Genomic DNA, 57,671 nt, shown 5'->3' on the forward strand with positions numbered 1-57,671 from the left:
ACCGCAAATGATAAAAAATCAACATGGCAAGTAAACACCCCCACTAAAGCCCCTTTAGAGCAGATTAGCATTAATGTCACTGAGGGTACCTGGATGAATGTCAGTGTCAGCCCAAATGATAAATATATTGTATTCGACATGTTAGGTGACATCTATCAAATACCAATAGAGGGCGGCCAAGCCAAAATACTTGCAGAGGGTATTGCTTGGCAAATGCAGCCTATTTACAGCCCAGATGGACAGTATATCGCTTTCACTTCAGATGAGGATGGTGGTGACAATATCTGGATTATGAAGGCTGATGGTAGCAACCCAAGACCTGTCACTAAAGAAAAATTCAGACTATTAAACAGTCCAGCTTGGAGCCCTGACTCCCAATATTTACTTGCCCGTAAACACTATACTGGTTCCCGCAGTTTAGGGGCTGGAGAGATCTGGATGTACCACGTTGGCGGCGGTGAAGGTGTAAAACTCACCAAACGTCCTAATGAGCAAAAAGATCTTGGTGAACCCGCCTACTCTCCTGATGGCCATTATATTTATTTCAGCCAAGATGCGACTCCGGGTAAAAGCTTTCATTACTCCAAAGACTCAGTAAAGGGGATCTACAAAATAAAGCGATATGATACTCAAACCGGTGATATTGAATTATTGATTGAGGGTACTGGCGGAGCTATCCGTCCAACACCAAGCCCTGACGGTACTAAACTCGCCTATATTAAACGTGATGGGTTTCAATCATCTCTGTACTTGATGGATCTAAAGTCCGGAAAAAAAGAAAAGATATACGACAAGTTGGATAGAGATATGCAGGAAACTTGGGCTATCCATGGTGTCTATCCAAACATGAGTTGGACCAGTGACAATCAGGAAATTATCTTCTGGGCTGGAGGTAAGATCAATAAACTAGACATTAAAACAAAAATAACTAAACATATCCCCTTCTCAATCAACACTCAGTTAGATGTGCAACCTGCACTCCGCTTTACTCAAAACTTAGATAAGGATCAGTTTGATGTAAAGATGCTAAGAATGGCACAGGTATCACCTGACGGCAAACAGGTCGTCTACGAAGCTCTAGGAAAACTCTGGATTAAAGCCTTATCTAATAATAAGCATACTGATAAACACTCACGATTAACTAACCTAGATACTGATCTTAGAGAGTTATTCCCTCAATGGTCCCGTGACGGTAAGAGCATAGTATTCACAACTTGGGATGACACGAAACAAGGCAGTGTACGCATAGCTAACATCAGAAATAATGACATAAAAATCTTAACTAAAGAACCAGGGAAATACGTAGAGCCAACCTTCTCACCTAACGGTTCATTTGTTGTTTACCGTAAGGTTAAGGGGGGACATATTACCCCAAGAACTTGGTCACAAGAAACCGGATTATATCGGGTAAATGTAGAAAGTCAGGAAAATATTAAGATCACAGCTGATGGCTACCAACCTCAATTTGGTGCTGAGTCTGATCGTATCTATTTTATGCTTGAAGGTGAAACACCAGAGTTTGCCTCTATAAACCTAGATGGTTTGCAAAAACGAGTGCATTATACCAGCCAACATGCTACCGAATTTCGCGTATCTCCTGATGGAAAACAGCTCGCCTTTGCTGAACGTTTTAAGGTTTGGGTTAGCCCTTTTGCTAAACATGGTGAAACCATCACTATTGGCCCAAAAGCTAATAATCTACCCGTTACTCAATTAAGTACTCGTGCCGGTGAGAGTATTAGCTGGAACAATAATAGCGATCAACTTTACTGGACCCTAGGACCGGATCTATACCAAGCCGATGTAGACACTGCATATACAGTCAACATAGCTAATACCGATAACGTACTAGATAAAACAAAGAAAGCAGAGATAACTCAGCTTGGCTTTATTCAAAAAGCGGATGTTCCACGTGGAACAATAGCGTTTATGGGGGGGAATATCATCACAATGGAAGGTGATAAGGTCATTAAAAATGGTATCGTTATTGTCAAAGACAATCATATTCTTACCGTCGGTGATGAAAAAACAGAAATACCGAGTGATGCTCAAGTGATCGATATCAAAGGTAAGAGTTTAATGCCTGGATTATTCGATGCCCATGCTCATGGATCACAGGGAGAAACCGAAATCATTCCACAACAAAACTGGCAACTTTTCTCCAATCTCTCACTGGGTGTTACCAGTATTCATGATCCGTCTAACGATACAACCGAGATCTTTGCCGCTTCAGAGCAACAAAAAGCAGGCAAAATCACTGGACCACGTATTTTCTCAACAGGTACTATTCTATATGGTGCAAATTCGCCAGGCTACACATCACACATTGACTCGTTGGATGATGCCAAGTTCCACCTACTACGTTTAAAAAAAGCGGGAGCATTCAGTGTCAAAAGTTATAACCAACCTCGTCGAGATCAAAGACAACAAGTAATAGCAGCAGCTCGAGAACTTGAAATGATGGTTGTACCTGAAGGTGGCAGTTTGCTACAACACAACCTAACAATGATCGCAGATGGCCACACAGGCATTGAACACTCACTACCTACTGCGGCTATTTATAATGATATTAAGCAGTTTTGGAGTCAAACTAAGGTTGGCTATACTCCAACATTAGTTGTTGCCTATGGTGGGATCTCAGGCGAAAACTATTGGTATGATAAAACCGATGTTTGGTCACATCCCAGACTCTCAAAATATGTTCCAAGTGATCTACTGCAAGCGAGATCAATGCGTCGTCCAAAAGCACCGGATGCACATTATAATCATTTTAATGTGGCACGCATTGCTAACGAGATGAATGATCTTGGAGTAAAACCTAATATAGGTGCTCACGGTCAACGGGAAGGTTTAGCTGCCCATTGGGAAATGTGGATGTTTGCTCAGGGTGGCATGAGTAATCTAGACGTTCTCAAAACAGCGACAATTAATCCAGCAACACACTTCGGCATGGATCATCAACTAGGTTCAATCACACAAGGTAAACTCGCCGATATAATTGTCATTGATGGCAATCCACTTGAAGATATTCGCGTAACGGATCGTGTTATTTATACTATGGTCAATGGCAAATTATACAATGCAGAAACCATGGATCAACTTAATGCTGATCCCAAAAATGGTAACGGTAAACGCAAACCGTTCTTTTTTGAACTTTAAAGTCAGTTTGAAATTTTACAATCTGGCTAACTTTACTGCCAAAAAATAATTTCATGAAAAATTAAAATTGAATAAAAAATAAGAGAAAAAAAGTGTTCCACGTGGAACACTCTTTTATTTTTACAATATAAAAATACAAATTGGTGTTAAAGTTAATTCTTCAACCCATTCAGTCTAAGCACAATTACAAGCAGGTAAATTTTTAGTGTGAGAGACGATGCCCGCCTTCGACTCACTGAATAAAGCTAATCTTAGATTAACCTTAATAGCAACTCACTACATCTAGAATTTTTTATAACAAAAACAATCAATTGCATGATCATTCACCATGCCTACGGCTTGCATAAAAGCATAACAGATAGTCGGGCCAACAAAATTAAACCCCATTTTTTTCAAAGCTTTAGACATAGCTACTGATTCAATGGTTTGAACTGGCACCTCTGAGTGAGATGAAAATTGATTCACTATTGGTGCCCCCCCGACAAAGCTCCAAAGAAACGCTGAGAAATTATTCCCAGCCTCTGTATAAGCTAAATAACCTCGAGCATTGTTAATGATCGAATTAACTTTTAAACGATTTCTCACAATGCCTTTGTTTTGTAATAAAGCTTCGATTTTTTCATCATCAAATTTAGCAATAACTGTAGGGTTAAAGCGAGCAAAAGCAAGTTCATAATTTTGTTGTTTCTTAAGAATGGTGATCCAAGATAATCCCGCTTGTTGACCCTCAAGACAAAGCTTAGCAAACAACGTCTGACTATCATAAATAGGCCTGCCCCACACCTCGTCATGATACGCCAGATAAATCTCATCCGCCCCAACCCAACTACAACGTTGCCTTTCCATGATAATTCATTCCTTAATTTTGTTAATGAGATAAAAAATAACCTACATAAGCGTAAATCTACAAGGTATAATCAAAACCATTTTCTATGGCAGCCTGAAAAAGTAGACATGACGACGAAACATGATGTAAAGACATTCCAAGGGTTTATTATGACCCTGCAGGAATACTGGGCGCAACAAGGTTGCGCAATTGTTCAACCTCTAGATATGGAAGTGGGCGCAGGGACATTCCACCCACAGACTTTTTTGCGTTCATTAGGCCCAGAGCCAATGAGCAGTGCTTATGTACAACCATGTCGCCGCCCTACTGATGGCCGTTATGGTGAAAACCCTAACCGTCTACAGCAATATTATCAATTTCAGGTCGTGTTAAAACCGTCTCCTGACAATATTCAAGAGCTTTACCTTGGCTCTCTTGAAGCGCTAGGTGTCGACATGAATATACATGATGTGCGTTTCGTCGAAGATAACTGGGAGTCTCCGACTCTGGGCGCTTGGGGTTTAGGTTGGGAGATATGGTTAAATGGTATGGAAGTATCACAATTTACCTATTTTCAACAAGTAGGCGGACTTGAATGTACACCAGTAACAGGTGAGATAACTTATGGCCTGGAACGTCTTGCTATGTATATTCAGGAAGTTGACAGTGTTTATGATCTTGTCTGGACTGATGGTCCTATGGGCAAGATAATGTATGGTGACGTCTTCCATCAAAATGAAGTCGAGCAATCAACTTATAACTTCGAACACGCAGATGTTGCAGTGCAACTAGCCTTATTTGATGACTGTGAGATAGCTTGCCAACGTTTATTATCATTAGAGAAGCCATTACCACTACCTGCCTATGAGCAGGTCATGAAGGCCTCACACGCCTTTAACTTACTTGATGCCCGTCATGCCATTTCAGTGACCGAACGCCAGCGTTATATCTTACGCGTTCGTACCATGGCTAAATGTGTGGCAGAAGCCTATTACCAAGCCCGTGAAGCGCTTGGCTTCCCACTGTGTAAGTAGAGGTAGATATCATGAATATGGAAAATTTACTTATTGAAATCGGTACTGAAGAGCTACCGCCTAAAGCACTGCGTAAACTGGCGGAGTCTTTTGTTAATAACTTTACCGATGAACTTAATAAAGCAGAACTCAGCTTTGAGTCTGCTATTTGGCATGCAGCCCCTCGCCGCTTAGCATTTACGGTAAACAAACTTGTGATGGCACAAGCTGACAAGGTTGTAGAAAAGCGCGGACCTGCTATTGCTCAGGCATTCGATAGCAAAGGCGATCCAACCAAAGCGGCAATGGGCTGGGCTCGTGGAAACGGCATCACAGTTGAGCAAGCTGATCGCCTTAAAACAGACAAAGGCGAATGGTTACTCCATCAAGCTAAAGTTGTTGGCGTAGAAACTAAAAGTCTTATCTGTGCTATGGCACAACGTGCGTTAGATAAACTACCCATTCCCAAGCCTATGCGTTGGGGCAGCAATAAAACTCAGTTTATTCGCCCTGTCCACACCGTGACTATGTTACTGGGTAGTGAATTGATTGAAGGGGAACTCCTTGGCATTAAATCGGCTCGTATCATTCGTGGCCATCGGTTTATGGGGCTAAAAAGTTTTGAACTAGACCATGCTGATAATTATCTTTCAGCGCTGAAAGAGCAAGGTAAGGTACTGGCAGATTATGAAGTCCGTAAAGCCATTATAAAGGTGGGTGTCGAAGAGGCTGCCTCTAAAATTAATGGTGTCGCGGATTTAGAAGATGATCTTCTTGAAGAAGTGACATCCTTGGTCGAATGGCCAGTAGTCTTGACGGCTAATTTTGAAGAGAAATTCTTAAACGTCCCAGCTGAAGCCTTAGTTTACACCATGAAAGGCGATCAAAAATACTTCCCAGTATTCGATAAAGCAGGCCAATTGCTACCACACTTTATCTTCATCACTAATATAGAATCAAAAGATCCTCAGGTGATCATCTCAGGTAATGAAAAAGTGGTTCGCCCACGTCTGGCCGATGCTGAATTCTTTTTCGAAACGGACAAGAAAATTTCGTTAGAATCTCGTCTTACTAGCCTTGAAAGCGTGGTGTTCCAAAAGCAATTAGGGACCATCAAGCAGCGTGTTGAGCGCATCTCGGATATGGCCGGCTACATTGCGACCAGCATAGATGCTAATGCAGAAGAAGCGTCACGTGCAGGTATGTTATCTAAGTCAGACTTGATGACCAATATGGTCATGGAGTTCACTGATCTTCAAGGTACTATGGGCATGCATTATGCGCGTCTAAATGGTGAAGCAGAAGCGGTTGCTATCGCACTCGAAGAACAATACAAGCCTAAATTTTCCGGTGATACAGTGCCAACAGCAGCAGTCTCTATTTGTGTGGCTTTAGCTGAAAAATTAGATACCTTAGTCGGTATTTTTGGCATTGGTCAAGCACCAAAAGGCGCTGCCGATCCATTTGCACTACGCCGTGCTGCTATTGGCATATTACGGATCTGTCTTGAAAATAACTTGCCACTCGACCTTATCGATCTTATCGCTAAGGCAAAGGCACTGCATGGTAGTAGTATCACCAGTGACAAAACTGAAGAGCAGGTTCTTGAGTTTTTTATGGCTCGTTTTCGTGCTTGGTATCAAGATCAAGGTGTTAGCGTCGATGTCATCTTAGCGGTATTGGCTCGTCGTCCTACAGCTCCCGCTGATTTCGATAGCCGTATCAAAGCAGTTGCACACTTTCGAACCTTAGAGCAAGCATCCGCACTGGCTGCAGCCAACAAGCGTGTAGCGAATATATTAGCCAAAGTGGAAGGTAAATTAGTAACAGATATCAATGCTGAGCTACTGGTAGAAAGTGCAGAGAAGGCATTAGCTGCCAAACTAAATGAGCTTCAGCCACAATTGGCACCTCTATTTACTGCAGCAAACTATCAAGCTGCCCTATCATTATTAGCAGATTTACGTGAAAGTGTTGATACCTTCTTCGAAGAGGTCATGGTGATGAGTGATGATGAAGCTTTGAAAAACAATCGTCTAGCTTTACTTTCTAGTCTGCGTGAACAATTTCTACATGCGGCTGATATTTCTTTATTACAGTAATAATTAGCTGTGAGTAAAAATATATAGCAAAGTAACCTCAGGGTGCTGAGTTCAACATCTTAGGGTTACTAAGCTATATTGTTAAATAATGATTAATTTATCATGTAATACATTGAACTCTTCTCGGCTTAACTCTGCATCAGCCAGTAAACGAGTTAGACACGCCTCATCAAGTTTATTCTGTTGAAACAACATGGAACATTCACTGATCACATTGGCACGCCACACAACACAAGCATACCCATCCATAGGTTTGTGATCGATGTTAGCAAGTTGATTTAATGAGGATTCAAAAATACTAGGCAGCTCCCAACATTGGACTAACAAAGCACTCAAGCTGAGTGATTTAGTCGTCATTAATTGCTTAAATAGGTAAGATTTAGGCTGTTCTTCAGGCTCTGCGCAATGAAAAGCACTGACTAACATCTTAAAAATCGCAATTTTACCCACATCATGCAGTAACCCAAGCATAAATGCAGTATCAGGATCCTCTTTACTTAGTTCACGTGAAATATAAGCGACTTGCATAGAATGGCGCCATATTTGAGCGCCGAAACGACGATAGTAAATTGGCTTTATATCAATCATTTCCTTCATAAAACATGTACTGACTAAACGTCGTAACTCTACCCTACCTAACTGTACAAAAGCATGTTGAAGACTCGTAACTTCTTTTTCGAAGTGCTTAAAAACCGAAGAGTTACACAACTGAAGAACTTCAGCACTTAATACTGGCTCTGCCTGAAACATTGCTAGTAGAATATGACTATTCAATGTTTCATCGCTGAGTTTTTGATCGAAGACTGCCATCTGACTCGGTAATTTTAACACTGTTTCCGCAATCTCATTCGGGTTGGTCAAGGCTTGTTCAACCTCAGTAATGACATTCTTTTCTAGATTATTAGCAATACCACCATCATCAGTACCTTCAGAAGGAAACAACATGCCATAAAATAGTGCAGATACATTAATAGGAGCTGTGGCAAGTATTTCACTCTGATTAGATCCAGTATTAGAGGTTGATTTTTGTTGTATCGACTCAATTTTTTGGTCATTAAAGTCGGTTGAGAAACTTTTAGGTCGCTCCACAGAGATATCATCCCTTACGTTAAAAATCATCTTAATGATTTTACTCACCATGACTAGGTTCCTTGTCAGTCTCGTTATGAGTAGTATAGTTCATTCACCCTCAACACAACTCTCCTTTGATTGAAGGTTAGGCGCATAAATTAGGTGTCCACGGATGTGAGGAGGTAGAATAATGCAGGAACAATTAACACTGAACTTTGTCATTTCTCGGCATGCTAAGTCCTACACCACTGAATAAGGTTAATAATAGCAAATACCATCCCTAAGCTTTATCGCCTAGGAGAAAATGCAGCAGATTTACGTGAAAGTGTTGATACCTTCTTTGAAGAGGTCATGGTGATGAGTGATGATGAAACGTTGAAAAACAATCGTTTAGCCTTACTTTCTAATTTACGTGAACAATTTTTGCATGCAGCTGATATTTCCTTATTGAAGTAAGGAGCAGCGCTGTAAAGAATAAAGAGTAAGCGTAAAATTAAGCCCCAGCATTGGGGCTTTTTTGTACATGGATGTACTTATCCCTGAACATCATGGATGGTGTAAGAAGGGGTTTATGGCTATTTGTCAGGGATGAATAATCGCCCTAGAAAAAAATTAAACTATCGAACATCCGCCAAATTAATGGCCGAACACATGGCTGCGTTAAGTGCCTAAATTGTTATGTACTTCAAGGTTGAATCTGCCACCCCATATAAAATAGTTAATTGATAATTAGATTCCTAATTACTGGGTAGTTTGAAAAACAAGTTTTATCATCAAGTATAATATTAACTAAATCACCAGTTGTTTTTGCTGCTAGTAAGATAGAAAACATTGTATTAACACCATTATCACTTCCTTTAATTGCAAACTTTATTTTACTTGGACAATGATCTGGACCTGATGTTTATTAGTAACAACAGCAATAGTGCCATTATCATATGCTTGTATACTAATAACTTTAGCCTTTTTTATTTCTACAGCCTGTAGATTAAAACACACTAAAGTTGATAAAACTGAAACAATACAAATAAACTTCTTCACTATTCTTCCTTAAATTTTAATTATTGTTATCAAATAGTGGATCATACACTGCTAACTCTAAATCCACACTATTTTTATATAATATACTGAATACTCAGTGTAACCACCACGCAGTATTTCCCAGTCTCAGCTCAATATTAACCAATATCAAATCTATAACACTAATAGGTCTCGGCTCGATCAATATTGGCTAGCTGAAAATACAGTGTCAAATAACCATTTATCTAAACGGAAGCCTAAAGCTTCCTTTTATTTGTCACTAAAAATTGTCCTCGTAAGAAAATAAGACACTCCTGAATATTATACTTTAACAACAATACGTTATAGAATAAAATACTCTTATTACACCCGAAGACCAAATTATCTACTCGATCATAAGCGGCAAAATAAGGCTACCAAAACAGATGATACCTCCTTCTAGCCCTAAGCTTTATCGCTTAGGAGAAAATGCGATAGTCATAGACTGCAGCGAACTTTTTCCGACACTCTCAAAATTAGCGATTCAGAGCCGGATCTGGAACTTAGCTTCTATTTACCGTGAAAGTTCTGAATTTCAAGATATAGTGCCTGGTATGAACAACCTCACCCTCTTTTTACACGATACGGCACAAATCACATTTTGGCTGGATGAATTAGCAATACGATGGGACAAAATAGAAAGTATAGATTTACCTGCAGCACCTACCATAGAGATCCCAGTCATCTATGGCGGTAAGTATGGGCCTGATCTTGATAAAGTCGCAAGGATCCATCAACTGGAAACATCTGAGGTGATCTGCAGACATTCAGCTGTAGAATACACCGTGCTTTTCCTTGGCTTCCAACCAGGATTCCCCTATTTAGACGGGCTTGATGTAAGTTTATTCACTCCTAGATTAAGTACCCCAAGATTATCCATCCCTGCAGGCTCCGTTGGCATTGGTGGCGGCCAAACCGGTATTTACCCAACAGAGGCTCCTGGAGGATGGCAACTTATCGGCCGTACTAATATCGCTCTTTTTACTCCTGAATTATCCCAAACACCCACACTATTGGCACCAGGATACAAGATTCGTTTTACGCCAGTATCTAGCTTAGAGCTCACATCATGATTAACAATCCAACGTTTTCACCTACCACACCTAAGATAAAGGTTATTAAGCCTGGGTTATTTAGCTCCATTCAAGGATTACCGCTAACCGGATACCGTCACTTAGGGATCCCATTAGGTGGAGCACTCGATTGCCATGCTCTAATTCTGGCAAATCGCATTTTAGGTAATCCGGATAACATTCCGGCATTGGAGCTCACATCTGGGCCAGTTGAATTGATGTTTGAGCGTGACACTTGGTTTGTTCTCACCGGTGCTCAATATCAAATAACCATAGACAAAAGGGAAGTATGGTGTGGTTGGCGCAATAAAATAAAAGCTGGTGAAACCCTATTTCTTCGCGGTCCAAAATCAGGAGTGAGGGCTTATCTCTCAGTTGATGGTGGTATTTATCCGACAACAGAATCAAATCCACAGCTCCAAGGAACTCAACGACTAACTCAAGGAGATAGCCTAAGACTTGGTCATCCTTTACCTATAGTCAAACCCATAGGAGCCGTGCAAAGAGCATATAACAATGAGATACGAGCTCTACCAGGGCCTGAAATGTCGCTATTTACTGCTGAAGCTCGTAAGGCCTTTTGGCATAATTCATGGCAATTAACTAATGAGAGTAATCGTATGGGAGCAAGGCTCTCTGGTGAAAAGTTATCTCTGATTGAGCCTAAAGAACTAAACTCTCATGCCGTTATGCCAGGTGTAGTACAAGTCCCTCCGTCCGGTCAGCCCATCGTTCTGCTCGCAGATGCTCAAACAACAGGTGGTTACCCTAAAATAGCCACGGTCATTCAAGCTGATCTGTGGAAGTTAGCGCAAACTAGACCCGATAATACAATTAAATTTATTCATGTTAGCCCGAATCAAGCTACAGCTGCAAATTATGAATGGGAACAGTATTTTTATCGGTTGCAAAGAGCCATAGAGGCGAGTCAGGAACATAAACAGTAATGAATCATAAACATTATCCGATAGATCTGAATGCTGATTTAGGTGAAGGCGGTCAATACGATGCGGCCCTACTCAAAATTATTACCTCTGCCAATATCGCCTGTGGTGGCCATACTGGCGACAAGCAGAGTATGAATACTGCTGTAACCGCAGCGCTCAAAAATGGGGTCAAAATAGGCGCTCACCCCAGTTACCCAGATCCGATTAATTTTGGCCGCCAACCAATGGATATTTCAAGTGAACAATTACGAGCCTCCTTACTCCAGCAAATTAATTCATTAAAGGGGGTTTGTGAGAGCCTGAAGGCGAAAATGTACCACGTGAAACCTCACGGTGCTTTTTATAATAACGTCGCTAATAATGAGGCTCTAGGACTTATATTAATTGATGTGATTAAGCAAATAGACCCCAAACTTAAGTTAATGATTTTGGCTGGCTCCCCTTTAGTTCTGCAAGCACAGCTAGCTGGACTCGATGTGATTGAAGAGGCTTTTGCCGATAGAGCCTATTTACATAATGGTTTTTTAGCGCCTAGAGATAGACAAGGTGCGGTTATTGAAGATGATGATATCGCGTTAAAACAGGTTCGTCAGCTTATACAACACCAACCAATACAGACACTTGATGACACCCTATTACTCATTCATGCTGATAGTATCTGTCTACACGGTGATAGCAAACTCGCGTTAGTATTTGCTCAAAAAATAGCATTTAGTTTTAAATATTTATAACTAAGCCACTCAAAACGTTGCATTCACCATATTGATATATGAACATATCAAGGTGCCCACCTCACCGTCTCCCACAATCATTACTGAAGTTAACTATGACCTGCTTGTTTTTTCGGTTTATGTTCAAATTTTTGAATCTCGATAATAAGCAGGATGCTACGCGTATGGTGTGAATATTCAGCTAAAATATTTTTTATCGAACATGACAAAATATACAAACAACGACTAAGATTATAATTAAAAAATAATTAATGACTACTTCGAATCAAAGTCACATCAAATAAAGTACCTGAGATGATAAATGATAAATACAAGGCTGTTATTGTTAGTTGGTATTATTTTCTTTAGTAGTAACAATAGAAAAAATGAATGACAACACTGTTAACACAACCAAAATGTCACCTTGGTATTTCAATGTTTTTCAGAATTGTCAGATAACGAAAGAGAGGACGGATTAGCTTATAAGCGTCGTCAAATAAATCACTTAACATAATTAACGGTTAATAGGTGTAGACAAATGGAAATTAAAAAATTCGTCATTTCAATATTATTTTTCTATTCAAGTGTATCTTACTTACAAGCTAACACCGTAGAGAACATTAACTATGATGAAAAAGGAGAGTTGATTAGCGAAAACCAAAATAATGAACATGTTTATGTTGGCTTACGTGGTGGATGGACGAATTTTCAAGATGCATGCTCAAACAGTAACTCAGAGTGTAATAATGATACCTTCGGATATGGCTTATATACAGGATATCAATTTACATCCTGGTTTGCTCTCGAAGCTGCGCTGACAGACTATGGCTCAATAGACGCAAGTTATGGTTTCAATAATGTTAGTACCGATATATGGGGAAGTGAATTGACTGGGGTATTTTCTTATGCTATTTCTTCAAATTTTGACACCTACCTTAGAGTTGGTGCGGCATATCAAGATATAGAAAAAACGAGTAGTTGGGAAAATGAATTAAGTTCTAATGAATGGGACATAGTGTCTGCCGTAGGATTAGATTATCGATTATCGCCAAATTTGTCAATTCGTGGGGAATATCAATTTATTGATGGAATAGGAGATAACAATGTAATGCAGGCTGATATGCACTTTATATCACTAGGTCTGAGTTATCATTTTAATCAGCAGAAAAAATCTGTTACGACCTATCCTCCCCAAAAAACTAACATTGAACTTGCACCTATCGCTGTGGCAAATAAAATACCCAGTCATACTAGCGTATTGTTTTTATTCGATTCGACCAAATTTGAAGTAAACGAAGACTTAGATAAATTAGCCATAGCTATAAAACAACATACATCAGGAATGGTCACTATCACAGGGTATACGGATAGCCTAGGTTCAGAAAAATACAATCAACAGCTATCAGAAGCCCGTGCACATTCCATTGCAGATTATTTTATTCGTCAAGGTATCAACCCTTTGCGTTTAATTGTTTTAGGCCAAGGAGAGAATAGCCCTATAGCTCAGAATACAACTTCTGAAGGACGTGTATTGAATCGTCGCGTCAACATTAACTTTTAAAGGAAAAAGAAGTTACCAACAAAATATATGCTACTGACGCTAAGGGAAAACAATGAAATCTTTTATTTTCGCATTATTTTATCTCATACCTATATTACTTACCGGCTGTAATGGTGACAGCGATCTTTTAGGTGAGTCTCAATTAGAGAACACAGTCACAGAACTTCAAGTGACACCGCCCGCGGCCTCAATACCTATAGGTTTTCATCAACAATATCAAGCAAATGCTATATTAGAAGATGCTTCGGTCATTGATGTCACGACCAATCCTGCATTATCATGGAACAGCAGTGATCCAGCAATAGCCAGCATAGATAGAAATACAGGTATTGCCACTGGTGAGATGGAAGGTACTGTGACCATCACTGCATCTGGAACAGCTAATGGTATACCTTTCAGTCAAACTGCACAGCTAACTATCACTAATGCCATTGTAATAAGCCTTCAAGTAACCCCCGCAGTGGCAAGTGTGCCCATTGGGTTCACTCAAGGCTTTATTGCAGATGCAACCTTTTCTGATGGAACCGTTATTGATGTCACTACTGCCTCAGCACTATCGTGGAGCAGCAGTGATCCAGCAATTGCCAGTATAGGTAAAAATACGGGTATCAGTGTCGGAGAGGTAGAGGGAACTGTGACCATCACAGCATCTGGAATAGTCAATGGCACAGCTTTCAGTCAAACCGCCGAATTAACAGTTAATAGTGCCATTATAACAAACTTTCAAGTGACACCCGCAGTGGCAAATGTACCAATCGGATTCACTCAAGATTTTACTGCAGAAATCATTTTTTCTGACTTTTCTGTCATTGATGTCACTACCAATTCACTTGTATCTTGGAGTAGTAGTAACTCTGCAATAGCAACAATCGATAGCACGACAGGTATTGCGACAGGCGTTACTGAAGGTACAGTCACCATCACAGCATCTGGGACATCGAGCAATGGCACAGATTTCAGTCAAACCGCCGAATTAACGGTTACTAGTGCCATTATAACAAACCTTCAAGTGACGCCCGCAGTGGCAAATGTACCAATCGGATTCACTCAAGATTTTACTGCAGAAATCATTTTTTCTGACTTTTCTGTCATTGATGTCACTACCAATTCACTTGTATCTTGGAGCAGTAGTAATCCTGCAATAGCAACAATCGATAATACGACAGGTATTGCGACAGGCGTCACAGAAGGTATAGTCACCATCACAGCATCTGGAACATCGAGCAACGGCACAGCTTTCAGTCAAACCGCCGAACTCACCGTCACAAGTGCTGTAATAACAAGTTTTAGGGTGACGCCTGCAGTGGAAAATGTGCCAATTGGACTCATTCAAGGCTTTACTGCAGAAATCATTTTTTCTGACTTATCTGTCATTGATGTCACGACTAATCCTGCATTATCTTGGAGCAGTAGCGAGCCTACTATAGCAACGATAAGCCGCACGATAGGTGTGGCAACGGGAGTGATGGAGGGTGTAGTGACCATCACTGCAGCTGGAACATCCAGTAGTGGCATAGCTTTCAGTGCTACCGCAGAGTTAACGGTTACCAATGCCATTGTAACAAGCATTGAGGTTATGCCCTTAGTTGATAGCGTGCCAGTTAGACTCTCGCGAAATTTTACTGCAGAAATAATTTTTTCTGACTTTTCTGTCATTGATGTCACGACCAATCCTGTATTATCTTGGAGCAGTAGTAACCCTACAATAGCAACAATCGATAGCACGACAGGTATTGCGACAGGCGTCACTGAAGGTATAGTAACCATCACAGCGTCTGGAACATCCAGTAACGGTACAGTCTTTCGTGAAACCGCAGAATTAACGGTTACTAGTGCCATTATAACAAACCTTCAAGTGATGCCCGCAGTGGATAATGTGCCAATTGGGTTCACTCGAGACTTTACTGCAGAAATCATTTTTTCTGACTTTTCTATCATTGATGTCACGACCAATCCTGCATTATCTTGGAGCAGCAGTGACCCTTTAATAGGAACGATTGGCAGTATGACAGGTATCGCGACCGGAGTAGCTGAAGGTGTCGTGACCATTACTGCAGCTGGAACATCCAGTAACGGTACAGTCTTTAGTGAAACAGCACAGTTAACCGTCACACCAGCTATTTTAGTGACAGTACTACTGGATAAGCCAAGTCCATTGTCAATCACTGAATATTTTGGAGAACAGCTTCATGCAACAGGAACATATTCTGATGGGCGAACGGTATCATTTAATGATACCGATTGCTCATGGGGAACAACTAATGTCAATATACCCATAGCTGATGGATTAATTGCACCATCGATGATGTATGGTGAGACTGGAGAAGTATTTGCCACATGTGAGAATGTTAAGAGTAACGAAGTTACGGCGACCATTATTCAAGCTAACAAATCAAGTCTAATAGGTACTTTAACTGGCAATGAATATTTAATAAAACAGAGTGATACTAGTGTTATTAATTTTCATGGTGAGGGGGTGATTGATGGTGTATACAATACTAATGGTAACTTGCTCGCAGGTGGTCTAGAGGGATCAGACCTCGGTGACACAGGGGATTACACAGATAATATGGTATTAGCAAATGTTAGTTCAATTGTAGGATTAGACGATGGAAATGGATTTGGAGGTGCTTTAAATAGATTAAATTGGGTTGAGAGCCCGGCTACCAATAAACACGTTGGGAAAGTAAATCTTGGTAATCAAACAGCGGTTACGGTTACAAGCCAAGTTTTTGGGATCTTGTTTTATGGTACCGCTCCCGTGGGTAGTGGTTATATCTCTGGGATGGTTGTTATTTATAAATAAGACAAAAAAAGCCCTGAATATCTTCAGGGCTTTTTTGCTAATTTAATACGGCGATTAATTAGATATCTAGGTTTGCCACATTAAGGGCATTTGATTCGATAAAGTCGCGACGTGGCTCAACATGATCGCCCATCAAACAAGTAAATAGTTGATCTGCGGCAATCGCATCTTCAATGGTGACCACTAGCATGCGGCGTGATTCTGGATCCATTGTCGTTTCCCACAACTGCTCAGGATTCATCTCACCCAATCCTTTATAACGTTGAATATACAGACCACGCTTAGAATCGCTCATTAACCAGTCAAGTGCTTCAACGAAAGTGGTCACTTCCTTCATACGTTCGCCACGTTTAACGAACCCTCCCTCTTCAATAAGACCTTCAAGGGCATGGGCTAACTTGGCCATCAGATCATAATCACGAGAATGTAAGAAGTCATAAGTGAACAGGAAGTTAGTGTCTATCCCGTGCTTACGAATCGTCACTTTAGGTAAGTAACATTTACGCTCAGGATCCATAAAAGCCTCTGCACTATAATGCACACCTCCTGAATCTCGCTCAGTCAGATCAGCGACAAAGCCATCACACCACTGTTGAACCTGAGCCTCATCACTTAAAAAGTCATGAGTCAGTGCAGGATGATATAACATACGCTCAGTGAGCAAACTAGGATAACGTTGTTCTAGACGTGCAAAAATCGCTTCCACTTCACGATATTGATAAACCAATTTTTCCAGCGGTGCTCCAGACATAGCAGGCGCATTGGCTGAAGGATGGATCTCACCACCATCCAAAGCTAAGTTCGTCAAGTATTCAGTTAACGCAGGATCATCTTTAAGATACTGTTCTTGTTTGCCTTTTTTAACTTTATACAAAGGTGGTTGGGCAATGTAAATATAACCACGCTCAATAAGCTCAGGCATTTGACGGAAGAAGAAAGTGAGCAATAACGTACGAATGTGCGATCCATCGACATCGGCATCGGTCATAATGACGATATTATGATAGCGGGTCTTGTCTGGATCGTACTCATCACGGCCAATACCACACCCTAAGGCTGTAATTAACGTGACGACTTCTTGAGAAGACAGCATCTTATCGAAGCGAGCTTTCTCAACATTTAAAATCTTACCTTTTAAAGGGAGAATCGCTTGGTTCTTACGGTTACGTCCCTGCTTAGCACTACCGCCAGCAGAGTCTCCTTCCACGATATAAATTTCTGAATGTGCTGGGTCTTTCTCTTGGCAATCTGCAAGCTTACCGGGTAACCCACCTAAATCTAGTGCGCCTTTACGACGTGTCATTTCACGAGCTTTACGGGCCGCTTCACGAGCACGAGCGGCATCTATAATTTTACCCACAATCAACTTAGCTTCATTTGGGTGTTCAATGAGGTAGTCACCTAACTGCTCACCCATTGTTTGCTCAACAGCCGTTTTCACTTCACTCGATACTAATTTATCTTTGGTCTGTGAACTGAACTTAGGGTCCGGCACTTTAACAGAGATAACGGCGGTTAACCCTTCGCGGGCATCATCACCAGTTGCACTGGTTTTGCCCTTTTTGTTATACCCTTCTTTTTCCATGTAATTGTTTAAGTTACGCGTCAACGCGCCACGAAAACCTGCTAAGTGAGTACCGCCATCACGCTGGGGAATATTGTTGGTAAAACAAAAAATATTCTCTTGGAATCCATCGTTCCACTGCATTGCGACTTCAACAGTAATGCCGTCATCACGTTCATGGATAAAGTGAAAAACTTCTTTGTTTACTGGAGTCTTATTCACATTTAAGTAATCAACAAAGGCACTTATCCCTCCTTCATACTTGAAAAACTCATCTTTATTATCACGTTCGTCAATTAAGCGAATACCGACCCCTGAATTAAGGAAGGATAACTCTCGAACACGCTTAACTAGAATCTCAAAATGAAACAATACATCTGTAAAGGTATCTTCACTTGGCCAGAAACGTAACTCAGTCCCTGTATAGGTCGAATCACCAATTTCTTTAATGGGTTCATCCGGCACGCCGTGTGTGTAAAATTGTTCATAAAGCTTACCGTCACGTCGCACGGTTAGCTGTAACTTTCTAGAAAGTGCATTGACAACCGATACCCCAACGCCATGAAGACCACCGGAGACTTTATAAGAGTTATCATCGAACTTACCGCCAGCGTGCAATACTGTCATAATTACTTCAGCAGCCGAAACCCCCTCTTCAGGATGTATCGCGACAGGAATACCACGTCCATCATCTTTAACAGAAACTGAGCCGTCTGAATGGATAGTGATGATAACGTCGTTACAATGGCCAGCTAAAGCTTCATCGATAGAGTTATCGACCACTTCGAATACCATGTGGTGCAGACCTGTGCCATCATCGGTATCACCGATGTACATCCCAGGTCTTTTACGTACCGCATCAAGACCTTTTAGGACTTTGATGCTCGAAGAATCGTAACTATTCTCTGACATATTATTCTCTCATCAGTTTATCTATTACCGTTACACACCCTTGTTCCACATGGAACATCTTACTTATTGGTGTGGCTAACGAATCGACTATCGCTGCAGGATCAATAGCGGTCACAAAAACTTGTGCACCGGTATCCATTAACTGCTGCAACAACAGTTGCCTATGCTTTGCGTCTAGCTCCGATGGAAGATCATCCACCAGATAAATACTGTTTTTATCTGTTTGTTTTTTTAGTAATTTCCCCTGTGCAATACGTAATGCACAGACCAGCAATTTTAGCTGACCTCGGGATAATGCATCTTGCACTGGTAAGGTACCCACACGTAACCGCAAATCAGCTTTATGTGGGCCACTACTGGTATTACCTGCCGCAATATCCCGAGGATATTGCGCCTCTAGTAGTTGCCAAAAATCCGTTTTAGCATCCCAACCTCGAGTAAAGGAAACTTTTACTTCGGTATGAGGTAAAAACTCTCCGATTATACCCTTAAGTTGCTCATTTAACGAGTCTACATATTGTTTACGTATTTGAGTAACGAGTTCGGAATATCGAACCAGCTCTTTATCCCAAAACTGAATTTGACTATAGGGAGATGAGCTCTTAAGTAGCTGATTACGTTGCTTTAAAATCCTTTTAACATTGGCCCATGCTGAATGAAAGTTTTTATCGTTATGAAATGCCCCCCAATCGATAAACTGACGCCTCGATTTAGGACCTTCGAACAGCAGAGCAAAACTCTCAGGAGTAATAACTTGAATTGGAAGTGTCTCGGCTAAGGTAGATAAACGCTTTATTTTATCACCGTTAATCTTGACCTCTGTTTCACCACTTCGAAATCGACGTAAGCCAATTTTACTCTCACGCTCTTGCAAGCTTAAATTAGCGAACAGAGTCAGCTTATCATCATGGTGTTGGATCACTCGTTGAGACAGGTGGCTTCTAAATGAGCGCCCCATACCTAAAAAGTAGATAGCTTCAAGAATACTTGTTTTGCCACTGCCATTCTGGCCATAAATGAGGTTTAAGCCCTCACTTGGGTGCAATTGAGCCGAACTGATATTTCGAAATGTTTCAATATGAAGACGTGTCAGGCTCATTTACGTTGCCAAAGGGCTGAGAATACAAAACAGCTAAGAAGATTAGCATATACTCAAGCCACATCAAAGCATCAGGCTGAGTCCTTTAGCTAATAGGTAGTAGGCAATCACACAAAAATAAAGCCTACAGTCTCATCGGCATGACAACATACATGGAATTTTCTTCAATATGGTTTTCAATTAGCGCACTTGAATTACCATCGATTAAAGTAATTCGCACATCATCAGAAGCTAAGTTATTCAATACATCAAGTAAATAACTGACATTAAAGCCAATCTCAAGTGGAGTATTTTCATATTCCACATCTAAGATTTCTTCAGCCTCTTCTTGCTCAGGATTATTGGCGGTAATTTTAATCAAATTGTTTTCAAGTTGAACACGCACGCCACGGAATTTCTCATTTGATAAAATGGACGCACGCAACAAAGCTTGTTTCAGATGGTTGCGGCCCGCAATAACCACTTTATCGCCGCCTTTTGGTAGTACACGACGGTAATCAGGAAAGCGTCCATCGACTAATTTGCTGGTAAACACTGCACTCGCTGTGGTTGCCCGAATTGCATTGTCACCAATGGCGATGGTGATATCAAGATCTTCACCTTCAAATAAACGCTGAAGCTCAACAACACCTTTACGTGGCACAATGACCTGCTTTGTCGGTAAGGTATCTTCGATTTGACGATGACTGAGTGCCAGCCGATGGCCATCTGTTGCAATCGCGCGTAATAAATTACCTTCGGTCTCAAATAGAAGACCGTTTAGGTAATAACGTACATCTTGATTTGCCATGGAAAACTGAGTCGCATCAATCAGAGACTTTAGTGTTCCCTGCTTAATGGTAAATTCAATGTCAGGCTTAAAGGCCTCGACATTAGGAAACTCTTCCGCTGGCAATGTTGCTAAGGTAAATCGACTGCGACCAGAACGGAGTAAGAGGCGATTTTCCTGCTGCTCGATTTTAAGCTCGACTTGATCTGGTAGTGACTTAACAATATCGAGAAATTTTTTAGCTGGTATTGTCGTGCATCCCTCTTGGACGTCACCTACGAGTTGAACCTCACCGACCAATTCTACTTCTAAATCGGTGCCAGTCATCTTAAGTGAGTGAGCACTTACTTCTACCAGTAGGTTTGCTAGAATAGGTAAATTATGTCTTCTCTCTACTGCGCCAGTGACCAGTTGCAAAGGTTTTAATAGTGCGTCCCTATCAATTGAAAATTTCATCAGTCCAATTTCCCAGATTTATGAAGATAACGTACGAATCAAGTTAGCATAATCTTCTTTAATATCATGATTTTCTTCACGTAACTGTGCAATTTTACGACAAGCATGTAGCACTGTTGTATGGTCACGACCACCAAATGCATCCCCTATCTCGGGTAAGCTATGGTTGGTTAGCTCTTTTGACAGCGCCATCGCCACTTGACGTGGGCGAGCAACACTACGAGAACGACGTTTAGACAGCATATCAGCCATCTTAATCTTGTAGTATTCAGCGACTGTTTTTTGAATATTATCTATAGTGACCAATTTTTCTTGCAAAGCCAAGAGGTCTCTTAACGCTTCACGTACAAAATCAATCGTGATAGGTCGACCCGTGAAGTTAGCATTTGCAATAACGCGATTCAAGGCGCCTTCAAGCTCTCGCACATTTGAACGTAACCGTTTAGCAATAAAAAATGCCACTTCATCAGGAAGATTGATACCACTCTCTTGTGCTTTACGCATCAAGATCGCCACACGAGTTTCTAATTCTGGTGGCTCAATCGCAACCGTAAGACCCCAACCAAAACGAGATTTGAGTCTATCTTCAACACCGTCAATTTCTTTAGGATATTTATCCGACGTTAAAATGATCTGATGATTACCTTCTAATAATGCATTAAAGGTATGAAAAAATTCTTCTTGAGAGCGATCTTTGTTGGCAAAAAATTGTATATCATCGATAAACAAGGCATCAACACTACGGTAATAGCGTTTAAACTCTTCGATCGCATTATTTTGTAGTGCTTTAACCATGTCCTGCACAAATCTTTCTGAGTGCATATACACCACTTTAGCATTGGGATTATTTTTAATAATGCCATTACCCACTGCATGTAATAAATGGGTTTTCCCTAAACCTGTGCCACCATATAAAAAAAGAGGATTGTATGCACCACCTGGGTTTTCAGCCACTTGCATAGCAGCCGCTTTGCCTAGTTGGTTAGATTTACCCTCAACAAAATTCTCAAATTGATAAGTAAGATTGATATTACTTCGATGATTAGCGGTAATTGCAGGTTCTGGGGTCACATTAAAAGAGGTTCTACCTCTATCAGGACTTTGTTGCTGTTTAGGTCGAGTCATTGCCGCTGTCGCTTGAATTGGCTTAGGGGCTGAGGGTTTACTACCAATATCAAAACGCAATTTAGGTGCATTGCTGCCCATCTGTTCAGTAAAGAACTGATTAATAATATTGATGTATTTATCTCTTACCCAATCAAGCACAAAACGATTCGGCGCATAGAGAACAAGCGTATCTCCGTCCATTTCTGCTTGCAAGGGTCTGATCCACATACTGAATTGTTGAGCAGAAAGCTCATCTTGTAGTCGCCCGATACATTGCTGCCAAAATGAAACCGCCACGTACTTATCCCCAAAAGATCATCCAAAGAAGCTATTCTATAGTGAGATCACAATGATCGCTATCCTTTAATAATAGTTTTATCCCCAGATAGATAATCTAACTAGCTAAGTGTCGATCCAAAAAGATCGCTGGCGATCTCATTATTTAAAAAAAGCACCAAAACCCTCTTTATAAAGCGATCTAAATCGATCTATAATTAACATTGTCAGATCGAGCGAATGATCACTAGATCCACAAGATATAGTGCTCATACACAGAGTTATCCACACTTTATAGTGTTTCGCGACAACTGATATAAAACTTAATTGTCGATATTTTTATCACTTGGTGGTTTTGCTTGTTGACTGGCAAACGTAAAGTGATTACAATTCGGCCTCTTTTTTGCCCTTACCTCAAATTTTTTGTGTGTAGGGATTGTTAACTACCAAAGACGGATTGCCACAATGAGTAAACGTACTTTTCAACCAAGCACCCTAAAGCGCAAGCGTTCTCACGGCTTCCGCGCACGTATGGCTACAGTAGGCGGCCGTAAGGTACTGGCTCGTCGCCGTGCCAAGGGCCGTGCTCGCCTTTCTGCTTAATTTAAGTAGAATAAAAGGTGACGACTAGCTACAACTTTACGCGGGAGTTACGTTTGTTAACTCCCGCGCAATTCAAATCTGTATTCTCAAAACCAATCAAAGCTTCTTCGGCTGAAATAACCTTACTTGCAATTCCAAACTCTGAGCAACATCCTCGTATTGGACTTACAGTTGCTAAGCGTTTTGTAAAGAAAGCACATCAACGAAATAGGGTTAAGCGTATTATCAGAGATAATTTTCGTTTGCATCAGCACGAACTCCCCGCTATTGATATCGTTGTGCTCGTCAGAAATGGCGTCGTCGAGATGGAAAATGCAGAACTCCATAAACTGGTAGAGAAACTATGGCGAAAAATAAATCGCCGTTACAATGGTTAACTACCACTATGATTCGTGGCTACCAAATTCTTATTAGTCCTTTTTTAGGGGCTAATAAATGCCGCTTTCATCCAACTTGCTCCACATATGCAATTGATGCTATTCATTTACATGGAACAGTAAAAGGCAGTTGGCTTGCAGCGCAGCGCATACTAAAATGTCATCCTTTACATCCCGGCGGTATTGACCCCGTCCCCCAAAAAACACACAGGTGTAATAAATAGACTATGGAATCTCAACGCAATATATTTCTTATCGGTCTGCTACTTGTCAGCTTTTTACTCTGGCAACAATGGCAGACAGATCAAAACCCACAATCTGCTATTGCGGATCAATCTTCATCGGTTGTTAACGCTTCATCTGGTGTAGATTCTCACAGCTCTGATGTGCCTGATGCTGATTCAGCACTTCCAGCAGCTGTTTCATATTCAAAGGAACTCATCACAGTCAACACTGACCAGTTAATCATTAAAATTAACCCTGTTGGTGGTGATATTGTTTATTCAGCTCTTGTTGAACATAAGCTTGAGCTTGACAATAACGACCCATTTGTACTGTTAGATCAAACAAAAGATATTAACTATATTGCTCAAAGTGGTCTTATCGGTCGTAATGGTATCGACAGTAGTGCTAAAGGTCGGGCTAATTTCAACAGTGCTTCGCGCGAATACACCTTAGCAGCAAGTCAAGACACCTTAGAGGTGCCATTAACCTATGTGGCTGAAAATGGTGCTACTTACACAAAAATGTTCATCTTCCATCGTGGTAAGTTTAATATTGATGTTGATTATGTCGTTAACAACACCACTGATAACCAGCTACAAGTTCAGATGTACGGTCAGATTAAACACAGTATCAAGCAAAGCGAAAGCAGCATGATGATGCCAACTTATCGTGGCGGCGCATTCTCAACAGCAGATACCCGTTACGAAAAGTACAGCTTCGATGATATGGCTGACAAAAATCTGGACAACAAAACATTAGGTGGTTGGGCAGCAATGCTACAACACTACTTTGTGTCAGCTTGGGTACCACCAGCAACCGATCAAAACACAATTTTCTCAAGTGTTAGTGCCGGCGGCTTAGCAAATATAGGTTTCCGTGGTGCTATTTATAACGTTGCACCAGGTGCAGCTCAAACCATTAGCGCACAATTCTATGTTGGCCCTAAAAATCAAGAGGAACTCTCTAAACTATCCGACTCACTTAACCTAGTGGTTGATTATGGTTTTCTTTGGTGGATAGCTGTTCCTATTTATAAGCTACTGATGTTTTTTCAGTCAATAGTCTCTAACTGGGGGCTAGCGATTATATTAATCACACTGACTGTCCGTGGCCTATTATTCCCGCTAACTAAAGCTCAGTATACCTCTATGGCTAAGATGCGAAACTTGCAGCCTAAACTGACTGAGATGAAAGAACGCTTCGGTGATGACCGTCAAAAAATGGGTCAAGCCATGATGGAACTGTACAAGAAAGAGAAAGTGAACCCTATGGGTGGCTGTTTACCAATCTTGTTACAGATGCCCATTTTCATTGCATTATATTGGGTACTGTTAGAGAGTTTTGAACTGCGTCACGCGCCATTCATGTTATGGATCACCGATCTTTCGGTACAAGATCCATATTATGTGATGCCAATCCTGATGGGGATCTCAATGTTTGTGATGCAGAAAATGCAACCTATGGCACCAACAATGGATCCAATGCAACAAAAGATGATGCAGTGGATGCCAGTGGTGTTTACCGTATTCTTCCTTTGGTTCCCAGCAGGCCTGGTACTTTATTGGCTAGTGGGTAACTTAGTTGCGATTACACAGCAGAAGATTATTTATGCTGGCCTTGCGAAGAAAGGCTTAAAATAGCTTTTAGCTTCAACTAAGAAAAGCGGTTAATACTGAGTATTGACCGCTTTTTTATTTATATATCCAAGAGATTCTTCGACATGCTGAAGTCACTTGGATATAAGAATAAAATCAATATTTTTTCATTAGCTTTCAATTGTTTAAAGTAGGGAACACAGTAATGACAACAGATACTATCGTGGCACAAGCAACCGCCCCAGGGCGTGGTGGTGTGGGTATCATTCGTATCTCTGGTAACCTTGCCAGCGATGTGGCGATGGCTATTTTGGGGCGTATCCCCAAGACACGCTATGCCGATTACTGCGACTTTAAAGGCTTTGACGATGAGGTTATCGATCAGGGGATCGCCCTTTTTTTTCAGGGACCAAACTCCTTTACTGGTGAAGATGTCCTCGAATTACAAGGCCATGGAGGCCAGATTGTACTCGACATGTTAATAAAGCAAGTAATGCAAGTGGCTGGGGTTCGTATAGCCAAACCTGGAGAATTTAGCGAACAAGCCTTTATGAATGATAAAATGGATTTGACTCAAGCTGAAGCCATTGCCGATCTGATCGATGCTACTAGCGAACAAGCAGCTAAAAGCGCGTTGAACTCTCTACAAGGTGAATTCTCATTACAGATACATGAACTAGTAGAGCAAGTCACTAACCTACGCCTTTATGTCGAAGCAGCGATTGATTTTCCTGACGAAGAGGTCGATTTTCTTTCTGACGGTAAAATTGCAGGCTCGCTCCAACGAATCATCACTAAACTCGATACAGTTCAAGCCAGTGCCAAACAAGGATCAATTATACGTGAAGGGATGAAAGTGGTGATTGCAGGCCGTCCTAATGCGGGAAAATCTAGCTTGCTTAATGCCCTAGCAGGTAAAGAATCAGCCATTGTTACCGACATTGCTGGTACTACCCGTGATGTATTGCGTGAACATATCCACTTAGACGGTATGCCGCTGCATATCATCGACACTGCAGGACTTCGTGACACCCATGATGCCGTCGAGATCATTGGTATAGAACGTGCTTGGGCTGAAATAGAAACGGCCGATCAGGTTTTATTTATGGTCGATGGTACGACTACCGACGCAGTCAACCCGCATGAGATCTGGCCTGATTTTATTGATCGTCTACCGAAAAATTTAGGGATCACTGTGGTACGTAATAAAGCTGATGTAACAGGTGAGCCCTTAACGGTAACGCAGGATCATGACCACAATGTATTTCGCATCTCAGCCAAAACTGGTTTAGGGGTTCAAGCACTCCAGCAGCACCTTAAATCTCTTATGGGTTACCAAAGTAATATAGAGGGTGGTTTTATTGCACGACGTCGTCATTTAGAAGCTCTGGCTCTTGCTAGTAGCCATCTAATGATAGGGAAAGAGCAATTAGAAGTCTATTTAGCTGGAGAATTGCTTGCAGAAGAACTAAGAATGACTCAAATGGCATTGTCTGAAATAACGGGAAAATTCACTTCTGATGATTTACTTGGTAAAATCTTCAGTTCATTCTGTATCGGTAAGTAATCGATTTATGATTAAACCTTCTTATTTTTACGAGAAAAAAATAGGATCCTGATGATCTAATCCAAGCCAAGTGTGTGTCGATCCCGATCAAAACAATCAACAGAGATATCAACAAGCAAAGTAAAGTCAACAGATGCAGATTATATTTGTTCTGTTTTGTTTTTAGTTTGTTGTTTGCAAAGGTTTTTTTGTCAAATTTAATTTTAAATAATACGAATGTAAATCAAAAATAAATTCAACTTGTAGATAAGTTATACGCAAAATAAATTGAAATACTTTTCCGCATAATAAAAGAATTTTTTATCCAAAAGATATAATAGTTGGTTAAACAGAAATTGCTTCTTTTTTTACTCATTTTAGCTAAATTAATTGAGTTGTAACCTAAAATCACTAATACTGGAATAGCAAACCGACATCCCCAGTAAAACAACCCAATGCAGTGTTAAGTTCCACGTGGAACCCTATTTTGAAAATGGTACTTAGCTGATTAATTTATAATCAAAGTATTTGCGTTTTTCAGGGCCTGCGGCGTTAGCACTTATTTTATTAGGGTGTTTGTACTCATCCCAACTAGCGACACGTCTCCCGCTGTTTAGATGTGGAAAGTTTAACTGTACAGCCTCAAAATTAGCATTATCTTCTACATTCATGAAGTCCAGTAACTTAGATAAGGCGCCATCTTTACTGACATCGATGCTGGTAAAATCATTTCGATCACTGAAAAAATCAAAAATGTTTTTTTTATGAGCTTGATAGCAATGCATCAAATGCTGGGTATTAGTAGGTTCATCCACCTCACCGACACCAAAACTATGTTTGAAACTACGCTTTAAAATAGGATGAAATCGTCCTTTTTTTTCATCTAAATGCACTAACATACGACTTAATAGCATCTGCATAGAAGGTACCCAGCTTTCGAGTGAGCGATCTAGATAGATAAATTTTGCATTTGAGTATAGATAGTCCAATTGCTTATAATCACTAAAACAAGGAGCATCAGATATCACATCAGCTAACTCAAATGCTTGCTTAGTAAATGCCTGATGTGCCACCTTAAATCCATGTTCAAGTAAAGCCACACTCACACTTGTCGTCCCAGTTCTAGGTAAACCGATAATAAAAAATTTAGTCATATTTTTAAAGTTAGCTCTAGGAAATATTACACTCACAAGTGATCAAAATTGAATAATAAATGGGTACTAGTTTTGTCTATTTGATACCAGACTTTGAACCCCTTGTGGGTTATGAACCCAATTATGCTAAAGCGGCTATAATTTAGTATGGTGTTAAATTAGAGATTCAAAAATTGATTAATTATAATCGTATCTTGGCATTTAATGTAATAATACTTTTCATATTACAGAGCTTTATTGTCATTCAGTGCCAAGCAGAAGAGCCTGAGATAACACTTTATTTTAATGGTAGACTTCCTTATATTGGCTATGATAGCGACAACAAGCTAGTAGGGATTAATTATGATATTGGTGAGAAAGTATTTAGTGATACCGATATTCGCTATCACTGGAAGCAAAATCCCGCAGCTAGATTTATGCATTACTTTAAAGAAAATACTCAGCCGCTATGCTTAGTTAGTTGGATTTATACCGCAGAACGAGAAAAAATAGGTAAAGTATCTGATATTACTTATGTCGATTCTGAGTATGTTGGAGTTGTAGCTGCGGATAAACATGATCAGTTTAATTCTCGCTCTCTTACTGAAATAATGAACGATAAGAACGTCACTGTTTTATTTAAAAAAGGATACGCATACAGTTCTGTTCTCATTGGAATGATGTTGAATTCACATGCAAATATGCTTGATCTTACAAAAGATCAAGAACATATTTTACTCATGATCGCAGAAAAACGTGGCGACATTGCTTTTTTTTCAGCAGCTGAACTGCCTTATATATTTTCAATACACCCAACACTAAATAAAAAAGTGTCAATTTTATCTTTTCCACTTTTATCCGCAGATCGAACAACACGGCATATTATATGCTCTAAGCAAGTATCTGATGACCAAATGAACAAAATAAACGCGAGTATCAAACGGAATATTCAGCTTAAATAAATTCTATTTTGACCATTATTAGTCAATAATGGCCATAAGGCTATCCCTTATAAGCCATGACAAACAGTGTTATAAAATAATATTCTTATGGCTTTAATCAGCAAATACAACAGTGCGTGAACCAAATAAGAACACACGTTTCTCGATGTGGTACTTCACTGCACGGGCTAATGTTTGGCTTTCAATATCTTGCCCTTTAGCAACCAAATCTTCTGGATAGTGGCTGTGATCAACAGCCTGAACGCCTTGAGTTATAATGGGTCCTTCATCAAGATCGTCATTAACATAATGCGCCGTTGCACCAACCAGTTTGACCCCTTTATCCCATGCTTGATGATAAGGCTTAGCACCTTTAAAGCCTGGCAATAAAGAATGATGAATATTAATGGCCTTCCCACTAAGTTCACTGCACATGTCGGCAGATAATACTTGCATATAACGTGCAAGCACCACTAGTTCACAAGAATACTGCTTCACTATGTCCAGCACTTGTTTTTCTTGCTGAGGTTTAGTTTCTGCCGTAATAGGTAGGTGATGATAATCTATACCATGCCACTCTGCTAATGCTTTCAGATCAGGATGATTGGATATAATCACTGCAACATCAATTGCTAATGCATTAGTGCGATAACGATAGAGTAAATCATTTAAACAGTGATCATATTTTGAAACCATGATGGCAACACGAGTTTTATGATTTGGCTCTGTTAACGTCCAAGTCATATCAAACGCTTTCGCCCGCTCTAGAAATGTTTGATCGAATACATCAGCATTAAACTCATCGTTGAGTGGCCGAAATTGAACACGAATGCAGAACAGCTTAAGCTCACGATCATCATATGATTGTATGTCTACAATATAACAACTATTTTCAGCAAGAAAGCGAGTCACTACATCTACTGTTCCAAGGCAACTTGGACATTGTGCGGTTAATATCCAAGTGTTTTCATTATTTCTCACGATAATATCTCTTTAATTATACCTATTGGTATTAAACTCAAAAACGATAAACTTTGGCTCAACCTCAGACTGAACCAAAGTGCTAAATCAACGTACTGAATCACAATACTATAGCAAAATACCTCCCTATAATGTCAGCCAAATACTAGCCACTGACCTCAACACCATACTCTCTTGCTGCATCGGTTAACCACAACCACACATAGTCAGCAAAGCTTCTTCGTACCGTCAACTCCCAACTTTCAAGCCCCGTACGACGAATAACTACCTGTGATTTAGCAAACACAGTGGTCACCACTTTACCGACTGGAAAGTTACGCTCATGAACATCGTAAGGGGTAGATTTATGCAATACTTGCAGTGCATTCGAGCCCGATAAGCTCAATACTGTCTGTCCACCAGATACATTTACAACCGCAAAATGACCCTCGACGATGATACGTAATCGACTTTCAACCGCAAAAGCTTGTTTGATAGGTAAAATCACTAGCCATTCATCAGGTGAAATCCAACTGATTGATAATTCATCTTTCGCTTCACTCTGTAGCGCAGCGGGCAGTGAGACTCCTAGTACTTCTTTGATTGCTGCAGCAAACTTTTCATTGTCACTATTGCCTCGTAAAACTAAGTGTCCTAAAAACGCTAATTCACTTAGATAGACACTCACATTTTGTCGCTGACTTGTCTGTGATACTCTCCCAGACAAGGGACTAATAGCTTGCACCCCATTAAGAGAAAGCTGCTGCATTTCCAATATCTTAGGTGATGACGGTACCGCAGTTTCCACTATATGAGTATCCACAGGAGCTGATTCTGGCTTATTAATAATACTTTCAACATCAGACATGTTGTCTATCTCCTTTAGGATCCAAGAAAACAGGGCTGCATATTTCAGCTTCAATCACCCTACCGTCAGCCAGAGGGTAATAAACACTCTCCCCCATACGGTCAAGGCCACCGATGATCATGCCCATTGCAATGCTGCGTTGTAAACATTCACTGTAATAACTTGAGGTCACATGGCCCAACATGGTCATTGGAATTGCTTGATTGGGATCTGCAACCGCCTGAGAGCCTTCAGGTATCACCACATTAGCCTCTTTTGTTTTCAAACCAACAAGTTGCTTCCGACCCGAACGTAAACAATCCTCACGATTCATGCCGCGCTTACCAATGTAACTAAATGTTTTTTGATTACTGACACACCACCCCATACCCAAGTCCATCGGTGTGACAGATCCATCTGTATCTTGCCCAACAATAATAAACCCTTTTTCAGCCCGTAAGACATGCATAGTTTCTGTGCCATAAGGGGTTAAGTTGTATTTTTTGCCATGTGACTGAAGTGCTTCCCATACCTTTAAACCGTAGTTTGACTGTACATTGATTTCATACGAAAGCTCACCGGTAAATGAGATTCGGAATATACGGGCAGGCACACCAGCAACCGTCCCCTGTCGCCAATCCATAAACTTGAAACTATCACGATCTAAATCAATATCATCACAGACTTCTGCCAACAGCTTACGAGCATTAGGGCCAGAAATTGTCATCGTTGACCATTGATCAGTTACGGTATTGAAATAAACTTCAAGCTCAGGCCATTCCGTTTGGTGGTACAGCTCTAACCAACTTAATACCCGAGCAGCGCCACCACTGGTCGTCGTCATGATAAAGTGATTGTCAGCTAAACATGATGTCACACCATCATCGAATATCATGCCATCTTCACCACACATCAAACCGTATCGACATTTACCTACCGCCAATTTAGCCCATGCATTGGTATACACTCGAGAGATAAACTCACGGGCATCTTTGCCCTGAATGTCAATTTTACCGAGTGTGGATGCATCTAAAATACCGACACTATCGCGGGTTGCCTTACATTCACGATTAACCGCATCGAGCATAGACTCCCCAGCTTTGGGGTAATACCAAGCACGTTTCCATTGCCCCACATCTTCAAACAAGGCCCCATTATCGACATGCCATTGCTGCATTGGGGTATAACGCTTTGGATCAAATAAATCACTGCAGTTACGCCCAGCAATTGCGCCAAACGTCACTGGAGTATAATTAGGTCTAAAAATAGTGGTGCCGGTTTCAGGTATCGATTTATTCATGCATTTTGCTGCAATCGCCATACCGTTAATATTACCTAGCTTACCTTGATCAGTACCAAAGCCCATTGCCGTATAACGTTTAATATGTTCAATAGACTCAAACCCTTCACGTGTCGCGAGCTCAATACCCGCTGCGGTGACATCAGTTTGATAATCGACAAATTGTTTTGGGGCTCGACTGGTTGGTAGTGTATGAGGTATATGAAACAACGGCATTGTAGGCCCTTCAGTGAGCAGCTCAACAGCCGGCATTTCATCATTACCAACATCAGTGAAACCCGCTTTGCTTGCCGCTTCTTGCCCGGCACTAAATCCTTCTTGCAAACATTTTATAAGGCTATAAGTACCATTAATCGCCCCCGCGACGAGTTGCTGCTGAACCGTCTCGCCCGGTACAAATCCAAGTACATCCTCTTTCCATTGCGGACGGCTGCCAGTATGACAAGAAAGATGTACCGCGGGACTCCATCCTCCAGAGCTCGCTACCGTGTCACATTTTATGGTCTTTGACTCGCCTACAACTTGAGTCCCATCAACATTAATGTTGGCAATTAACACCGCAGAGACTCTTTTAGTGCCTTTAACTTCAATAACGGCACTGCCAGTGATGATGTTTAAGCCGCGATGACGCGCTTGCTGTATTTTTTCGCCTTGAGGTTGACTGCGAGTATCAATAATGGCCACCACATCTCGACCACTGTCCTGCCAATCGAATGCGGCTTGATAGGCATTGTCGTTAGTTGTCATTAACACTAGCTGCTTACCAGGTACGACTCCGTACTGATTAATATAAGTCGATACCGCTGACGCTTGCATGCAACCGGGAACATCATTATTACCAAAAACCAAGGTTCGCTCATGAGCGCCCGTTGCCAATACGACCCATTTAGCACGAACCCGATATAACCGTTGACGAACTTGTCCGTTAGGCGCTTTATCGGCAATGTGATCAGTACAGCGTTGATGGATAGTAAGGAAGTTATGATCGTGATAACCATTCACTGTGGCACGTGGAAGTACCAACACTTCAGGGTATTGGTTCAGCTCAGCTAATGTCTCAGCCACCCACTCCATTGCCGGTTGGCCATTAATCAGCTCACGGCTTGATAATAATGCGCCCCCCATTTGCGCTTGCTCATCGGCAAAAATAACTCGAGCACCACTACGCGCTGCACTTAACGCCGCCGCTAAGCCTGCTGGGCCTGCTCCCACAATCAATACATCAGTGTGTTGATTAACGTTATCATAAATATCAGGATCGACTTCTGTAGGAGAACGTCCTATTCCTGCCGCTTTACGAATATACTTCTCGTAGGTTTGCCACATCGTTTGCGGATACATAAAGGTTTTATAGTAAAAACCTGGTGGCATCATTTTACCACCAACCTTACCCAACACACTCATCATGTCGAAGTCAGAGCTCGGCCACCCCTTAGCCGAATGACAAACTAACCCATCAAATAGTTCCTGCTGAGTTGCTCTTATATTAGGTACCTGAGTTGCTTCGCTAGCCCCCATTTGTAAAATGGCATTGGGCTCTTCACTGCCAGCGGCAACAATGCCCCGAGGACGGCTATATTTAAAACTGCGCCCAACGATGTCGACACCATTGGCTAGCAGCGCAGAAGCCAGAGTATCACCACTAAAACCTTGATAAATTTTACCGTTATAACAAAAACTCAATGGTTTGCTACGATCTATGCATCCCCCAGAATGAACACGGTTTTCCTGACTCATACTGCACTCCTCTCTCTATCTGAGGTTTTTTCAGCAACAATTTGTGGCACTTCACCCATCTTATACACTTCTTTAATCTGATAAGTTTGAGTATCTCGGGTCACATTAAAATACTTTCTACAACCCGCCGCATGCGACCACATCTCGTGGTGTAGTCCTCGTGGGTTTTTGCGAAAGTACAAATAATCGCCCCACTCCACGTCACTACAATTATCAGGATCGAGTGGACGACTAATATGTGCTTGGCCTGCAGCGTGAAATTCTTCTTCCTCGCGGTGTTCTTGACAATAAGGACAATAAATATAAAACATCTTTTCCCTCTCCTCTAGTGAGCGACGCCTGCAGCACCATGTTCATCAATCAAAGCACCATTGTGGAAACGGGACAAAGCAAACGGTTTAGCTAACGTGTTGGCTTGCCCTTTCGCGAGCAAATCGGCAAAGACATGGCCTGAACCTGGTGTGGCTTTAAATCCGCCTGTTCCCCAGCCACAATTAAAAAATAGATTTTCAACGGGTGTCGCTGAAATAATGGGACATGCATCAGGGCAAGTATCAACAATACCTCCCCACTGACGATTCATTCTGACACGGCTAAAGATTGGGAATAACTCTAAGATTGCCTGAACGGTATGCTCTATTGTGTGATAAGCACCTCGCTGACCATAACCGTTATAACCATCAATGCCGGCACCAATCACCAAATCACCTTTATCTGATTGCGAGATATAACCGTGAACTTGGTTGGACATCACCACAGTGTCCAAAATAGGTTTAATGGGTTCAGAGACCAGTGCCTGCAGTGGATGTGACTCAAGCGGTAACTCGAAACCTGCCATTTTGGCTAATACGCTGGAGTTTCCCGCTACCGCACATCCAACACGATCAGCTTTAATGATCCCGTGCTGCTTAGTATTAACCCCCACAGCAGCGCCATCTTCAGTTATAATATCAATAACTTCACATTGCTGAATTAAATCTACACCCAGTGCATCAGCGGCGCGTGCATAGCCCCATGCAACCGCATCATGGCGAGCAACCCCAGCTCTAGGCTGCCAAGATGCACCCAATATTGGATAACGAGTATCTGTGCCACAATTCATCATAGGTACAATTTCCTGTACCTGTTGAGTGTCTAATACTTCACCATCAATACCATTTAAACGATTAGCGTTAACTCGACGGCCAATATCTCGCATGTCTTGCAAGGTATGGCCTAAGTTCAACACGCCTCGCTGAGAAAACATCACGTTATAATTTAAATCTTGGGACAGGCCTTCCCACAATTTCATGGCGTGTTCATACAAATGTGCTGATTCATCCCAAAGATAATTAGAGCGAACAATGGTGGTATTTCGCGCAGTATTTCCACCACCTAAATACCCCTTCTCAAGCACGGCTATATTAGTAATGCCGTGAACACTAGCCAAATAATAAGCTGTCGCAAGCCCATGACCACCGCCACCAACAATAATCACATCATACCTTTTCTTTGGTTGGGGATTACGCCAAACCCGCTGCCAGTTTTCATGGTGACTTAAGGCATGTGTTATCAACCCAAAACCAGAATATTTTTCCATTCCGAAGTCCTTTAAATATTTGACGATATAGCCGTTAAATGTGAAATCGCGATAAGATCACTGACCGCGGTAAACTGGATAATCACCACAAAGCTGACTGGCTTTATGCTTCACCTCTGCAATCACGCCGCTTGCATCTTCAGTTTGCAGCGCATCCAATATATCCGCTATCCAATGAGACAACTGACGACATTCTTGTTCTTTAAAGCCTCGGGTGGTGATAGCAGGAGAACCAATACGCAGACCAGAGGTGACAAATGGTGACTGAGGATCATTGGGCACTGCATTTTTATTGACAGTGATTGAAGCTTGGCCCAAGGCTGCATCTGCCTCTTTGCCAGTAAGGCCCTGCTTAATTAAACTCAGCAGGAATAAATGATTGCGCGTACCACCAGAAACCACATCATAGCCTCGTTCAATAAATGTTCGCGCCATCACATCGGCATTACGAACAACCTGAGCTTGATATAACTTAAATTCAGGCTGTAACGCCTCCTTGAACGCCACCGCCTTAGCGGCAATCACATGCATTAAAGGGCCGCCCTGAACACCAGGAAAGACTGCCGAATTTAATTTCTTCTCTAATTCTGGATTATTTAGGCTCAGAATTAAGCCGCCACGCGGTCCACGCAAAGTTTTATGAGTAGTTGATGTGACAACGTGTGCATGAGGCAATGGATTAGGATACTGCTCCGCTGCAACAAGGCCGGCAACATGGGCCATATCGACAAAAAGATAGGCTCCGACTTCATCGGCAATTTGACGAAAACGTGCCCAATCGATCACTTGAGAGTATGCAGAGAATCCAGCAATAATCATTTTAGGTTGATGTTCATGAGCCATTGCTCTCACTTCATCGTAATCAATTTCGCCCGCTTCGTTAATGCCATACTGAACCGCATTATAGGTTTTTCCAGAAAAGCTAACATGAGAACCATGGGTTAAATGTCCACCATGAGCCAAACTCATGCCTAATACAGTGTCTCCTGGCTCAACTAACGCCATAAATACTGCAGCATTAGCTTGAGAACCGGAATGCGGCTGTACGTTCGCATAATCAGCACCAAAAAGTTCTTTGGCCCGCTCAATGGCTAATGTTTCTATTTCATCAACATGCTCACAACCACCATAATAACGACGCCCTGGGTAACCTTCAGCATATTTATTTGTCAATGATGTGCCTTGTGCTTCCATCACCATTGGACTGGTATAATTCTCAGAAGCAATAAGTTCGATATGTGCCTCTTGGCGCACTTTTTCTTTCTGAATGGCCTTATCAACCACTTCATCGAATCCGTTAAGCTTATTACAATAATCAAACATTTTACTCACCCTTTGCACTGGTACTCGTCATCAACAGCGATGATTTACATGACATAGGAGAGACAATACTCGTAATTAAACACTTCTTATTGCTTTTAAGCGGCCACATATTGCGGATTGCCGACAAATGTGGCGCTCCAGCATCCATCCTTGACTCAGTTATGTTAGCTTTTAACTCTCACAATAAAAAATATAAGACCAACAATTCATGAACAAGTGTTTGGCAATTTTTTGTGTTAGTAACACAAAAAGCCATCGCTGTTCAAAATGATGATAGGAAGGAAATATGAACCACAATAAGGGCATCAAACCAAGTTTTGCGATGGCGTTACTTCCCATTGCACTCACACTCCTCTTACTCGCTATCCAACTGTTTGTATTTAATGATTTCACTCCTCACATTCCTTTGGCTATCGGCATAGGGATCACTGCCATACTTGCACGGTTTAGAGGTTATAAATGGCTGTATATTGAAGGAGGGGTATTCAATGCCCTACGTATCGCACTGCCCTCTATCGCCATTTTAATTGCGGTTGGCATGATAGTGGCCATATGGATAGCCAGTGGTACAGTACCTGTATTAATATATTATGGGCTTAAGTTGCTTAGCCCTGAATTCTTCCTTGCCTCAGGTATGCTGTTATGCGCCATTGTGTCAGTATCACTAGGGACATCTTGGGGGACGGTGAGCACTATTGGTTTGGCATTGGTCGGCATTGGTGCTGGTTTTGATATTCCAATATACTGGACAGCAGGGGCTGTTGTTTCCGGTGCTTTTTTTGGTGACAAGATGTCGCCATTATCCGATACCACCAATCTAGCCCCTGCGGTAACGGGGGTAAATCTGTTTGACCACATCAAGAACATGATCCCAACCACTCTTCCTGCGATGTTGATTTCACTCTGTATCTATTTATTTGTTGGTTTTTATGTCATCGATTCGGCATCTGTTGATTTCTCAACAATCAATACCATAACCACAGGCTTAGAAACAAGTTTCAGCTTATCTCCATGGCTTTTACTGCCTCCAGCTATAGTGTTATTTCTGTCTTTAAAACGCATGCCCTCACTACCTTCCTTATTTGCAGGGGTTATTTCCGGCGCAATACTTGCCGTTGTTGTCCAAGGTTTTTCTTTGCATGAAGTTTTTCAGTTTATGCAAAATGGTTTCAGTATCACCACAGGTGTCACAGAATTAGACTCACTGCTTAATCGTGGTGGTATTCAATCAATGGCTTGGGTGATAACGCTGGTCATGATATCTCTTGGCTTTGGTGGCGCGTTAGAGCGCACACATTGTTTAGAAAGCATTATTGAAGTGATACTAAAGAAAACTCATTCATTTCTTGGGCTACAAGCTGCAGCAATGGGCACCGCAGTGACCACTAATCTCGTTGCTGGCGATCCTTATTTATCAATTAGTTTACCGGGTCGCATGTTTGCACCAGCATACGTTGAGCAAGGCTACTCTAAACTTAATCTTTCACGAGCAGTTGAAGAAGGTGGCACCTTAATCTCGCCACTAATTCCATGGAACGCTGGCGGCGCTGTGGTTATTACTGCACTCGGTTTAGGCATTGCTGAAGGAAACATAGAGAACTTACTGTATATACCACTTTCTTTTGCCTGCTGGATATCCCCATTAATTGGACTTTTTTATGCTGCAACGGGGCGATTTTCGCCTAAGCTAACTCAAGTGGAGCGCGAACAAGCAGAACAAGATCCCGCTGAAGAAACTGAGCTTGTTCAAGCCTAATATAAACTCAATAACGCCACTGACATCGATACTGGTGTAAGGTAAATAAGTGCGAGACATCAATTAAGCTTACTAAATATCAAAGCCTCCATTATCATTTGGAGGCTTTTTTATTATTAGAGGGCTAACCTCAGTTTACACAAAGGGTTCGTGACGGTACTTTTGCCTAATTTGACTCGGAGATAACCCAAAATAAGCTTTAAAACAGTGGTTAAAATGAGTGGTACTATGAAAGCCACTTGCGACAGCTATATTGCCGATCAAATCATTGCTTTGTAATAATAAACGGCGAGCATGAGTGATCCGCAGTTCAAGGTAATAGCGTGATGGGGTCGTTGCTAAATGTGTTTGAAATAAACGTTCAATGTATCGTCGCGACAAACCCACATACGAACTAATTTCATCAGGCTGTAAAGGCTCCTCAATGTTAGATTTAATTAACTGTAATATATTACGTAATGTGTCTGGAAAAGCGGGATTATCTGCAGTTTTCATTAATGTCGCGTCATGATTACTTTCAACTTGATGACAGGTTAAAATTTCACGAATAGCTCGCACTGTATCACGGCCAAAACACGACTCAATAAATACACACATCATTGCTAATGCACTACTAGGATCGGCACAAGTCATATATTTCCCATCTATTTTAAACACATGCTCAGATAGACAAATATGAGGGAAATGTTCTTTAATAAATGCATGGTTATCTATATGTATTGAACATGTTTTATGATTAAGTAAACCACCATGAGCAAGGGCTACGGCTCCATTCCATAATCCACCTAGTACGGTATTTTTTTTATCTAATAGCCTAAGTTTGGTCGAGAGTTGAACGCATTCACTAAGTGAACTGCGGTAACCGCCACAAATAATTAATGCATCAACAGATACATGATTATCAATAATGAGATCATCTATCGTAAAGCCTGTTGATATATTTAAATTAAGATCACTTTTAACCGATAAGGAACTCAAGCCAAAAGTAGACATGGTGAACAAAGGGGTTGAACGTACCAAATTTGCCGTCACTAATGTATCCATGGCAGCCGTAAAGGCCATCATAGAGAAATGTTCTAATAAAACAAAACCGACTCTTACCGTCTTAGTTTGATCTTCATTTAATGCAATAAATGCACTATTTACATCACGCATTACTCGACTAAATTCTCGTTTATCTACTTCTTTTACCATTTAACCAAATCCACAACATCGGTCGATTCATATCAATATCATGACTTAGACATGAATACTAGCTTAGTGCTATTGCCCCATTGTACCCGCTCTTAACTCTTAGCTGCCAGAAAAAATAGGATAATCAGTTCAGAGAGTTGAGTTGATGCAAGGGGGGGAATTTAAACCTTACTAACAAACATGGCTGGCCTTGACTGTCTCCTTTGTAAGGTAAGTAGGGTTTAATTGTTTTTTATTTACTGCTATTTGGCGATAAAAGATTTGTTAAGCTTTAATTTTACAAACAGCCTTAAAAATACCAATCTTCTTTTTAAAGAGGATTTCTTTGTTGGATTCTTAAGTTGATTTTTAAGGTAATATCTTAAAAATCTTCTATCTCTTATTTTTTGATGAAAATCATGAGTGACACAGCCGCTATTAATATAATTAACCACAATATTTCTTAAAATACCTAAATGTCTTAATGCTCTAGGAATGCGGTGACCAACGCCAAAGAGTCTGACATGCTGCACTTCACACTTAAATCTATCAACGTGCCTTTTATCAGTCAAACACAAAGGATCATAAATAATAGTCAAGGGTACTTGGCAAATAGCCGCATCATTATGCTTGTTATTCCAATCCTCTAATTGGCAAGCCTTAGTCGATTTTTTCTCCCAAGGAGTTATTTTATTTGAATAACTGCTTTGCGGCATAAGCAGTAAAGCTCGCTCTAATCCTAATGAATTAGCATGTAACGCGACAGCAAATCCACCTAAACTGATGCCATAACCTATTTTGTTATCAAAAATCGAGATAGCGTTACCAATAGAAGCAATAAAGCTAACAAAACTATCGGAACGATAATATGTATCTTCTTTGTGAGCAAATGCAATTACATTAAATTGTTGTTTTTTAAAGAAATTAAAACCAAAAGCTTGAACTGTATCATCCTGTAAGCTTTGGTCACTTAACCCACTATCCATAGGAGCAAAAGAGATAACCAGTGGTAGATTTTTATCAAATAAATGATACTGAACAAGGGCATCTGTTAATATTATTCTTACATCTTTGTTGAAATGTAAATTAATAGGCGCAAGCTCAAGCATAATGAACCTCGTAGCATAAATATCGCCAGTAAAGTGAGTAACTATATCAATAATAGGTAGTTGACCACAAGACCACACTAATGAGGCAATAAAACCCTCATTAGTCACACATTATGGGGTGGAGGTGAATTAGCTATTGGCGTCTGATAAACGACTCAATGTAAGCGGGAGTCCGTGCATTTAAGATAGGATCTGCAGAGGGAGCGATCCCCTTTGGCAATAGCACAGGATTAAAAATCCCCCTATCACATTGTATCGTCGCCGTTTCATTATCTCGCTTGCCGTCAATACGTACCTGCCCAACCAATAAACGTTGGCGACTCTCAGGCCACAAGACTGTCGGATCGTTAATTTCGTCACTGGGTTGTGCCAATTGAATATAAAGATCCCACTCTGCAGGTTTTTGTTTAATACGAGTTAACAATTCTGTTTTTAGAAAGTCATTGGGTAGGCTATCAAGCTTGGCTTGACTAAGATAAATCTCGCCATCAACAGGCTCAAAGCTCCAACGGCCAGGCATTATCTGGCCATTGTTTGCACTGAACAAGAAGCTATTGACACCAAAGTAGCGACTATTAGCAAAACTAACACTCGGTGGTAGAGTGTTGATATAATTGAAAAATGTTTTAGCATTAGGTTGGTTGTCCATAAGCCACTTCTTGCCTTCAGCCCCTTGTTTTACCTTAGTTTGAAAGTTAAAAAATTCCTCTAAATTACTGGCAAAAAAAACAGGAGAATTAGTCGTTACAAAATTAAGGCTCTCTTTATGTCCATCAATTTTTAGTGACATAAAACGCCCTGCACCTCTATCCGATGCGTGTGGATTAGTACCTCCTAAAGAAAAGCGAGCAACCACAGGGATCTCATCTTGCTTAAAAAAGGGGATCGTTAAGGTATGCTGTAGTTTAGGGTTAGGAATAAACGTACCTGAGGTACAAAAACCTTTCGCATGATTACGTAGTTTTATTTTTTTCCCCGCATCACGGCTGACAGTATCCGGTGTGCCATTAACGGCATCAACCAGCTCTGCACTCGTTCTATCAATTGCAAGTACTGGTGATGACAGTATAAAAACCGTCAAAAAACTGGTTTTAATAAGCCAAAATAATCTATTTGAACGCATAAAAATTCCTTTATAAAAAAGTTCCCATTAAGGTGGCAATTAACTCTTTAATATAACCCTGTTAGTTTCAACCACCATCATGGCTATTGCAAGAAAGGCCAAGTCTTTAAGTAAGAAGAAATTGGTGATTGGCACTCCATCAGAAATTTTCCACGTACCCGGTGTTGTCAGCATAAAACTAAGCGTGACCGAAAAAATAGTCATAGCAGCCAGCCCTGACACTAAAGCGACTTTGGTTTTTTTTAATCCCAACAATAGCCCTACACCAACAATAATCTCAGTGGAACCGATCAGATTTGACACTGTTTGCACTGATAAAAACTGATAGAGCCAGTCCATCAAAGGATGATTGGCGATTAACGGCTCAATCAACTTTGCCTCGGTAGCAGTGAACTTATAAACTCCTAACCATAGCAACAACAAAGATACCCCTAGTACACCAAACACATAACTGAAATTTGTTGTTTTCATATTATTTTTTCCGATAGTTGCTACTCCCATTGAGTATCAGTAAATTAGACAGAAATTATCGACTAAATATTTCATAAAAAATGGTTAATCGAGTGATGAGGCGAATAGAGTTTTATTTAACGTTGTAATAGTGTTAAATGTATTATCTTTGGTATCACAGCTTCTCTTCACGTTGTCTTTTATGTATCCGCTGCTTCCTGTATATAGGAATCGTTTAAAATAATTAGATAGATAGTTTTTTATTAACATAATGCTAGTGGACGCTTTCGGAGTTTGAAGGGGATCTACCTTCATTGTGACTTATCACCTCCGGTGAGGTATGTGCAGGTCTTACATTTTCCATATAGTCATCGCTAATCTAATAGTCATAGACAGCTATCGTTAATTCTCGCTAAAGTCTAGGTGCGTTATCGATTAAAAATGGCTGGCTATGATGCGCCTTTTTAAATACTTTATAGCAAATGCCTAAAATTATTTTTTTTGAAGGCTGACTCCACGTAATAAATGGTCTTTTCATAAATACCCATTTGAACATCATCAAAGCTATCTTCATGATTTTCATCATATAAAGGATGTTCATCATCATAATATGGGTATCTAAGCCGAGCCTTTTTCTTTTCAATAACGGCTAAATCAATGAGAGCTTCTGCTTCTTCTTGACTTAGGAAAATAGGTCCTTTCATTTTAAGACTTGGAAAAGCCTCTTTTAAAATAAAATAATTCTCTTTATGTACTAATTGAGCTATTTCTTGAATTAGCTCAATTGGCATTACTACATCACGTTTAATCATCCGTTAGAGACCTTTGATAATGCTCCAGGAAACTTTTCAATAATTGTGCCATTACGCCCAATTTTTATATCGCATGGCTTCCTCAACGAAGCAAGCCGATTTTTTGATTAATATACACCACAGAAAAGCATTAGACTATCTGAGTCCATATGAATATTTAACAGGTAAGCGTGTGCTGAGATCTAGCAAATTACTGGACTAGTTATTCTCGGATCTGGCATCCTGCTTCGCCCTACCTTTTACATTCATGCAGTTGTAATTCTATATTTCATAGCGCAGAAATAGGTTACTTCTTGTTTTGCCCTTTGGTGGTTTGTGTAAAACATCTGTACAGTGTTAGTTCTATCGACAAGGGAGGTAGCCATTCCCTCAATCACCTGTTTTGTTCAGCTATTCTACACAAGCTCTGAAACTAGCATATTGAGGTGGCTTAGGTATGCTTGCCTAGATTTGATAAATGGGTTACAGGCGGGGCACCCGCATTTGTTCGCTCCCCCTCATTTTGCTATCACTCCTCTTTGATTAATTTCTTGACTAATCCCTTAAATAGGCTCGAACAGAATAGTCTCTTTTTCAATAAAAATAGCCAGTTATTATGCGATAGACATGATCCATGTGTGCACTAACATGAGCTAACTCACGGTACGTGGGAGGTTGGCTTGAAGGTTTCTTTGAGATGGGTAAACAATCGCTAATTATTGTTTTGTTATAATAAACAATTTAGTCAGATTGAGTAAGATTGGTAACTAATACAACCTGTTGACACAAGAACTCCCGTAATCCCCCCGTAGAGATTTCAAACCATTAGCCCTAAGAAAAAGCCATAAGCAAACCTAAAATAATCTAGGTAAGATAACGGGTTGAAATCTCTCCACCTCATGAGTTGATAGTTACAGCCATTACCATCAACTGTGCAGGTAAATCCCATGCAGGCGAAAAATTGGATTTTGTAGGAGTAAGCCCAACCATCAAGTAAACTATTCGTAAATACACCATGAATGCGGTTTCCTTGGTAGCTGTTGTAAAGCAGTAGTGGGATTTAACGTGAAGGGCTTTGACATCATCAATCAGTCAAAGATCAAACTACAGCCTTAGTTAGAATAAATAGGTGGTTAGATGAAACTAATGAAGTAAACACTTTGTAGGCTCGGTTATCGAAAACATAACAATGCTACTGCTTAGCACAATGAAAAATACCCTACTTTGCTTTATCAACAGCGTTGCTGAAGTCATACAATAAGTTCACGGGATGACACTACTTCATCGTTCAAGCTAAACCACATTAGAAGAAAATACTGACTCCAATGAAGTCAGTACCCAGATTATCCATGGTCCCTATCAAGGATTACATCTTTAACGCTCTTTATGGTGTCATTAATTTTGCTGTTTGGTGGGAGCAATTTTTAAGTCACGTACACATACTGATTGCGGTAATGTGATTGCAAACTCTATCGCTGCAGCAACATCGTCAGCTGAAATCACCCCACCAATTGAGGCTTTCCAGTTTTGGTAATCTTCTAATACTTCAGGCACACTGATATGAGAAATTAATTCTGTTTCTGCCGCCCCTGGTGAGATTTCAATGACCCTGACATTATGCGGTGCCAATTCCCATCGTGTCGCTTCGGTAAGACCGTGAACGGCATATTTAGTGGCGCAATATGCGGCGTGAAATTCATAACTTTTTTGGCCCGCTAAACTTGAAATATTAACGATAGTGCCACAGCGTCGCTGTTTCATTCCCGCCATGACCACCTTCATGCCATTTAATACACCACTGATATTAACATCTATCATGGTTTGCCATTCTTTGGGATCTTGAACATCGAGCTCAGATAAGAGCATGACACCGGCATTATTAATCAAGCAATCGACAGCGCCATACTCAGATTCTGCCTCTTGAACGGCTTGCTCAAAACCTATCGCATCACATACATCAACTGCTCTGCATAAAGTATTGGGTAACGCCAATGCTTCCATGGCATCAAGTCTTCTTGCTAACAGCAGTAATGGGTAGCCTTGCGCACTAAGACGTTTAGCAATGGCTGCACCGAAACCGCTACTGGCGCCTGTGATAACAGCTAATTTTTTCATTTTATATCCTTGTAGAATTTATTTGCCACATTTGGGTGCGATCGCAATCGCCCCTTAAAATAATTTTCACCGATATGAAAACTTTTAAATGAACGATAGAAATTTTCATCGGCGTTACCAGTGGGTTCAACGATTTGATTTAATGTTCCCCCAAGAAAAAAGGCAGCGGAGTAACGTTCATTGGCCTTTATTTGAACTCTGTGTTCTGTCGCTTGTAGCTCGCCAGCGGTGAACATTTCAAGTAATTCACCCACATTAACGACAATGGTACCTGGTATGGTCGGTACATCTTGCCATTGATTATCCATTTTGACCTGTAAGCCACCGACATTATCTTGCAAGAGTAGTGTCAGCAGCCCTTCGTCTTTATGTGCACCCACACCTTGCTGTTGCGCTCCATCAGGATAACGGATCAATTTCATATGTTGATGAGGTTTATCGCCATAAATATGTAGCATACCTTGTTCTGATATTGATAAAGCCTTGGCGAGCCCCTTAATGACTTCGAGCGCTATGCTTTGGGCTTTATGAGCGAATTCTGTCAATACAGGTTGCATGTCAGGTAAGGTTTTTGGCCATTGATTAGGCCCTATCAATCCTTGCCACTGCGTAGCTTCATTAACCGTGACAGCGATATCTTCAGAGCCAACATCAAATTGTTCTCTCACATCAACCTGTTTATCAGTCACCTCGCTACCTATATGACTATAGCCTCTAAAATGACGAGAATTATCCATTGATATGTCATTTTTTTCAGCTTCAGATAACAAAAAGAATTGCTTTGAAATAGTAAACACTTTTTCAGTATCAATGCCATGACCAGTAATGAAGAAAAATCCACATTCCATAAGCGATCGCTGTAAGCGGGCACATTCATTAGGATCAGCTAACTTAGTTAAATCGACGATAGGTAACATTAAATGGAGTCCAACATGTGCATGTATTAAACAATATATACTACTTTAGTATTTGTACTAGTTTCAAGCCCTCACTATACTTTGAATATTGTCCTTAAGAAACGGACATTCTGTTAATATAATGATAAAAAACAATTGTATAGTTATAATAATTACCATTAATAAACACAAGAATAATGATTCTAATGAGGATATATAGTGCTAAACAGAAGTAAACTCACTTCGATTAACAAGACCAGTATTAATACTGTTACAGAGGTTAATAAATTTAATGCTTTAGCCAAAGAGTGGCGCGATCCCAATGGAAAATTCAAACATGTTTTAACCTTTAACCAAGCTCGATTAGTCGCGATAAAAACAATGTTAGCGCAACATTTCAATCGCGATATTAATCGTAAACTCTGCCTTGAAGGGTTGGCATTACTCGATATTGGCTGTGGCGCAGGACTCTTATGCGAACCTTTAGCTGAATGTGGTGCTGACGTGACCGCAATAGATCCCAGTGAACACAATATATTAATAGCCAAGCAAAGTGCTAAGAATAATGAACTATCAATCAATTATATTCATTGTTTAGCCAGCGATCTTACAGATAAAAATGAACACACTTTGTATGATATTGTTCTCAATACAGAGGTGATAGAACATGTAGCGGATCAACAAGGTTTACTCAACATCTGTTGTGAAAAGCTAAAACCAGGCGGTTTATTGATAATGGCCACCCTTAATCGCACTATTAAATCGTATATCATCGCGATACTTGGTGCAGAATATGTCATGAAATACCTCCCTATAGGGACTCATGAGTGGCGCTATTTTATTAAACCTGAGGAATTATCAGCAATGATAGCTAAGCAAGGTTTACAGACCATAGGTTCACAAGGAATACAATTCAACCTCTTAAAAAAACAATGGAAAATAGCCAATAGCACCGACGTTAACTATATGCTTTATGCTAAGAAGCTAAAATAAAATTTAAGCTCGAAAGATAAACATACCCTAGAGAAAGAGATAATGAGTCGTGACTTTATGTGTCAAAATCCTGAGAGTGTGAGCAATATTAACGCTTGTTTTTCTCGAGGAAACCAACATTTTTCTGGAGCAGAAGGACGCTTTACTCAAGGTCAGGGTATTGATATGGCTACAGGTTTTGTACTCGACAGGCGTACAGATTTTACTCTTGAAGGCCGTCTTGAGTTGGCGTTTAAACGTTTTTACCATTCATCAGGTTTGATGATGGTGGGCATGTTAGGCACACGTTGGCGTACTAATTGGGATGTCACTTTGTTGCTTGAAGGCACGCAAGCTCGGTTTATTGATGAGCAATATTCACAAGCACTTTATCTGTTACCTAAAGAGGGAGAGAGAAGTTTTGCTGCACATTTACCACAGTGGTGCTTAATGCGATGTGGCCAGCGACTTATTATGCGGCACGTTGATGAACGGGAGTACCATTTTGCTGAGCCTGTGGGTTATCGTTTATTACTGAGTAAAATCTCGGATGGTAAAGGAAATCATATTCATTTTGTATATGAGGGTGGTTGTTTAGTCAAGGTTTTATTAGCTAATGGGCAGCAGATCCTGGTGGATTATCATCATCGCCGTATCGAGAAGATGACTTTAGTTAATCGCTACCTCAAGCCTATACATGTCCTAGCGTGTTATGAGTATGACAGCTTGGGGCAGATGCTTCATAGCCGTGCGGGACCAGGCTGTAGTGTTGATTATCAATACAATGAACAAGGCTATTTATTACGTTGGTCTGATTTAAGTCATAGTTGGGCTGAATATGACTATGATGAGCTGGGTCGTGCCATCAAATCAAGAGGTGCAGCAGGTCGGTTTTGTGGTCAAATACGTTTTGATGATGCAGCAAGAGTGGTGTATTACAAGGATGCTATTGGGGGGATTAGCCAATATTATCGTGATGAACGTAATAATATTATTTGTATTGTGTTACCTAATGGTGAAGAGTTGCGCAATCAATGGCGTCATAATCAGCTGATAACACATACCAACGGCCTGGGTGAGAGCAGGAAAATTAGTTATACCGTTTGGGGGCAAGTGGCATATATGTTAGCAGCCGACGGAAGCAAGGTACAATACGAGTACGATGATTTTGGCAGGCTTTTGAATTTTAAAAATAAACATGGTGCATGTTGGCAGTATGAATATAACAAGGTAGGCAAGCTTACGCGTGTGTTAGCCCCTAATGTATTACAAGATGTACAACAGTGGTTTTATCAATACACTGTCTTAGGGCAACTGGCTTGGATCATTACGCCACAAGGTGAACAGACGGGTTATCAGTATCAGCATTCAGGGCTATTAAGTGGCATATTACTTCCTTGTGGGGAAAAGCTGGTGTTTAAATATGACAATTTGGGGCGGGTTACATCACAAACCCGTCATTCAGCTCAACTTAACATCACCAGATGGCATTATCAAACAAGTTGGCCGTCCCCACACGCTGTGACAGATGAAGAGGGTGATCGTTGTTATTATGAATATGATATTGAAGGTAATATAACCCGTTATACTGACCGATTAGGCCAGCAATGGCAGTATCAATATGGCACATTTAATCTGCTGCAACAAAGCGTCAATCCTCAAGGTGAAAATACGTTATATCGTTATAATGGAGAATGCCAACTCGAAGCTGTGATTAATCACCAGCAGCAAGTGTGGTGTTACCAATATAATAGCAACGGACAAGTTGTTACTGAGTTGCCTTATGATGGCAGTACTATCGAGTTTACTTATGATGCAGCTGGACGGATTAAGAGTCAAACTGCCGCCGATGGCAGCAGTCGATATTTTTATTATAACTTGGCTGGGCAGTTAATTCAGTCTCAGAGTCGCGACCAAGATGCCCGTGTCAGTAGTAACACTTATTTTGATCTTGATGCGGGTGACTATAATGAATTTGATTGCAATGAGTCAGGCAGTGTGAGGAGATATCATTGCAGCCAGGATAGCTTGCTATATAAAGATCAGCATTTGCCAATAATACATCAGATGGGCGAATCTCATGTGTCTCTATCGGTGAATGAAGGTATTGAATTAGGCAAGCGTGTGATTAATCACTACGCTTTGATGCAAAAAAAACTATCGCTTATCAGTCAGGGTAAACTTGCTATAGAGTCTTTTTATCAGGCTCATGAGCCTTGAATTAGTCAGGTAAAACATCAAGCTCATTTTTGCTGTCCAGTTTGAGGGATTGCGTTGCGAGGTTTAATATTAGACAATTAGTGGTCAGTCTTACTATCAAGGCATTTAGTAGCATCATGGCTGCTATCGATATTTTTGATTATTTTTTTGCAACATTAACGTTTAAAGGATCGAAATGGGTAATGCAGTCAAATTGGGAGATACGGGCAGTGATCATGAGGGATTTCCTCCTACAGCGGTTATAGGAGCGTCATCGTCAGTGAAAGCAGATGGGATAGGGTTAGCGAGGCAAGGAGATCCCTTGATGCTTCATGCTAAACCTAATCATCCGCCTCATCCTCGAAAAATAGCTGCAGGCTCAGGCTCTGTATTTGCTGATGGCAAGCCAGTTGCTCGCAGTGGTGATGCGATTGATTGTGGCGGTACGGTAACGGGTGGTGGTACGGTCAATATTGGCTAGTGACAATGGAGAGTCAATGACTGCTATTTGGAAGGGAGCTTATCCTCCCTTCCTTATTTTTATTATTCAGACTTATTCGCTATATTTTGTAAATTGTCATGAATTTTAAATAAAACAATGAGTAACTCACACCACATTCGTGATCCAATAGCCCCGCCTATAATGACAGCTAAGCCACTAAAAAAACCGCTCCCATACCCTGTAAACATGGTGACCAGACCTGAAATCAAACATCCTAGTAACATTAACCAATAGACAAAAGTGATTATTTTAGGGGTTAACATTTTGTCAAAGAAAAAAACATCTTTCAAAGGTAAGTCCTTTTATTATCAATAACTCCAATAGAATTTAACGTTAGGTTAGCGGAGTTGTAAAAACCTGACGATCACACTTCGGAAACCGAAGATCTTATGCAGTCGTGTGTGTATCCTGACGATATAAACAAAACGATAATTGTTCGTACCGATTAACATCATAGTTAGTCACGACCGATATTTTTGGCAATAGTAAACTTAAGTCTTACCACACGCAAGATCTACCTGTTCGCGATGTGTTAAAGCGACCTTCATTGATCTTTCTTCTAGGGCGTCAGCTTCTTTAATGGAATGGCTCAACATCCCCTAAGCGACTCCTGCCCTCTGTGAGCTAACCTGAAGTGGCGGCATTACCGCTCTATCTGTCGTTTTTGAGGCGTTTTGACGCAATTTGAAAAGCTACAATCTAGCTAATTAAGGTGATTTCACCGATTGCACGACACTTAAGTGCACATAGGGAGAGGGTTGTATGTCCGACGCTAAAAGCTTACATCAAAACTCCATCATTATTGATGGTTTGATTATCGCTAAATGGGAAAGGGAGCTATTTGAAGATATGGCCCGGGGCGGTTTGACTGCTGCTAATTGCACTGTGTCTGTGTGGGAAGGTTTTCAGGCCACTATGGATAACATCGTTGAGTTTAATCAATTTTTTACTGAGAACTCAGATATTATCCGCCCTGTTTATACCACTGCTGATATTCTCGCCGCAAAACAGGAAGGGCGGACCGGCATCATTTTGGGTTTTCAAAATGCTAATGCTTTTGAAGATCAGATAGGGTATGTGGAAATTTTCAAAAAATTGGGTGTCGGCATTGCCCAAATGGCTTATAACACGCAAAACTTGGTCGGCACAGGTTGTTATGAGCGTGATGGTGGCCTATCGGGATTTGGTCACGAAGTGGTGACTGAGATGAATCGCGTTGGCATGATGTGTGATTTGTCTCATGTGGGCAGCAAAACATCAGAAGAAGTCATTTTAGCCTCGAAAAAGCCGGTGTGTTATTCACATTGTTTACCCCAAGGTTTGAAAGATCACCCGCGTAATAAATCTGATCAAGAACTTAAGTTTATCGCCGATCACGGGGGATTTATCGGTGTCACCATGTTTGCTCCTTTCTTAAAAAATGGCATCGACTCGACCATAGAAGATTATGTTGAGGCCATCGATTATATCGTCAATATTGCAGGTGAAGATCAGGTGGGAATTGGCACTGATTTTACCCAGGGCCATGATCAATCTTTTTTTGAATGGCTGACTCACGACAAAGGGTATGCACGCCGTTTGACCCGCTTTGGCAAGATAGTCAACCCCGCAGGTATACGCACTGTGGGTGAGTTTCCCAACTTGACTCAAGCTTTACTCAATAAAGGGTGGAGCGAACGTAAGGTACAAAAAGTGATGGGTGAAAACTGGGTTAATGTCTTAAAACAAGTGTGGGGCGAATAGGAGTCTGTTATGTCAGTACATGCACCAGAAATGCCAATTCAAGTCAATGATGAAACCGGAGTGTGGGTGACCGATGCTTTGCCGATGTTGTATGTGCCACGGCATTTTTTTGTCAATAATCACATGGCGATAGAAGCTGAATTAGGGCCAGAAAAATACGCGCAAATCTTGTATAAAGCCGGTTACAAATCTGCTTACCATTGGTGTGAGAAAGAGGCTGAAATTCATGGCATTAAAGGTGATGAGGTGTTTATTCATTATATGAAACGCTTATCACAAAGAGGGTGGGGTTTATTCCATATTGAGTCGCTGGATATAGAGAATGGGCAGGCCAGAGTACGTTTAGATCATTCTGCTTTTGTGTATCAATACGGCAAGGTGAATCGTAAGGTCGATTATATGTTTACTGGCTGGTTTGCCGGTGCCATGGATCAGATTGCTGCAAGTCAGGGTTATCAGATTAAAAGCTATGCTGAGCAGACCCAAAGCGCCGCAGAATCTGGCGTAGATTATGGCATTTTTGACGTTTTCCCTCTCGCAACGTAAGCCATATTTTATCAGGGTGAGCTTGCGGATCTGTGGGCCACTTTTTCAATCATATCTTTAAGAGTATCCGTTGTAGGCTAACTGCATCGTAAACAAGAGTCAGGAGTGGTCATGGGACAGTTTGATGCATTATTTCAACCCTTGGAAATTAACCAATTAACCATCCGTAATCGGGTGGTGAGTACTGCCCATGCTGAGGTATATGCCACAGAAGATGGCATGACAACAGAACGTTACATCAAGTATTACGAAGAAAAATCCAAAGGTGGGATCGGCCTGTCTATTTGCGGTGGTTCCAGTGTAGTTTCCATTGATAGCCCCCAGGGTTGGTGGCAGTCAGTCAATCTTTCGACTGACAAAATCATCCCTCATTTTCAAAATCTGGCAAATGCTGTACATAAACACGGCAGTCATATCATGATCCAAATTACGCATATGGGGCGACGCTCTCGTTGGGATGGGGGGAATTGGTCTACTTTGGTGAGTCCAAGTGGTATTCGTGAGCCGGTACATAGAGCAACCTGTAAAACCATTGAAGATGAAGAAATAGAACGTATCATTAATGATTATGCTCAGGCTGCTAGACGGGCGAAAGAGGGCGGACTTGACGGCATAGAGTTATCGGCTGTGCACCAACATCTGATTGATCAGTTTTGGAGCCCAAGGGTGAATAAACGGGTAGATCAATGGGGCGGAAGTTTCGAGAATCGGATGCGCTTTGGTATACGGGTACTTGAGGCGGTTCGCGCTGAAGTAGGGCGAGACTTTGCTGTTGGCCTACGGATCTGTGGCGATGAGTTCCATCCTGATGGATTATCACAAGATGATATGAAAGACATTGCTGCTTATTATGACCAAACTGGTCTATTGGATTTCTTTGGTGTCGTGGGCTCTGGTTGTGATACCCATAATACCCTGGCAAATGTGATCCCCAACATGAGTTATCCGCCTGAGCCTTTCTTGCATTTGGCTGCTGGGATTAAGCAGGTGGTTAGTGTGCCGGTGATTCATGCTCAAAATATTAAGGATCCTAATCAGGCTCAGCGCATTTTAGAAGCTGGGTATGTAGACTTTGTCGGCATGACCCGAGCACACATTGCAGACCCCCATTTAATCGCCAAAATCAAACTCGGCCAACTCGATCAAATACGCCAGTGTGTGGGAGCAAATTACTGCATTGACCGTCAGTATCAAGGGTTGGATGTGCTGTGTATTCAAAATGCGGCCACGTCGCGAGAAAGCACCATGCCTCATCGGATAAATAAAACGACAGGGGTGATCCGTAGGGTGGTTGTAATAGGCGGTGGCCCGGCTGGATTGGAGGCGGCTCGAGTATGCGCAGAGCGTGGCCATCAAGTGACATTAATAGAGCAAGCAGCTGAATTGGGCGGCCAGATAACGATTGCATCTAAGGCGCCACAACGAGATCAAATCGCCGGTATTACTCGTTGGTTTGTACTTGAGCTAAACCGATTAGGGGTGGATATTAAGCTGAATACTCAGGCTGATGCTGCTGCTATTTTTGCTTTGCAACCTGATGTGGTTATTTTGGCTGTGGGTGGCACTCCCTTTTTACAGCAAAACCCTAAATGGCATGCAGATGAGGAGATGGTGGTTAGCAGTTGGGACATATTAACAGGCGCAGTAGAGCCGGGTAAAAATGTGTTGGTTTATGACACTATTTGTGAATTCAGTGGTATGTCTGTGGCTGATTATTTATCAGCGAAAGGCTCGCTGGTTGAAATGGTCACTGATGACATTAAACCCGGCGCTGCGGTTGGGGGAACCTCTTTCCCGACTTATTATCGTAATTTGTATAAGCAAGAGGTGGTGATGACTCCGGATTTTATGCTGGAGGAGGTTTATCGCGAGGGCGATAAGTTAGTGGCAGTGCTGGAAAATGAATATACCGGTCAGAAAGAGGAGCGAGTGGTTGACCAAATCGTGGTTGAAAATGGTATTAGCCCCAATGAAGGCTTGTACTATCAGCTCAAAGCCGATTCGGTCAATAAGGGACAGATGGATATTCAGGCTTTGTATGACGCCAAACCGCAACCTTGTTTAGAAGGCGTTGCGGCTGGATATCTGTTATTTCGCATTGGGGATTGTGTTGCCCAACGTAACACCCATGCGGCTATCTATGATGCCTTGCGTTTATGTAAGGATTTCTAATGGCAACTAAGACGATCACCATGGAGCTGGATAGTTTGCTGTTGGTTTTGCTCGCACTGGTGTTGGTACTCATGATTATGGGTGCGGTTCGCCGAATGAGTTTATGGCGTCAGGGGCAAGCACAGGATGTGGCTTTTTTTCGAGGATTATTGAGTATTCCGCGCCGTTATTTGGTGGATTTACATCATGTGGTGGGGCGAGATAAGTATATTTCTAACACTCATGTGGCGACTGCTGGTGGGTTTGTGGCATCAGTACTGCTTTTAGTGTTGCAATTAGCGCTGCAATATTTACTTGGGGTCGACAGTCTCATTTTACAGGGGGCCTTATTGCTTACCACCACAATCATGTTTGGTGGTGCCTGGTTTGTGGCGAAGCGTCGCATTAAGCCTGCGGCTAATTTATCTCGCGGCCCTTGGATGCGATTGCCTATAAGCTTGCTTGCATTTTCCAGTTCATTTTTTGTTATCACATTACTGGGCAGTGATTTTACCCCTGAAGGGCTAGGATCATGGTTACTGTTGGTGGTCTTGTTGGTTGGTGTGACTATTGGAGTTGGTGAGCTATTTTTCGGCATGGCTTGGGGAGGGCCGATGAAGCATGCCTTTGCTGGCGCACTTCATTTAGCATTTCACCGCAGAACTGAGCGTTTTGACGGTGGTCAGTCGACGGGTCTTAAAGCTTTAGATTTGTCAGCATCAACACTTGGCGTGGCTAAGGTGGCAGATTTTAAATGGAATCAGCTGCTGGGGTTTGATGCTTGCGTACAGTGCGGTCGCTGTGAAAAAGTGTGTCCTGCATTTGCCTCCGGACAACCGTTGAACCCTAAAAAGCTTATTCAGGATATGGTTGTTGGCATGGCTGGTGGTACAACTGAATCCTATGCTGGTAGCCCTCACCCAGGAAAAGCAGAGCAGTTTGCTGATGGCGGCGCTCACAAACCGATTTTCCAAGGTTTGTTGGATCCAGACACCTTATGGGCCTGTACCACCTGCCGAGCCTGTGTTGAGGAGTGTCCCATGATGATTGAACATGTGGATGCGGTTGTTGATATGCGTCGCCATTTGACTTTGGAACGAGGCGAAACGCCGGGCAAAGGGAGAGAAGTACTCGAAAACCTTATTATGACCGACAACCCAAATGGTATGCCGCCACAGCAAAGGAATCATTGGGGGGTTGATCAGCAACTTCCCTTGATGCAAGAGGTTAAGCAGGCGGATGTACTATTTTGGATTGGTGATGGTGCCTTTGATATGCGTAACCAGAGAACGCTGAAAGCGGTAGTGACTCTATTACGTCGGGCTAAGGTTGATTTTGCTGTATTGGGTAATGAGGAAGTGGATTGTGGGGATTTGGCTCGTCGATTGGGTGACGAGGCGACTTTTCAGCGTTTGGCTAACACCAATATTAACACATTGAAAAAGTATCATTTTAAGCGGATTGTCACTGCTGATCCTCACTCATTTCATGTGTTAAAAAATGAGTATGGTGATTTTGGTGGCCAGTTTGAGGTTTTGCATCACACTCAGCTGTTTGCTGAATTAGTGGCTAATGGTGAGTTGGTATTAAAACCTTTAACTTCTCAAACAATGACTTATCACGATCCCTGCTATTTGGGACGCTATAACCAAGGGTATGAAGCACCGCGTTTTTTACTACGACAAATGGGGATAGAAGTACGAGAAATGGAACGTTCTGGTTTTCGCTCTCGTTGTTGCGGCGGCGGTGGCGGAGCGCCGATCACTGATGTTCCTGGTGAGCAGAGGATCCCCGATATGAGGATGCAGGATATAAAAGCAACGCAGGCGGATGTGGTTGCGGTGGCGTGTCCACAATGCAGTTTGATGCTTGAAGGGGTGGTTGAGCCTCGACCTCAGGTAAAAGATATAGCCGAAATCTTGGTGGAGGCGTTACCAAGTGAGTCTATGACTGATGCGCTGTACTCTGCTCCTTTTAAGGCGACAGAGAGGAACATAATATCAAGTAGGGCTAATGTTCTCCCCTTAACCGTTCAAGTTGAACCTCATGCTGAGGGAGTCGAATAAAATGAGTCAGATTATTCGTCGTGACCCAAGATTAGCGCAGATACAGCGTAATCGCTTGCATCCACAATACGTGTTGGCTTTACCTGAGTTGAATGGAATAGGCGTTATTGGTATGGGGCCAACAGGATTATTGCGCCGAAGTTTGCATCGGCTTGGCAGCATCGGGCCTAATGGCATTAAACGCATTGATCGTTTAGTTAAAGGACAAGCCCACAGCAGTCATCGTGAACGACATACTGCTGCAATAGATCTCGACCAGCGGCTTGTGCACAGCGTGATAAAGCCAGATTTTTATGTGGTGGCTGTACTTGATCTTATCGGTGGCCGAGTTAGCAGTCATGATCTGGATATGTTGGGATTAGCCCAGTTGCTCGCCAATGAGAACAGGACCGCTGATACTACTGTGGGGGCTGTATTGGCAGTAGCTTTTGGTGAACTCAAACAGACACCGCAAGAATTAGGTTTCATGGGGGTAGACAGGTTATTGCATCTTGGGAGCGCTGAAGATGGCGGTTTGGAATATAGGGGGTTTAGTCCGGAGCTGAGATTGGCGGCATTAGTGTCAGTGACGCAGCAATATCAGCCTGATTATGTGTTGTTTGCCAATGGTGTGCATGGTGGTGGCGATCTCGGTCGTCGTTATGCGGCGCGTCAACAAATTCGTCCAGCAGTAGGCGTTATTGGTCTCCAAGGATCAGGAGTGTTGTGTCGGGCAGCAGCCGGCTTGAGTGAATTCTATTGCCATACCCGCAGTAAAGTGATGTTGCTAGAACCTGAATGTGCTGATGCTGTCAGCGAAACGAGTCACGAAGCAATAAGGGTTTCGCTGGAGTACGAACCTGATATTCAACCTAAAATTCTGGATCTTGGTGCTGTTGCTGTTGATCCTGCCTCAATCCCCTTAGCTGAAGCTGAATTTATTTTATCGGGGGGAAACGGTGTGGAAGATTGGCCGCTATTTCATCTTACAGCAACTCGGCTTGGGGCAACTGAAGGCGCCAGTCGAGTGGCGGTGGATGATGGCTTTATGCCTCGCAATACTCAGGTGGGGGCGAGTGGTACTTGGGTTAATGCTCGAGTTTACATTGCGGTTGGCATCTCTGGTGCGGTGCAGCATCTACAAGGAATTGCTCAATGTGACAAGGTGATCGCCATTAATACCGATATTAGCTGTGACATGATGAAGCGTGCCGCGCTGAGTGTCGTGGGTGACAGCAGTGAGGTGATGTCTGCGTTATTAGCGTTACCTGAGCTACAACAAAATGAGGTGTTGGATGAAGCGGGATAATTATCGATTGATGGCATTAGTTTCTGCTGGACAACATCATGTTTCTAGAAGACCAAAACGCGCGGAGCAGGATGCTAAAGCGGTTGAGATGGCGCTGGGTATACCCGATTCAAGC

At 41.5% G+C, this 57,671-nt stretch carries 47 protein-coding genes (2 of these 47 running past the window's edge); 25 read left to right on the forward strand and 22 right to left on the reverse strand.

Translation table 11 applies throughout. The features are described 5' to 3' along the window. Positions 1 to 3,159 carry the 3' portion of an amidohydrolase family protein gene (locus tag HQQ94_RS01270; RefSeq protein ID WP_173292732.1) on the forward strand. It extends 75 nt beyond the left edge of the window, so 3,159 of the gene's 3,234 nt are visible here — the last part of the coding sequence; its start codon lies off the left edge, out of view; the stop codon is at positions 3,157 to 3,159. A gap of 282 nt (positions 3,160 to 3,441) precedes the next feature. On the opposite strand, the gene HQQ94_RS01275 is transcribed toward HQQ94_RS01270, so the two are convergent. After that, on the reverse strand, positions 3,442 to 4,005 hold the full coding sequence (locus tag HQQ94_RS01275) for a DNA-3-methyladenine glycosylase I (protein WP_173292733.1): 564 nt from the start codon (positions 4,003 to 4,005) through the stop codon (positions 3,442 to 3,444). Positions 4,006 to 4,113: 108 nt separating this feature from the next. Here HQQ94_RS01275 and glyQ point away from each other — a divergent pair, with 108 nt between their 5' ends. Both glyQ and glyS read left to right on the forward strand, forming a co-directional pair. Then, entirely contained in the window at positions 4,114 to 5,019 is a 906-nt protein-coding gene (gene glyQ / locus HQQ94_RS01280; RefSeq protein WP_173292734.1) for a glycine--tRNA ligase subunit alpha, read from the forward strand. 11 nt (positions 5,020 to 5,030) lie between these two features. Continuing rightward, on the forward strand, positions 5,031 to 7,100 hold the full coding sequence (gene glyS, locus HQQ94_RS01285) for a glycine--tRNA ligase subunit beta (protein WP_173292735.1): 2,070 nt from the start codon (positions 5,031 to 5,033) through the stop codon (positions 7,098 to 7,100). An 81-nt stretch (positions 7,101 to 7,181) separates the two neighbouring features. Here glyS and HQQ94_RS01290 read toward each other — a convergent pair whose 3' ends face one another. Beyond that, positions 7,182 to 8,240: an HDOD domain-containing protein gene (locus tag HQQ94_RS01290; RefSeq protein ID WP_173292736.1), complete on the reverse strand. Its 1,059-nt coding sequence runs from the start codon at positions 8,238 to 8,240 to the stop codon at positions 7,182 to 7,184. Between the two features lie 183 nt (positions 8,241 to 8,423). On the opposite strand from HQQ94_RS01290, the gene HQQ94_RS23040 reads away from it, so the two are divergent. Continuing rightward, on the forward strand, positions 8,424 to 8,627 hold the full coding sequence (locus HQQ94_RS23040) for a DALR anticodon-binding domain-containing protein (RefSeq protein ID WP_375335711.1): 204 nt from the start codon (positions 8,424 to 8,426) through the stop codon (positions 8,625 to 8,627). Positions 8,628 to 9,041: 414 nt separating this feature from the next. On the opposite strand, the gene HQQ94_RS01295 is transcribed toward HQQ94_RS23040, so the two are convergent. Further along, positions 9,042 to 9,212 (reverse strand): hypothetical protein, encoded by a 171-nt coding sequence (locus tag HQQ94_RS01295; protein WP_173292737.1) that lies wholly within the window; start codon positions 9,210 to 9,212, stop codon positions 9,042 to 9,044. 404 nt (positions 9,213 to 9,616) lie between these two features. Between HQQ94_RS01295 and pxpB the strand changes: the two genes are divergently transcribed. The 5 genes from pxpB to HQQ94_RS01320 all read left to right on the forward strand — a co-directional run bounded on the left by pxpB (position 9,617) and on the right by HQQ94_RS01320 (position 16,327). Then, positions 9,617 to 10,303, forward strand: a complete 687-nt coding sequence (gene pxpB, locus HQQ94_RS01300; RefSeq protein WP_173292738.1) for a 5-oxoprolinase subunit PxpB — start codon at positions 9,617 to 9,619, stop codon at positions 10,301 to 10,303. Further along, positions 10,300 to 11,250 carry a biotin-dependent carboxyltransferase family protein gene (locus HQQ94_RS01305; protein ID WP_173292739.1) on the forward strand — a complete coding sequence of 317 codons (951 nt, stop codon included), beginning with the start codon at positions 10,300 to 10,302 and terminating at the stop codon, positions 11,248 to 11,250. Before pxpB ends, HQQ94_RS01305 begins: the two co-directional genes overlap by 4 nt. Then, a complete protein-coding gene (gene pxpA, locus HQQ94_RS01310; protein ID WP_173292740.1) occupies positions 11,250 to 11,981 on the forward strand; it encodes a 5-oxoprolinase subunit PxpA in 732 nt (243 codons plus the stop codon). Before HQQ94_RS01305 ends, pxpA begins: the two co-directional genes overlap by 1 nt. 517 nt (positions 11,982 to 12,498) lie before the next feature. Further along, positions 12,499 to 13,521: an OmpA family protein gene (locus tag HQQ94_RS01315; protein WP_173292741.1), complete on the forward strand. Its 1,023-nt coding sequence runs from the start codon at positions 12,499 to 12,501 to the stop codon at positions 13,519 to 13,521. A 52-nt stretch (positions 13,522 to 13,573) separates the two neighbouring features. Further along, positions 13,574 to 16,327: an Ig-like domain-containing protein gene (locus tag HQQ94_RS01320; protein ID WP_173292742.1), complete on the forward strand. Its 2,754-nt coding sequence runs from the start codon at positions 13,574 to 13,576 to the stop codon at positions 16,325 to 16,327. Between the two features lie 58 nt (positions 16,328 to 16,385). Here the strand turns inward: HQQ94_RS01320 and gyrB are convergent, their stop codons facing one another. From gyrB to dnaA, 4 genes are all read right to left on the reverse strand, one after another. Continuing rightward, complete coding sequence (gene gyrB / locus HQQ94_RS01325) at positions 16,386 to 18,803, reverse strand: DNA topoisomerase (ATP-hydrolyzing) subunit B (RefSeq protein WP_173292743.1); 2,418 nt, start codon at positions 18,801 to 18,803, stop codon at positions 16,386 to 16,388. A 1-nt stretch (position 18,804) separates the two neighbouring features. Beyond that, complete coding sequence (gene recF / locus HQQ94_RS01330) at positions 18,805 to 19,902, reverse strand: DNA replication/repair protein RecF (protein ID WP_173292744.1); 1,098 nt, start codon at positions 19,900 to 19,902, stop codon at positions 18,805 to 18,807. Between the two features lie 124 nt (positions 19,903 to 20,026). Continuing rightward, positions 20,027 to 21,127 (reverse strand): DNA polymerase III subunit beta, encoded by a 1,101-nt coding sequence (gene dnaN / locus HQQ94_RS01335; RefSeq protein ID WP_173292745.1) that lies wholly within the window; start codon positions 21,125 to 21,127, stop codon positions 20,027 to 20,029. Between the two features lie 18 nt (positions 21,128 to 21,145). Further along, positions 21,146 to 22,531, reverse strand: a complete 1,386-nt coding sequence (dnaA, locus tag HQQ94_RS01340) for a chromosomal replication initiator protein DnaA (protein WP_173292746.1) — start codon at positions 22,529 to 22,531, stop codon at positions 21,146 to 21,148. A 444-nt stretch (positions 22,532 to 22,975) separates the two neighbouring features. Here dnaA and rpmH point away from each other — a divergent pair, with 444 nt between their 5' ends. The 5 genes from rpmH to mnmE all read left to right on the forward strand — a co-directional run bounded on the left by rpmH (position 22,976) and on the right by mnmE (position 26,877). Further along, positions 22,976 to 23,113 carry a 50S ribosomal protein L34 gene (rpmH, locus tag HQQ94_RS01345; RefSeq protein ID WP_126507838.1) on the forward strand — a complete coding sequence of 46 codons (138 nt, stop codon included), beginning with the start codon at positions 22,976 to 22,978 and terminating at the stop codon, positions 23,111 to 23,113. A gap of 17 nt (positions 23,114 to 23,130) precedes the next feature. After that, the gene (rnpA, locus tag HQQ94_RS01350; RefSeq protein WP_173292747.1) at positions 23,131 to 23,490 is read left to right on the forward strand and encodes a ribonuclease P protein component; all 360 of its coding nucleotides are present in this window, start codon (positions 23,131 to 23,133) and stop codon (positions 23,488 to 23,490) included. After that, a complete protein-coding gene (gene yidD / locus HQQ94_RS01355) occupies positions 23,457 to 23,714 on the forward strand; it encodes a membrane protein insertion efficiency factor YidD (protein WP_173292748.1) in 258 nt (85 codons plus the stop codon). Before rnpA ends, yidD begins: the two co-directional genes overlap by 34 nt. Positions 23,715 to 23,717: 3 nt before the next feature. Then, positions 23,718 to 25,355 carry a membrane protein insertase YidC gene (yidC, locus tag HQQ94_RS01360; protein WP_173292749.1) on the forward strand — a complete coding sequence of 546 codons (1,638 nt, stop codon included), beginning with the start codon at positions 23,718 to 23,720 and terminating at the stop codon, positions 25,353 to 25,355. A gap of 160 nt (positions 25,356 to 25,515) precedes the next feature. Next, positions 25,516 to 26,877, forward strand: a complete 1,362-nt coding sequence (mnmE, locus tag HQQ94_RS01365) for a tRNA uridine-5-carboxymethylaminomethyl(34) synthesis GTPase MnmE (protein WP_173292750.1) — start codon at positions 25,516 to 25,518, stop codon at positions 26,875 to 26,877. Between the two features lie 479 nt (positions 26,878 to 27,356). Here mnmE and HQQ94_RS01370 read toward each other — a convergent pair whose 3' ends face one another. Further along, the gene (locus tag HQQ94_RS01370; protein ID WP_173292751.1) at positions 27,357 to 28,010 is read right to left on the reverse strand and encodes a sulfotransferase; all 654 of its coding nucleotides are present in this window, start codon (positions 28,008 to 28,010) and stop codon (positions 27,357 to 27,359) included. 173 nt (positions 28,011 to 28,183) lie between these two features. Between HQQ94_RS01370 and HQQ94_RS01375 the strand changes: the two genes are divergently transcribed. Beyond that, positions 28,184 to 28,951, forward strand: coding sequence for a transporter substrate-binding domain-containing protein (locus HQQ94_RS01375; protein ID WP_173292752.1), 768 nt, complete (start codon positions 28,184 to 28,186; stop codon positions 28,949 to 28,951). A gap of 93 nt (positions 28,952 to 29,044) precedes the next feature. Here the strand turns inward: HQQ94_RS01375 and purU are convergent, their stop codons facing one another. The 6 genes from purU to glyA all read right to left on the reverse strand — a co-directional run bounded on the left by purU (position 29,045) and on the right by glyA (position 36,676). Then, complete coding sequence (gene purU, locus HQQ94_RS01380) at positions 29,045 to 29,911, reverse strand: formyltetrahydrofolate deformylase (RefSeq protein WP_173292753.1); 867 nt, start codon at positions 29,909 to 29,911, stop codon at positions 29,045 to 29,047. A gap of 145 nt (positions 29,912 to 30,056) precedes the next feature. Further along, positions 30,057 to 30,758, reverse strand: a complete 702-nt coding sequence (locus tag HQQ94_RS01385) for a sarcosine oxidase subunit gamma (protein WP_254303973.1) — start codon at positions 30,756 to 30,758, stop codon at positions 30,057 to 30,059. After that, a complete protein-coding gene (locus tag HQQ94_RS01390; protein WP_173292754.1) occupies positions 30,751 to 33,774 on the reverse strand; it encodes a sarcosine oxidase subunit alpha in 3,024 nt (1,007 codons plus the stop codon). Before HQQ94_RS01390 ends, HQQ94_RS01385 begins: the two co-directional genes overlap by 8 nt. Then, the gene (locus HQQ94_RS01395; RefSeq protein ID WP_173292755.1) at positions 33,771 to 34,085 is read right to left on the reverse strand and encodes a sarcosine oxidase subunit delta; all 315 of its coding nucleotides are present in this window, start codon (positions 34,083 to 34,085) and stop codon (positions 33,771 to 33,773) included. The genes HQQ94_RS01390 and HQQ94_RS01395 overlap by 4 nt, the downstream gene beginning before the upstream one ends. 14 nt (positions 34,086 to 34,099) lie before the next feature. After that, the gene (locus HQQ94_RS01400) at positions 34,100 to 35,353 is read right to left on the reverse strand and encodes a sarcosine oxidase subunit beta family protein (protein WP_173292756.1); all 1,254 of its coding nucleotides are present in this window, start codon (positions 35,351 to 35,353) and stop codon (positions 34,100 to 34,102) included. 57 nt (positions 35,354 to 35,410) lie between these two features. After that, a complete protein-coding gene (gene glyA, locus HQQ94_RS01405) occupies positions 35,411 to 36,676 on the reverse strand; it encodes a serine hydroxymethyltransferase (protein WP_173292757.1) in 1,266 nt (421 codons plus the stop codon). A 286-nt stretch (positions 36,677 to 36,962) separates the two neighbouring features. Between glyA and nhaC the strand changes: the two genes are divergently transcribed. Beyond that, the gene (nhaC, locus tag HQQ94_RS01410) at positions 36,963 to 38,432 is read left to right on the forward strand and encodes a Na+/H+ antiporter NhaC (RefSeq protein WP_173292758.1); all 1,470 of its coding nucleotides are present in this window, start codon (positions 36,963 to 36,965) and stop codon (positions 38,430 to 38,432) included. Between the two features lie 135 nt (positions 38,433 to 38,567). Here the strand turns inward: nhaC and HQQ94_RS01415 are convergent, their stop codons facing one another. The 7 genes from HQQ94_RS01415 to HQQ94_RS01445 form a co-directional block, all read right to left on the reverse strand. After that, positions 38,568 to 39,626 carry a GlxA family transcriptional regulator gene (locus HQQ94_RS01415; RefSeq protein ID WP_173292759.1) on the reverse strand — a complete coding sequence of 353 codons (1,059 nt, stop codon included), beginning with the start codon at positions 39,624 to 39,626 and terminating at the stop codon, positions 38,568 to 38,570. 242 nt (positions 39,627 to 39,868) lie between these two features. After that, positions 39,869 to 40,714: a hypothetical protein gene (locus HQQ94_RS01420; RefSeq protein ID WP_173292760.1), complete on the reverse strand. Its 846-nt coding sequence runs from the start codon at positions 40,712 to 40,714 to the stop codon at positions 39,869 to 39,871. A 133-nt stretch (positions 40,715 to 40,847) separates the two neighbouring features. Beyond that, positions 40,848 to 41,837, reverse strand: coding sequence for a catalase family peroxidase (locus HQQ94_RS01425; RefSeq protein WP_173292761.1), 990 nt, complete (start codon positions 41,835 to 41,837; stop codon positions 40,848 to 40,850). 39 nt (positions 41,838 to 41,876) lie between these two features. Next, on the reverse strand, positions 41,877 to 42,308 hold the full coding sequence (locus tag HQQ94_RS01430) for a DUF417 family protein (protein ID WP_217273976.1): 432 nt from the start codon (positions 42,306 to 42,308) through the stop codon (positions 41,877 to 41,879). Positions 42,309 to 42,760: 452 nt separating this feature from the next. Then, positions 42,761 to 43,099: a hypothetical protein gene (locus tag HQQ94_RS01435; RefSeq protein WP_173292763.1), complete on the reverse strand. Its 339-nt coding sequence runs from the start codon at positions 43,097 to 43,099 to the stop codon at positions 42,761 to 42,763. Positions 43,100 to 44,473: 1,374 nt separating this feature from the next. After that, positions 44,474 to 45,193, reverse strand: a complete 720-nt coding sequence (locus HQQ94_RS01440) for an SDR family oxidoreductase (RefSeq protein WP_173292764.1) — start codon at positions 45,191 to 45,193, stop codon at positions 44,474 to 44,476. Next, positions 45,190 to 46,110: an isopenicillin N synthase family oxygenase gene (locus HQQ94_RS01445; protein WP_173292765.1), complete on the reverse strand. Its 921-nt coding sequence runs from the start codon at positions 46,108 to 46,110 to the stop codon at positions 45,190 to 45,192. Before HQQ94_RS01445 ends, HQQ94_RS01440 begins: the two co-directional genes overlap by 4 nt. Positions 46,111 to 46,308: 198 nt before the next feature. Between HQQ94_RS01445 and ubiG the strand changes: the two genes are divergently transcribed. The 3 genes from ubiG (at position 46,309) to HQQ94_RS01460 (ending at position 49,741) form a co-directional block, all read left to right on the forward strand. Next, positions 46,309 to 47,082, forward strand: a complete 774-nt coding sequence (ubiG, locus tag HQQ94_RS01450) for a bifunctional 2-polyprenyl-6-hydroxyphenol methylase/3-demethylubiquinol 3-O-methyltransferase UbiG (RefSeq protein ID WP_173292766.1) — start codon at positions 46,309 to 46,311, stop codon at positions 47,080 to 47,082. A gap of 42 nt (positions 47,083 to 47,124) precedes the next feature. After that, complete coding sequence (locus HQQ94_RS01455; RefSeq protein ID WP_173292767.1) at positions 47,125 to 49,281, forward strand: DUF6531 domain-containing protein; 2,157 nt, start codon at positions 47,125 to 47,127, stop codon at positions 49,279 to 49,281. A 175-nt stretch (positions 49,282 to 49,456) separates the two neighbouring features. Further along, positions 49,457 to 49,741 (forward strand): type VI secretion system PAAR protein, encoded by a 285-nt coding sequence (locus HQQ94_RS01460; RefSeq protein WP_173292768.1) that lies wholly within the window; start codon positions 49,457 to 49,459, stop codon positions 49,739 to 49,741. 62 nt (positions 49,742 to 49,803) lie between these two features. Here the strand turns inward: HQQ94_RS01460 and HQQ94_RS01465 are convergent, their stop codons facing one another. After that, on the reverse strand, positions 49,804 to 50,052 hold the full coding sequence (locus HQQ94_RS01465; protein WP_173292769.1) for a DUF4282 domain-containing protein: 249 nt from the start codon (positions 50,050 to 50,052) through the stop codon (positions 49,804 to 49,806). Positions 50,053 to 50,524: 472 nt separating this feature from the next. Between HQQ94_RS01465 and HQQ94_RS01470 the strand changes: the two genes are divergently transcribed. The 6 genes from HQQ94_RS01470 to HQQ94_RS01495 form a co-directional block, all read left to right on the forward strand. Continuing rightward, positions 50,525 to 51,505 carry a dipeptidase gene (locus tag HQQ94_RS01470; RefSeq protein ID WP_173292770.1) on the forward strand — a complete coding sequence of 327 codons (981 nt, stop codon included), beginning with the start codon at positions 50,525 to 50,527 and terminating at the stop codon, positions 51,503 to 51,505. Between the two features lie 9 nt (positions 51,506 to 51,514). Beyond that, positions 51,515 to 52,051, forward strand: coding sequence for a DUF5943 domain-containing protein (locus HQQ94_RS01475; RefSeq protein ID WP_173292771.1), 537 nt, complete (start codon positions 51,515 to 51,517; stop codon positions 52,049 to 52,051). 111 nt (positions 52,052 to 52,162) lie between these two features. Beyond that, the gene (locus tag HQQ94_RS01480; RefSeq protein WP_173292772.1) at positions 52,163 to 54,223 is read left to right on the forward strand and encodes an NADH:flavin oxidoreductase; all 2,061 of its coding nucleotides are present in this window, start codon (positions 52,163 to 52,165) and stop codon (positions 54,221 to 54,223) included. After that, positions 54,223 to 56,268, forward strand: a complete 2,046-nt coding sequence (locus tag HQQ94_RS01485) for a (Fe-S)-binding protein (RefSeq protein WP_302051835.1) — start codon at positions 54,223 to 54,225, stop codon at positions 56,266 to 56,268. The genes HQQ94_RS01480 and HQQ94_RS01485 overlap by 1 nt, the downstream gene beginning before the upstream one ends. A gap of 1 nt (position 56,269) precedes the next feature. Continuing rightward, positions 56,270 to 57,556, forward strand: coding sequence for an electron transfer flavoprotein subunit alpha/FixB family protein (locus tag HQQ94_RS01490; RefSeq protein ID WP_173292773.1), 1,287 nt, complete (start codon positions 56,270 to 56,272; stop codon positions 57,554 to 57,556). Continuing rightward, positions 57,543 to 57,671 carry the beginning of an electron transfer flavoprotein subunit beta gene (locus HQQ94_RS01495; protein ID WP_173292774.1) on the forward strand. 654 nt of this gene lie beyond the right edge of the window, so only the first 129 of its 783 coding nucleotides appear in the window; the start codon lies at positions 57,543 to 57,545; the stop codon falls past the right edge of the window. The genes HQQ94_RS01490 and HQQ94_RS01495 overlap by 14 nt, the downstream gene beginning before the upstream one ends.

Origin of the sequence: Shewanella sp. VB17 (genome assembly GCF_013248905.1) — a bacterium.
In the GTDB taxonomy this organism is placed as follows: domain Bacteria; phylum Pseudomonadota; class Gammaproteobacteria; order Enterobacterales; family Shewanellaceae; genus Shewanella.

Excerpts from the sequence above, each read along its gene's own strand:
- glyA (WP_173292757.1), bottom strand. The coding sequence starts at position 36,676 with ATGTTTGATTATTGTAATAAGCTTAACGGATTCGATGAAGTGGTTGAT.
- gyrB (WP_173292743.1), bottom strand. The coding sequence starts at position 18,803 with ATGTCAGAGAATAGTTACGATTCTTCGAGCATCAAAGTCCTAAAAGGT.
- HQQ94_RS01415 (WP_173292759.1), bottom strand. The coding sequence starts at position 39,626 with ATGGTAAAAGAAGTAGATAAACGAGAATTTAGTCGAGTAATGCGTGAT.
- HQQ94_RS01475 (WP_173292771.1), top strand. The coding sequence starts at position 51,515 with ATGTCAGTACATGCACCAGAAATGCCAATTCAAGTCAATGATGAAACC.
- HQQ94_RS01305 (WP_173292739.1), top strand. The coding sequence starts at position 10,300 with ATGATTAACAATCCAACGTTTTCACCTACCACACCTAAGATAAAGGTT.
- HQQ94_RS01430 (WP_217273976.1), bottom strand. The coding sequence starts at position 42,308 with ATGAAAACAACAAATTTCAGTTATGTGTTTGGTGTACTAGGGGTATCT.
- HQQ94_RS01290 (WP_173292736.1), bottom strand. The coding sequence starts at position 8,240 with ATGGTGAGTAAAATCATTAAGATGATTTTTAACGTAAGGGATGATATC.
- glyS (WP_173292735.1), top strand. The coding sequence starts at position 5,031 with ATGAATATGGAAAATTTACTTATTGAAATCGGTACTGAAGAGCTACCG.
- dnaN (WP_173292745.1), bottom strand. The coding sequence starts at position 21,127 with ATGAAATTTTCAATTGATAGGGACGCACTATTAAAACCTTTGCAACTG.
- HQQ94_RS01425 (WP_173292761.1), bottom strand. The coding sequence starts at position 41,837 with ATGCGTTCAAATAGATTATTTTGGCTTATTAAAACCAGTTTTTTGACG.
- pxpA (WP_173292740.1), top strand. The coding sequence starts at position 11,250 with ATGAATCATAAACATTATCCGATAGATCTGAATGCTGATTTAGGTGAA.
- HQQ94_RS01460 (WP_173292768.1), top strand. The coding sequence starts at position 49,457 with ATGGGTAATGCAGTCAAATTGGGAGATACGGGCAGTGATCATGAGGGA.
- HQQ94_RS01315 (WP_173292741.1), top strand. The coding sequence starts at position 12,499 with ATGGAAATTAAAAAATTCGTCATTTCAATATTATTTTTCTATTCAAGT.
- HQQ94_RS01320 (WP_173292742.1), top strand. The coding sequence starts at position 13,574 with ATGAAATCTTTTATTTTCGCATTATTTTATCTCATACCTATATTACTT.
- HQQ94_RS01440 (WP_173292764.1), bottom strand. The coding sequence starts at position 45,193 with ATGAAAAAATTAGCTGTTATCACAGGCGCCAGTAGCGGTTTCGGTGCA.
- HQQ94_RS01455 (WP_173292767.1), top strand. The coding sequence starts at position 47,125 with ATGAGTCGTGACTTTATGTGTCAAAATCCTGAGAGTGTGAGCAATATT.
- mnmE (WP_173292750.1), top strand. The coding sequence starts at position 25,516 with ATGACAACAGATACTATCGTGGCACAAGCAACCGCCCCAGGGCGTGGT.
- rpmH (WP_126507838.1), top strand. The coding sequence starts at position 22,976 with ATGAGTAAACGTACTTTTCAACCAAGCACCCTAAAGCGCAAGCGTTCT.
- HQQ94_RS01435 (WP_173292763.1), bottom strand. The coding sequence starts at position 43,099 with ATGATTAAACGTGATGTAGTAATGCCAATTGAGCTAATTCAAGAAATA.
- HQQ94_RS01490 (WP_173292773.1), top strand. The coding sequence starts at position 56,270 with ATGAGTCAGATTATTCGTCGTGACCCAAGATTAGCGCAGATACAGCGT.
- yidD (WP_173292748.1), top strand. The coding sequence starts at position 23,457 with ATGGCGAAAAATAAATCGCCGTTACAATGGTTAACTACCACTATGATT.
- HQQ94_RS01470 (WP_173292770.1), top strand. The coding sequence starts at position 50,525 with ATGTCCGACGCTAAAAGCTTACATCAAAACTCCATCATTATTGATGGT.
- HQQ94_RS01480 (WP_173292772.1), top strand. The coding sequence starts at position 52,163 with ATGGGACAGTTTGATGCATTATTTCAACCCTTGGAAATTAACCAATTA.
- nhaC (WP_173292758.1), top strand. The coding sequence starts at position 36,963 with ATGAACCACAATAAGGGCATCAAACCAAGTTTTGCGATGGCGTTACTT.
- HQQ94_RS01390 (WP_173292754.1), bottom strand. The coding sequence starts at position 33,774 with ATGAGTCAGGAAAACCGTGTTCATTCTGGGGGATGCATAGATCGTAGC.
- yidC (WP_173292749.1), top strand. The coding sequence starts at position 23,718 with ATGGAATCTCAACGCAATATATTTCTTATCGGTCTGCTACTTGTCAGC.
- HQQ94_RS01420 (WP_173292760.1), bottom strand. The coding sequence starts at position 40,714 with ATGCTTGAGCTTGCGCCTATTAATTTACATTTCAACAAAGATGTAAGA.
- HQQ94_RS01385 (WP_254303973.1), bottom strand. The coding sequence starts at position 30,758 with ATGTCTGATGTTGAAAGTATTATTAATAAGCCAGAATCAGCTCCTGTG.
- HQQ94_RS01275 (WP_173292733.1), bottom strand. The coding sequence starts at position 4,005 with ATGGAAAGGCAACGTTGTAGTTGGGTTGGGGCGGATGAGATTTATCTG.
- HQQ94_RS01400 (WP_173292756.1), bottom strand. The coding sequence starts at position 35,353 with ATGGAAAAATATTCTGGTTTTGGGTTGATAACACATGCCTTAAGTCAC.
- HQQ94_RS01445 (WP_173292765.1), bottom strand. The coding sequence starts at position 46,110 with ATGTTACCTATCGTCGATTTAACTAAGTTAGCTGATCCTAATGAATGT.
- HQQ94_RS01485 (WP_302051835.1), top strand. The coding sequence starts at position 54,223 with ATGGCAACTAAGACGATCACCATGGAGCTGGATAGTTTGCTGTTGGTT.
- glyQ (WP_173292734.1), top strand. The coding sequence starts at position 4,114 with ATGACGACGAAACATGATGTAAAGACATTCCAAGGGTTTATTATGACC.
- HQQ94_RS01370 (WP_173292751.1), bottom strand. The coding sequence starts at position 28,010 with ATGACTAAATTTTTTATTATCGGTTTACCTAGAACTGGGACGACAAGT.
- pxpB (WP_173292738.1), top strand. The coding sequence starts at position 9,617 with ATGATACCTCCTTCTAGCCCTAAGCTTTATCGCTTAGGAGAAAATGCG.
- HQQ94_RS01395 (WP_173292755.1), bottom strand. The coding sequence starts at position 34,085 with ATGTTTTATATTTATTGTCCTTATTGTCAAGAACACCGCGAGGAAGAA.
- recF (WP_173292744.1), bottom strand. The coding sequence starts at position 19,902 with ATGAGCCTGACACGTCTTCATATTGAAACATTTCGAAATATCAGTTCG.